Genomic DNA, 57,131 nt, shown 5'->3' on the forward strand with positions numbered 1-57,131 from the left:
GAGCGCTGCATCATCACTTCGACGAACAGCACGCCGGCGGCGAAGAAGACGATGCCGCGCATTTCAAACTCGCCTTCGTCGCGCAGGTGCTCGCGGAAGTCCGGGATGACGAGCCACGAGGCGATCGCCCCCGCGAGCGCGATCGGCACGACGGCGAAGAACACCGACGACCAGACGAAGTGATCGACGAGATAGCTGGCGAGCAGTGGCGCGGAGATTTGTCCGCCGAAGAAGCCGTAGGTAAAGAAGCGCAGCGCCCTGAGCCGAAGCTCCGGCGCGAAGCACAGGTTGATGAGAATCCGGCTGGCGGTAAACAGCGACCCCGCGCCCAACCCGAGCACGAAACGTGCGACGGCAAGCTGCGTCGACGTGTGCGCCATGCCGCACAGCCATGCCCCAAACGCCATGAGCGTAAGCGCGCCGGTGAGGAACGCGCGATACCCCAGGCGCGAGGCCAGCCAGCGCTGCTTGAGAATGACGAGGATCCCCGCCACGGCATAGAGCGTCGAGACAAACGCGTACTCTTCGGGGGCGGCACCGACGCCGCCCGCGATATGGGACGACGCGAACACGAACATGCCGTTCTCCAGCATTTCAATGCCTGTGGCGGCGGCAATCACGGCCATCAACACGCGCTGCCGTGTCGTGTGTGCCAACCGCAATCCCCAGGAGTTCATCTTCGCCTCGCCAATGAAAACCGCCCGGGATCTGCCTGAAGATGCCGGGCGGTCATGACACACCGAGTGTCAGCGTGCCTTACATGGGAGTCTAGGCGTTGCCGGCTTGCGGACCAATGGGATGGCGGCCAATACGCTATTGCCGATTTGGCAACAATGCGCCGCTAAACAAGCCGTTCGGCCAGGCCGGGGGGGGCCTTAGCGCCGCACGCCAGCGGTACGGGCGGGGCCGCGATGGCTCGGATCGAACATCGCGAGCAGGTAAATCAGCACGAGGTACGGCCATGTCCAGGCGAGCCAGCGCGCCAGCACATTGAAGTGAACGTAGCGGCCTTGCCGCCAAGACTGGAGCGCCGCCTCGTAGTATGGATTCGCGGGCAGCAGATTGACGAACACCAGCAGCACGACAAGCGCGCCCAGCGCGACGGCCCCGCGAAGCGCACGCGGTCCGCGGCCGGCGACGAGCAACACCAGCGCGCCGATGACCACGCCGTAGATGGCGCCCGCCGTCACCCAGTCGAATGCTTGCGCGGGCGAGAACTGCCACGCCGACGCGATGGCCTTGATCGCGAACGCGCTGGTAAACATGGCGCACAACAACGGCACACGCGGTGCCGTCCGGCGCATCGCGAGCGTGGCGAGCAGCCCGGCCAGCACGGTACCGCTGGCGCTCACCACCGTCTCCCACAGGGCATGACTGGCGACGGCATCGAGTTCGGAAAGATAGTCCTGCAACTGCCCCAAGCGCGGCACCCAGTCGATCACCCGACCGGTGACGTCGGGATCCTGCCAGAGCCATATTTGGCGCACCAGATCGCCATCGCCAAAGAGAAACTGCTGCGGGTAAGCCTGCGCCCACGGCCACAGGGCCAGCAACACAAGTAGCAAGCTCGCGTGGCGTTCGAACCATGCGAAGCGCAAATGCCGCAGCCATCCCCGATCGAGCAGCGGACTCGTGAGCGGCACCGCAATGGCGCCACCGATAAGTGCGCCGAGCGCGTTCGTGGCGAGATCGACGTTCGACGCCACTCGCGTCGGCAAGTACGTCTGCAACGCCTCAATGCCACCGGAAAGCCATGCGCCGAGCACGAAGGCGGCGACGACGGCCCGCACGCCCCGCCAGGCCGGATGCAGGGCCAGTACGGTCAACATGCCCAGCGGCAGGTATCCAAGCACGTTGGTGACCACGTCGAACTGCGTGATCCAGCGAGGTAACGGCGCGAACAGGTAGTCGAACGGCCCCACGGCCGCACGCTGGAATTCGAACGGATACAGGCTCGCATAGGCGATCAGCAGTATCAGGCATAGCAGCGCCTGACGCGCTAGCGGCGAGGCGCGTCGTTGCCAGGGTTTGACGTCCTGCTCGGTCATCGGCGGCACGGCCCTATCGTGCTGTCGCGCCCGAGGCCGACGACGCGGCAGGCAACGTCCGCGACAGCAACGGCAACGGCGACCGGGCACGTGCCGCTGTCCCGGCCGTAGCCGTTGGTGCCGGCACGCGCCCGGCGAGCCACTGGATCAGTTGCGTCTGCACCGCGTCGCTGGCTGCGGCAAGCGCGCGGGTGCCGCCGGCCGCGTCGGCACTCGCGGCGGGGGCCTGCGCACGTAACGTCGTCTGCGCGAGCAGCTTCGGCCCATCGAACAGAGTCGCGCGCATCTGGACAACGCCGTGGCTTGTCGACGCACTGTCGAAGTACTGCGCAAACTCCTCGAGCTCCACACGTAGCGCCGGCGCAGCGGTCGGGTCGCCTGCCGCGAGCACCGGCCGGTCGACCGACAACGCCGCGCGCAGACGATCCCCGAAGAGCCGCGCGGGCGACGCCAGCCATCGGCTGTTCGCATACCCGCGAGCCTGATCGCCATCGCTGGCGGGCAAGCGGTAGTAGATTGTGTCGACGTCGAGCCAACTTGGCGCGTTGACCACCACTTTCAGCGGCGACATTCGCAGGCCACCGGCCGCGGCCACGTCCGATGCCGGGGCGGCGGTGTGGGCGGCGGTGTGGGCGGCGGTGTTGGCGGCAGTGTCCCCGGCATTGGCAGCGACATTGGCCGACGCGGCAGGGATCGTCGGCGGGCCGAGATCGAAGCGCGTCAGCGAGGCCGACGGTGCCGGGGCGGCACACCCCGCCACCAGCACCACCGCTGCGGCGCAAAGCCACCCGGCGGCGAGCGCACGCGCACGCTCGCCGCCGCGAGGCGCGACGGCTGCCTCGCTGACTTTGCCCGTGTCGATTGGCTCACTCATCTCGATATCCTCTTGCATGACGGTGTTGCGCATTATTGACGTTCTCCCCCGGGCCACGAAAAACCCGCTTCGCCCGGACCGGGCGGCGGCGGCGACGTGCCGAAGAGCAGCGCGCGCGGATTGCGATTGATCGTCTCGGCCGCTTGCCCGACCGCTTGCGTCGTGAAGCGCAGATCGTCCGAGAGCGTGTTCAGGCGCGGCAGCGCTTCCTGTTGCAGCGAGCCTTCGAATGTTTCCATCGTTCCCTGGAACGCCGCCAGACTCGACGCCGCCTGATCGGCCGCGCGGCCCACGCTATCCAGGTTGCGCACGAGCGGCCCCTGGGGATCGGTCAATTGGTTGGTCAAACGATGGGCCCCGGCGAGCGTGCCGGTGAGTTCGCGCACGGTGTCCGGCAACTGCGCCGTGACGGGCTCGAGCTGCTGCGCCACGCGATCCACGCTTTGCGCCGCAGCCTTCACGCTGTTGATCGAATCGAGCATGGCCTGCCGGTTGTCGGACGACAACAGCGTATTGACCGAGGACGTTGCCTCTTCGAGCTGATGTACCAGGTTGTTGCCGCGCCGCTGCAGTTCGTCCACAAAACTCGGGCGCAGTCGCAATTGCGCGACGTGCTTCTCGGACGACGACAGCAACGTTCGGTCGTGTCCATCGTCGTCCAGTTGTACGAAGGCCAACCCGGTCACCCCTTGATAGCTCAACGTGGCGAACGTCGATCGGGTCATCGGCGTGCCTTCATTCACGAGGATGCGGATCAGAATCTGCCCAGGCGTGCGCGGGTCGAACTTGATCGACTCGACCTTCCCGACGGACAGACCGCGATACCGCACGGCGGATTCCGGATTGAGTCCGGTCACATTGGTGTGCGAGACCAGGTCGTAGGGGAGGCGCACACGATTGTCGCGATTGAACCAGTACACCGACGCGGCGACGGCGGCAAGCAACACCAGCGTGAAGAGGCCCGCCATGAAAGCGTGCGATTTATTTTCCATCGTCGAGTAACTCCGAAATCTTGGCGCGCCGCGCCGCAGGCAACGCCAGCAACGCGCGTCTGCCGCGTTCACCGAGGAAGAAGCTGTGGATGAACGGGTGATCGACGCGGACCACGTCTTCCACCGGCGCATTGACGAGCACCCTACGCTCGGCGAGCACCGCCACGCGGGTGGCGAGCATCATCACCGTGTCCAGATCATGCGTGATTATTACGACGCTCAGGCCCAGCGAGCGGTGCAGGCCGCGAATCATGTCCACGAATTCGTCTGACGCCTGCGGATCGAGCCCAGCCGTGGGCTCGTCGAGAAAGAGTAGTTCCGGCTCCAGCGCAATGGCCCGCGCGATCCCAACGCGCTTGATCATCCCGCCCGACAGCTCCGACGGCATGCGGTTGGCCATGCGCCCCGACAGCCCCACCATCTCGAGCTTGTACATCACGACGTCGCGAATCAGATCTTCCGAGAGCGTGTGCAGTTCGCGCAGCGGCTGCGCAATGTTGTCGAACACCGTCATCGCGGAGAACAGTGCACCGCGCTGAAACAACATGCCCGAGCGGCGGCGCAGCAGGTGCGCGCTGCGCCGGTCGATCGTCGTGATGTCGTGACCGAAGACGCTGATGTGGCCAGTGGTCGGCGACTCCAGCCCGATGATCTGGCGAATCAGCGTGGTCTTGCCCGAGCCTGAGCCGCCGACAAGCGCAATGATCTCGCTTTGCCGCACGGTGAGATCCAGATGCTCATGAATCGTGTGCGTGCCGTAGCGCTTCGTGAGATCGCGCACCTCGATCACCGGGTCGGCGTCGCCCGGCAGGCTTGACGACACAGGCGGACAACCCGCCGCGGCGCCGGATATCACATCGCTGGCGTAAGCCTGCGCGGCGGGATCGGCCGCGACGGCCGACGTGGCTAGCGCTGGGGCCCGATCGGGCACGGGGGATTGGGACATCAGCCGATCCCCGTGTTGCGAAACAGAATCGCGAAGATAGCATCGGCCAGAATCACGACGGTGATCGAGGTCACCACGGACTGTGTCGTGCCCTCCCCTAGGCTCTGCGTGTTCGGTTTGACCCGCATGCCGAAATGGCAGGCCACGAGTGCGATCAGCATGCCGAAGACGCCCCCTTTTCCCAGGCCGATCCACAGATTGGCGATGGGCACGGCATTGGGCAACGTGGTGAAGAAGTAGCGCAGTCCGATGCCGAGTTCGTACTTTGCCGCGAGCGCACCGCCGAGCAGCGCGATGATGTTCGTCCACATGACGAGCAGTGGCATGGCAATGGCCAGCGCAATGACCTTCGGCAGAACGAGCCGCAACCCGTGCGGAATGTCCATTACGCGCATCGCATCGAGTTCTTCGGTCACGCGCATCACGCCGAGCTGGGCGGTGATGGCCGACCCCGAGCGCCCCGCGACCAGAATCGCGGAAAGCACGGGGCCGAGTTCGCGGATCACGGCGAGGCCGAGGATATTGACGATGAACGTGCTCGCCCCATACAGCTTGAGTTGCTGGGCCGACAGATAGGACAACACGATGCCGATCAGGAACGCCACCAGCGCCGTGATGCCGAGTGCCTTGGCCCCCGCGCTGTAGATATTGGCGGACATCTCCAGCCATGGCGCACGAACCGGATGACGAATGACGCGGCCGAGGTCGATCACAAAGCGTCCGAACATCGTGACGCCGTCGCGCAAATGCTCGCCCAGCGTGAAGAGCGACGCCCCCAGCCGGCTGATCGGATCGAGGCGGCGGGTGGGCGCCGGACTCTGTCGCGAGCGATCGAATTCGGCGAGGTGATCGAAGAGCGCCCGCTGCGTCGGCGTAAGCGCGATGCGCTCGGGAAACCGACGTTGCCAATAGCGCCACAGCGCCTGCGCGCCGACGTGGTCGAGCCGTTCGACGCGGGTCAGGTCCCACGCCAGGTCGCCCTGCGGCAGCGAATCGACCAGGCGCAGCAACGTCTTCTTGCGCTGCGAGAGGGCGAGCGCTGTCCACAGGCCGCGCAGCATGACCACCGGGCCTTGCGCCGTGGTGGTCAGCTCCAGAGTGGGCACGGCATCGAGGTTCAAAACAGACGATCTCCTGGCGACAAACTCGCCGACATCCGGCAAAACGCGGTCATTGTACGGTACAGGGGTGACCGGTCGATGGCAACCCGGCGCAGGCTGAAAACGCGCTGGCTCTGGCCGATTGGGTCCTCGGACAATACCGAAAAGCGGGGGCGACGGCAGTGCAGACCGGCGCGGCGCCAGGCTCGCCGCTACAATAGCAGCCATGAATAAAGCCGCGCCCTCCTCGCCGAACGCCACGCTCGCCCCTATGACGGCGGATTCGTCTGAACGCCCCGCCGACGCGGGTGGCGAGCCGTCGCGCGACACCGCATCCCGCCAGCTCGATGGCGACCGAATTCGCTCGACGCTGGCCGCCACTTGCCGCAACTGGCAGATCGACGTGGTCGAGACCACTGGCTCCACGAACCTCGATCTGCTGGCCTGCCTTCGCCAGAACGCGTCGTGCGCACCCACGCTTCGCGCTGCGATGTGCCAGACGGGCGGACGCGGACAACGCGGCCGCGCATGGCAGAGCGTGCCGGGCGACAGCCTGACGTTTTCGCTCGCCTATGTGATGCCGGGCGGACCGGCCGAACTGGCCGGGTTGTCGCTCGCGACGGGCGTCGCGGTGGTGGAAGGACTCTCGGATCTGCCGCTGTCGGCACCACACGCGCTCGGCCTCAAATGGCCCAACGATGTGCTGCTGCGCGGCGGCAAGCTCGCGGGCATCCTGATCGAGACGCTCCCGGCCGGACCGGGCCGCATTGGCGTCGTGATCGGCATCGGGGTCAATCTTCGGCGCGCTGCGGACGTCGCCACCCGCATCGATAACGCCACGCCATCCGACGGGGGCACAACCTCACCGGCCGCCCTGCCGGCCACGCCGCCGGCGGCACTCGAATCGGTGCTGGTCGATCCGGATATGTCGACGGTGTTGATCGCATTGGTCCAGCGTCTCGCCACCATGCTGAATCGCTTTGCCGAACATCGTTTCGGTGTATTTCGCGACGACTGGGAAGCCATGCACGCCTATGGCGGGGCGTCGATTCGCGTCATCGAAAATGGTCGCGATCTGTTGCAAGGCGTGGCGCTCGGTGTCGATTCGCAAGGCCGCCTGCGCGTCGCGACCCCTGACGGCGAGCGCACGATTGCCAGCGGAGAAGTCTCCGTGCGATTGCTCGATGCGTCCGGCGCGCGTGACGCCCAAGGGGGCCGTGGATGAGCGCCGCGCGACAGACACCGCCACAACGGTCGGCAGACACTGCGAAGTCTGCGGCAACGGCGGCAGACACCCGCCTTGCGAATGCCTCGCGCGGCAGCCTTGACACACAGGGCGCAAGCAGCGCTGACGGGGCACCGTGGCTGCTCGTCGATGCCGGCAACAGCCGGATCAAATGGGCGCTCGCGCCCGCCGTGCGCCCAGAGGGTTGGCGCGCAGCGGCGCCATCCTTTCTTGCCAGCGGTGCGGTCGATCACGCCGAATGGCGCACGCTCGCCACGCAAATACGCGCTGGCTGGGCCGCGCGGGTCTCGGGCTCGGGAGCGGCTCACTTCGCGCCGAACATGGCACCGCTCGCCACCGGCCAGGGCGGACAGGACGAAGGCTTCGTCTGCCCTGCACCCGCGGGTGTCTGGCTTGCCAATGTGGCGGGCGATCCCGCGGAACAAGCCGTGCGCATGACACTGCAAACGCTTTGGGGCCTGCCATCGGCCGATTGGCTGCAGGTCTTGCGCGCCAGCGAATCGCGAGCGGGGGTGCGCAATGGTTATCAAGTCCCCACACAGCTCGGCAGCGACCGTTGGGCCAGCCTGATCGGCGCGCACGCCGCGTGGCCGGGCGAACATCTGCTGATCGTCACGTTGGGCACGGCCACCACCGTGGAAGCCTTGCGTGCCGACGGCGATTATCTCGGCGGGCTGATCGCCCCGGGGCCCGCACTGATGCTCCAGTCGCTGGCCCACGGCACCGCACAATTGCCGACGCTCGACGCGACCATGCCAACCGGCGGACAGGCATTCGCATGCAGCACGACCGATGCCATCCTGCGCGGATGCGCCGCGGCGCAAGCCGGCCTGGTCGAGCGCAGTCACGCACAATTGCAGGCACAACTCGGCGCACCCGTGCGTTGCGTGCTCGCGGGCGGCGCACGCCAGGCGCTTGCGCACACCCTGACCTTGCCCGTTACCGAACACGACCAACTGGTACCGGCCGGCTTATACGAGGTGGCGCTTCGGGCTGCCGAGTGCGGCGCAGCGGCGAGCGCGACATCCGCCCCCCACATGACCGATATTTCGGCATCCCCATCGCAAGATGCCGATCCATCCCCCGGGGGTGCTTGAGATGTTGCGTGCGCTGTTGCTTGTCATGTTTCTCGCGGCGAATGCAGCACTCGCCGCTGTGCAGTTCGGCTGGCTGAAATGGCACGATATGCTGCCTGCCACCGGCCGCGAACCGGCGCGGGTCGAAAGGCAACTCGAACCAGAGCGCATCCGCTTGACCGGAGCAGCGATCAGCGGTCAGTCCCCCGCCGCCGCCCTCCCTGTCGGTGCGTCGGGCGGGAGACACGAATCGCAAGCCTCACGAGCGGCGACGTCGGCCGGCGCTTCAGGGGCGACCGCTGCATCGGCAGGGTCTTCCAGCCCCGGAACGTCCGTGTCGGCATTGACGACGACGGCCGCAAGCCAGGTCGTCGCCGCCGAGACATCGAAGGCAGTATCGAGCGATGCGGCGGCTTCGCAGGTCGTCGCCGCGAAGGTCGCATCCATTTGCCTGGACGTCGGCCCGTTCGCCGCCAGCGACGCGCAGCAAGCGCGCGGCCTTTTGCTCGCCGCGTTGCCTTCGGGGCAAGGTGACATTCAATCGGTGGCGCTCGACAAGCGGTACTGGGTACATCTCGACCCGGTGCCCAACAAAGCCGCCGCCGATAAACAGGTTGCGCAATTGCGTGCAGCAGGGGTAACGGAGTATTTTCTGCTCAACGGCGAAGGCTCGACGCTCGTCGTCTCGCTCGGACTGTTCAACGACAAGGAGCGTGCGGTGCGCTTGATGACCGCCGCGCAGAAGCGAGGCATCACGCCGCAACTGAGCGAAAGGCCCAATGCAAAGAGCCGGATCGTCTACCGGATTGTCGGCATCAACGCGAACACGGCCGCCCAGATTCGCGGCGTCGTGACACAGCAGTGGACTGCGCAGTGGGTGCGCGCTTGCCCCACCCCGGCCGGTAGCGCGCCGGGGTAATCGAGCCGGCCTGAGCCCGGCTCAGCCGACGCGCTTCAACGACACGACAGGCCGCGCAATCCCGGTGGGGATGCCCCGCGCGTTCTTGACGATCGGCGACACCCATGGCGCCAGTCCGGTCGCCTCGGGCGACTCGACCAGCCCGAGGGCCTTGAGCACGGCCACCGCTGCGGTATAGAGCGCGCGCATATTGCCGTCGACAACCTTGATGGCAATGCCAAGGCCTGCAGAGCGCACGCCGATCGTCTGCACGCCATCTGCGCCGATCTTGGCCACCCAGTCCCCGGGCGCCATGCGCATGAACGCCAGATCGTTGCGCGCCGTGCCGGACACCATCTCCGGCTGCTGCGTCATGGCGGCGAACAAGGTCGAGAGTGCCGCGTCGTCGCTCGCGGCGAGCCGGGCGTAAGCCGCAGCGAGCCTGTCGAGCGGCAACGCGTAGTTCGGCGCGGAACATCCATCGATGCCCAACGCCAGCGTCTCTCCCTTCACGCCGACGACATCGCCGACGCGTGCGCGAATCGCCTGTTGCAGCGGATGCGCCGGATCCAGGTAGGTATCGAGCGGCAAGCCGTGCTGCGCGCAATACGCGAGAAAGCCTGCATGCTTGCCCGAACAGTTGTGATGCAGCGACGTCGGCTTCAGATCCGCCGGGGCACGTTTTCCGGTGGCGGAGTAAAACGTCGGCATGTGACAGCCGCACTGCAAATGATGCGCGTCGCAACCCGCCTTGCTCAGTAGGCTTTTCACACCGTCGACATGAAACGCCTCACCGGAGTGGCTCGCGCACAGTAGCGCCAGCTCTGGCTGCGTCAGACCGAAATGCGCGACGCCGTCGCCCTCGACGAACGGCAGCGCCTGAAAGGGCTTGAGCGTGGAGCGAGAAAACGTCAGAAACGACGGGTCGCCTGCGGCGTATCGCAAGCGCCCTTGCGCGTCGACCACGGCTACGGCGCCGTAATGCACGCACTCGACGGTATCGACGCCCATCGCGCCGCGCGTGACTTCAACGAGCGGGGCCAGATTCATGATTGGGCGCGCACCTTCTTGAGCAGCGACGTCGTCGAGCGTTGATGTTCGAACGGAATGGCCAACGCCTTGCCGCCCCAGCCACGCACGAGCGCGGACTCCGGCAGCGTGTCCATGTCGTAGTCGCCGCCTTTGACGAGAATGTCGGGACGCACGGCGGCAATCAGCGCCTCGGGCGTCGATTCGCCGAACGTCACGACATAGTCGACGCTTTGCAACGCCGCCAGCAGTGCGGCGCGGTCGTTTTCGTTATTGATTGGCCGGTCGTCGCCTTTGCCGAGCGTGCGCACCGAGGCGTCGCTGTTCACCCCGACGATGAGGCACGCCCCCAACGCGCGCGCCTGCGCGAGATAGGTCACGTGACCGCGATGCAAGATGTCGAACACGCCGTTGGTGAACACCCGCGGGCGCGGCAACGTCGGCGCCAATGCGGCGAGCGCCTCGCGCGAGAGAATCTTGGCCTCGAAATCGGCCGGAGGAATGACTTGGGAAGCAGACATGACGATCGTTCGAAATAGGTACGCTATTGTCCCACGCCGCGTATGAGGCAACAAAAAAGGGGCCGAAGCCCCTTTCCTGTCGATACCGTCGGCGCCGAACGCGCGATTACGATGCCGTCGCAACGGCCGGTGCGGCCACCGCCGCCAGACGGCTGGTGATTTCCTTGCGGTAACGGTTCAAGTCCTGCGCCGTCGCGAACGTGTGCTCGAACAGCAGCGACATGTTGTGCAGAATACGCTCGACAACCTTCTTCTCCCAGCTGTCGTCGAACTTGATTTGCTCGTCGAGCCAGTGTTCAAGCCACTCCGGTTCCGGCAAGCGCGACTGCACCGTGTCGTTCGGGAACAGGTCCTTGTTCACGTGTAGGTTGGTCGGGTGCAGCGGCTTTTCGGTGCGACGCGCCGACGCCATCAGCACGCCGATCTTCGCGAACGCGGCGCGCGCGTTATCGCCGAAGCTCGTCAGTGCCTTCTTCATGTAGCGCAGATAAGCGCCGCCATGACGCGCTTCGTCGCGCGAGATGATTTCGTAGATGGCCTTGATGACCGGCTCGGTGTGCCATTCGGCCGCACGGCGATACCAGTGATTCAGGCGAATTTCGCCGCAGAAGTGCAGCATCAATGTCTCGAGCGGCGGGGCCGGGTCGAACGGGAAGCGCACGGCGTGCAGCTCGGCTTCGGTCGGCACGAGGTCCGGGCGGAAGCGGCGCAGGTATTCCATGAGCACCAGCGAGTGCTTCTGCTCTTCGAAGAACCAAACGCTCATGAACGCGGAGAAGTCGCTGTCGTCACGGTTGTCGCGCAAGAACATCTCGGTGGCCGGCAGGGCCGCCCATTCCGTGATGGCATTCATCTTGATGGTGCGCGCCTGATCGTCGGAGAGTTGGCTTGCGTCGAATTTGTCCCAAGGAATGTCCTTCTCCATGTTCCAACGCACTGCCTCCAACGACTTGTACAGTTCGGGATACAGCATTTCGTTCATTTCAATTACCCCCAAGGTCGCGAGACCTTACACCAGGACTCAAGATAGTATTGTGAAAGTTTACGCCGAATTTCGACAGACAAAACGGTGAGCGTGTCGTGGGCGGCCCCCGCCGTCCGACTTCACGTCTTGAACCCTGCCGTCGCTGAAGGACGACGAATTAACGCCTGTAATCTGGCCGCATCCTGGCGATATGGCTTAGAGCGAGCCTACTAAAATATGGCCAAACTCTTGAATCATAACATAAAAGCCGTTTAATCCCGCCAACGTCGCCCCTCACGTGGCAGTAATGCGTCGTAATGTTGACGCCCATCAAATTGTCACGCAAAGCGCCTATGCTCAATGCGCGACAGGCTTTCCGACGAACCTTCGGCGGCCAGCCCGGCGCGCGGCCAGCCGCTTGGGCGTCTTGAGCATCAACGCCTGCGAATGCGGACATCACGGCAGCGCGTCAGGGTTTGCCCTTGTGCCATGGGCCTGCGCGCGCGGCGTCCGATGGTCTACGCTGAAATCAATCGTTCCGTAAGTGCGACCGGGTGACAGCCCCCATCCCTGCCGACGCCGACGTTTCCTTTTTCCGCGCCGCGCTTTGAGGAAAGGTCTCAGTCGCAAATACGCAACACGTTGTATCGGCCGGCGCATCGGCAGAACGAGCCATGCGCCGCCAACGGGCCTACCGACTCGACTGGATCCTTGACCGATAAGGAGCCGAGCATGCCCACTCGTCCCGCACTTGCCGCATGGCTACGCACAGTCTGCTTTCTGGCGACGGTGGCAACGGCCCCCGGCGCCCTGGCGTTCGACGCCGGGCAACTCGCGTCGCAAGAAATTCCCACCGCCCATCTGGTCGGCCACGGCTCCTTCACGCGCCTGGGTTTTCATCTCTACGACGCGGAACTCTTCTCAGGCGCCGATCGCGTCAGCGCGAACTGGAGTGCGCATCCGCTGGTGCTCGATCTGCGCTACGCGCGCAGTTTCAAATCTCATACGCTCGTGCAGCGCAGTCTGATCGAAATGACCAAGCTGCAAGTGGCCACCGATGCGCAACGGGAGCGCTGGGCGGAAGAACTGGCGCGCATCCTGCCCGACGTGACAGCCGGGCAACATTTGACCGGCGTCTTCCTGCCCGGCGACGGCACACGGTTCTTCTCGGACGGCAAACTGATCGGCCAAATCGCGGGCGACGCCTTCGGCCGTGCTTTTTTCGCCATATGGCTGGATCCGCGCACCAGTGCCCCCGACCTTCGCGCCGAATTGATCAGCGACGCGCGATAGGTCGCCGGGGCGGCCGACGCCGACGGGTGTCTCATCCGCGCCACGCACGCTGCAGCATCGCGGTGCAAACGTGCGTTGCCGTTGATAATTGACCGAAAGCCGATCCCGGCGCCGCGCGCCCGGGATGACGGAGACCGGCCCCGCCCCGGCCATGGACGGGTCCATCGAATCGCGCTGTCCAGGCGCCCACGCGAGCATGCCTATGGATATCGATCATGCGGCTGCGCTCACGCGCCTGACGCGCTACTTCGAGACCCTCACCCGCCAAAGCGTCGGGAATCTGGGCGAGTTCTACGCGCCCAACGTCTATCTCAAGACGCCGATGCACGAGGTGCGCAGCGCCGCCGAAGTGGCGACGCTGCTCACGCACCTATTCGAGCGTGTCGACGTGCCGCGCATTGAATTTACCGCCACGCTGCTGCAACACAATCAGGCGCTGCTGGTGTGGAATCTGCATTTCCATACCAAACGGTGGCTTGACGACGAACAGGTCATTCATGGCGCATCGCACCTGCGTCTCGCTGTGGACGGACGCGTGGCCTATCAGCGCGACTATTGGGACGCCACTGAAGATATCTACGTCAAGCTCCCCATCTTTGGACGTTTATTGCGTTGGCTACGCCATCGACTGTTTCGTTGAGACGTCGGCACACGGCCATTTGCCAAAGGGCAGTTTTCTTCAATACACGGCGTCCGTCGCCGCCTACATTCGGAACCTCGCTTCACCCGCTTTCTTCAGTATCGAGGGATCCGATGACACTTTTCTATTCAATGGCGGCGTTCGCGCTGGCCGCTTCGATCACGCCGGGTCCGGTCAATGTCGTGGCGCTGGGCGCGGGCGCGCGCTATGGCCTCGGACCGAGCCTGCGTCACGTGACCGGGGCGACGGTGGGCTTCGTCGCGTTGCTCGTTGCGGTCGGCTTCGGCGTGCACGAGTTACTGCACCGGATGCCCGTACTGATGCACGCGATTCAGTGGTTCGGCGTGGCGTTCCTGCTTTATATGGCCTACAAACTGGCAATCGATAACGGCGTGTTGAACGACGCCGACACGCAGCGTGGCCCGACCATATCGAAAGGCGCCGTCATGCAGTGGCTCAATCCGAAAGCCTGGCTCGCGGCGCTGGCCGGAATGGGCGCGTACACGGCAGGTGATCCCGCGCGCATCTGGCAATTCGCGGCGATCTACTTTGTCGTTTGCTGGTGCTCGGTGGGATGCTGGGCCGCCGCGGGTGCGATGTTGCGTCATCGCATGCGCGACGCGCGGCGCGTGCGGCGTCTGAACTGCGCGATGGCGGCGCTGTTGGCGGGAAGTGCCGTGTATCTTGTCGCGACCGGCTAAGGAAACATGCGCCTTCGCGGCGTCGAATCACGCGGCGTGCGGCTCCCGGTAATGCCCCGGCGTCGTGGCGAGGCGTTGTTTGAAGGCGCGTTGGAAATGCGCCTGGTCCGCGAAGCCCGCATCGAGCGCCACCTCGGCAATGGCATGTCCACGACGCAGTCGGCGCCGTGCATATTGAATCCGCTGGTCCATGAGAAAGGCGTGCGGCGTGAGTCCGTATTGCTCTCGAAAGACGCGTGTCAGATAAGACGCCGACAGGCCCGCCGCCGCGCAAATCTGCGCAAGCGTCAGCGCCTCTGTGCAGTGCGCACGGATGAAATCGGCGGCGCGGCGCAGCTTGTGCGAGTCGTCCCGCATCGGTTGCGGCGCAGGGTTCAACCGCTCGTGCACGTCGATGAAAAACTGCTGCACCACGCTCTCGCGCTCAAGCCGGTCGCGCGTCGCGTCGGTGCAAACGTCATAGAGCCGGTTAAGCCCCTGGTACAACACCGGATCGTCAGCGGACATCGAGTCGAACAGATGCAAATCCTGTCCATGCCCGAAACCCAGTTCCCGCTGCGTTTCGCGCAACCACGCCGTGTCGACGAACAGCATCCGATAGGCCCACGCCTCGTCGTCAATGGGATTGCAAGCATGTACCGCGTCAGGGTTCATCACGACAACGCTGCCGCGGCCCACCGTCTCGTGTGCCCGGCCATTCCGATAGGTACTCCGCCCTCCCGTCACGGCGCCGATGGAAAACGTCTCATGGCTGTGCAACGCGTAGCAGACGCGACGCCCATCGCGCACCTCTCGCGCTTCGAGAAACGGCAGCGCCGGATCGCGCCAGAACGTCGACGGGTACGGACACGCAACAGTGGATTTCGACATAGGGGTAGGATCAGTGAGGACGACAACTCATGCGGCCGGCTTGCCAGTATCCGCCACGGCGGCGGGCCTCTCCGCCGATAGCGGTGAATTCGCCGGCAATCCGCCGCCCCCGACCGCGCCGGCCTCGACGCGATTGAGCGGGCTGGTGCCATCCGCTTCCGCCACGAGCCATGCGGCAATCGCGTCGCGCTGAGCGTAGGCGTCGGCCTCGCCCAGCGCGATGAGTTCCTGCGTGTAAGACGACTCGAACAGCAGGTAGCTGGCAAACGCCGCGCCGCGCGCTTCGTCTGCCCCGATCGCTCCGAGAATCGTACGAACCGCCCGCGGCAACTGCTGCAGATGACGCGCTGCAATCGGCTCAATGCGCTGGCTTGGCGAGATCAAAAGCGTCTCGATGGGCCGCCAGCCGCTGGATTCGCGTTGCGCCTCGGGCACATGCCGCAGCACGTTGTTGATGTGCTGGAGACGCTCCAGATCCGCCGACAGGCCATCGATGAACACGCTCGCGAGCGCCTGCCCGCCGATCTGCGCCAGACTGGGATAGCCGCCGATGCGCTCGCCGCTGCTGTCGAGTCCGTACTGTCCGTGCGCCGCGCCAATGATGAGGATGCGGGTGGCGCCCAGATGGATCGGCGGACTGAGCGGCGCAATCTGGCGCATCGATCCGTCGCCGAAATACTCGGGCTGCCCGTCGAGATCGAGCTCGACGGCGGGGAAAAGAAACGGGATCGCACTCGATGCCAGCAAGTGCTGCACGCTCAGCGGCACCGCACGCGCCAGGCGCAGCGAACGCTTCCAGGCCTGAATCGGCTCCGCGCTCTGATAGAAGGTGACATGCTTGCCCGACGAGTACGAAAGCGCCGTCACCGACAAAGCCTCGAGCGCACCCGACGCGAACACGTCGGGCAGTCGATCGAGACGGATCGCACTGCGCAACATGTCGCCGAGCGGCGACCAATCGAACAGCGAGCGCGGTGAGCGACGCAGCGCCCAACCCAGCGAAAGCGCCGCCAGCCAGCGTGCCCCGGTGCCCGCCATGCCCAGCGAGTCCGCGCGGAACACCTGACCGGCGTGAAATTGACGCCACACCGCGTCCAGCTTCATGACCCCATGCTGGAAATCGTCGGCGTGCGACGCGAGCGCGGCCGCATTGATCGCGCCGGCCGAGGTGCCACAGACAATGGGAAACGGAATCGCGCGACGCGACGGCAGAACCTCGCGTTGGATCGCGGCGATCGCGGCCAGCACGCCCACCTGATACCCCGCGCGTGCTCCACCGCCCATCAGGACGAGGCCGGTACGTTCGCCTGAAATCATGGGGGCCTCCTCCCGCCGAGGTCAACGTTGTGGTTGCCGTTGTCGCTATCGCTATCGCCGTGACCGAAGCCGTCGTCGCGTCTACCGCATGTGCCGTTGGTGCAACCGCCCTACCACTTCCAGGCGGCCTGCTTACCCGGCGTCTTGCCTGCGGCGGGCGCGGCCTTCGCCGACGTCTTGGCAGACGTTTTTGCCGCGGCCGACTTCGCCGGCGGCGTCTTGCTGGCCGGCGCACGCTTGGCAGCGGTCTTGCCCGCCGCCTTGCTCGTACCCGCCGCCCGCTTGGCGGTGCCGGCCTTTGCCGTGGCCTGGCCAGACGCCTGCGTCGGCTCGGCCCCCGCCGATTTCGTGGGCTTTGCGGGTTTTGCAGGTTTCGCCGTCGCACCCTGCGTCGCCTTGGCAGCGGCCTCCGACATTTGCGCCGCCGCTTCCGTCATCTGTGACGCCGACACGCCGGCCGCCTGCGCGGCAGCGGCAATCTGGTCGAACTGCGTGCGCATGGCGTTGAACCAAAGCGACGGATCGAGCGCACCATAAGCGTTGGCCGCCTGCGCGAACGGCGACTGCGCGTCGCCGCCGCCCGCCGGGGCTTCCTCGGCCGCGGCCGCCGCTTTGGCTTCCGGTTCCGGCTCCGGTTCGGGTTCCGGCGCGCTCGCCTGCGGCTCGACGTCTTGCGCCGGCGCCTCGGCGGCAAACGGTGAGCGCCAGAAGTTCGCCGCGCCCGCCTGTCCGAACGGCGACGCATTCGCCTGCGCATCGCTCGCGGCGCCGAAGGTGCCGGTGCCGAACGAGCGAAGCGTGGCATAGGTGGCCCGTTGCACTTCAAAGGCCTGGATCGTCGAGCGCAGCACGTTCAGATTGAGCGTGAGCCACTGCTCCACCGCACGCATCTCGGCGATGCGATTCTCGATTTCGTCGGGATCGAGCAACGGCGCCGCGCTCTGCATCAACTGCGTGAGCGGCGAGGTGAATGTCGCGGGCGGGCTGAACGCTTCCCACATCTTCTTGAGAATGTCGAAGCCGTTGGGCATGGCACTCGTCGAATCGCTCATTACAGTCTCCAGTCACGGTCGGGGACGCACGGCCTGCGGGGCAATCCCGGCAAGTCGCGCACATCCTGAACGCCATCCCGCGCACGTCGATGCGCAGGAGGCGTATGGGTATCGATCATACGCCGAGCGTGCGCCAATGGTGTGTCAGAACGGGGCGTCACCGCTGTAATCCGGCGCGCGACGCTCGCGCAGCGACGCAATGCCTTCGCGCACGTCCGGCCCCGCGAAGCCCATGAATTCGAGGGCGAGCGACGCATCGAACGAGGGCCCCGCGCTGCGCAACCAGTTGTTGAGCGCGTACTTGGTCCAGCGAATGGCCGTGGTCGAGCCGCGCGCCAGCTTGTCGGCCACTTCGAACGCGCGCGGCAGCAGGTCGGCCTCGTCGACGGTGAGCGACACGAGTCCGATGCGCTCAGCCTCTTCGCCCGTGACCGGCTCGCATAGCAGCAGGTAGTACTTCGCCTTCGCCATGCCGCACAGCAGCGGCCAGACGATGGCGGCATGATCGCCTGCCGCGACCCCAAGCCGCGTATGGCCGTCGATGATGCGCGCGGTCTTCGCGGCAATCGAGATGTCCGCGAGCAGGCCCGCGACCAACCCCGCCCCCACGGCCGGGCCGTGCATCGCGGAGACGATCGGTTTGCTGCAATTGATCACGTTGTAGACGAGATCGCGCGCTTCGCGCCACACGCGGGCGCGCACGGCGAAATCGTCGGCCATGGCTTCCACGAGCGACAGATCGCCACCGCCGGAAAACCCTTTGCCCTCGCCGCGAATGACGACCGCGCGCGTCTCGGTGTCGCGATCGATATCGCGCCACACATCGGCCAGTTCCTGGTGCATGCGATGGTCGGCCGTCGACAGGCCGCTCTTGTTCGCGCCGGCGCCCATGATGAGTTCGAGCACGCCATTGGGATGCCGCTTGAATTGCAGCGACTGATAGTGTTGATACGGGTCTTGCGACATGGCTTACCGCTCCAAAAAAATATCCCCGCGCAGGCGGGGATGGGGAGGCGGCGGCATCGGACAACGCCGATACCACCGACGGTCAATCTGTCGTGGATGCGCGCGGCATCGGCCGCCTCACCGTCATGCGAGATCGGCAGGACTCACAACTTTCGCGCTGCACTCACGGCGCGAGTTGCCACTTGCCATTCTCGATTTCGACCATCACACGGGCCCGCTGGTCGAGGCCGAGGTGATCGGTCGGGCTCATGTTGATCACGCCATTCGTCACATGCATGTTCTTGCTCGTCTCGAGCGCGTCGCGCAACGCCTTGCGGAATTCCGGCGTGCCCGGCTTGGCCGTCTTCAGCGCGATCGGAATGGCGCGCTGGAGCAGAATGCCGGCGTCCCATGCGTACGAGCCGAAGGCAGCCACCGTGCCGGCACCGAACTTGGCTTCGTACTTCTTGATGTAGTCGAGCGCCACCGCCTTGGCCGGATGATCGTTCGGCAGTTGCGACGCCACGAGTACCGGGCTCGCCGGCAGGTACGTGTTGTTGCAATCCTTGCCGCACACGCGCAGGAAGTCGTTATTGCCCACGCCATGGTTGTGATACACGAGCCCCTTGTAGCCGCGCTCGGCCAATGCCTTCGGCGGCAACGCGGCAGGCGTGCCGGCGGCGCCCACGACGACGGCGTCCGGATGCGCGGCCATGATCTTCAGGATCTGCCCCGTCACGCTCGGGTCGGTGCGGGCGAAGCGCTCGCTGGCGACCATCTTGATCTTGTGCAGAGCGGCGAACTTGGCGACTTCCTCGTAGAACGCTTCACCCAGCGCATCCCCCTGACCGATGAACGCCATCGTCTTCACGCCATGACGGCTCGCATGCTCGGCGATGGCCGAAGCCATCTGCGCGTCGGTCTGCGGCGTCTTGAACATCCAGTAACGCTTGGCGTCGACCGGTTCGATGATGCGCGCCGACGATGCCAGCGAAATCGTGGGCGTCGTGCCGCTGGCGATCACGTCGATCATCGCGAGCGTGTTCGGCGTGATCGACGACCCGATGATGGCGTCGACGTGATTCTCGGAGATGAGTTTCTTGGTGTTCTGAACGGCGGTCGTGGTGTCCGACGCGTCGTCGAGCATGATGTACTCGACCTTCTGGCCACCGATTTCGGTCGGCAGCATGGTGATCGTGTTGCGCTCGGGAATGCCAAGTGACGCGGCAGGCCCGGTGAGCGAGATATTCACGCCGATCTTGACCTGAGCGGCAGCGCCGCCGGCCAACGCCAGCAACATCGCACCCAGCAGGGCAGTGCGCACGGGGTTTCTCATGGAAAGTCTCCTGATCTGGTCTGGCCCGCGCTCGCTTTTTTCTCTTGCGCGGGCACCCCGGAAAAGATGCCTCGCGCCGCGCCGGCAAAAATTAGGGCCGGCTCGCCCACCCGATAGGGGTGCGAACCGACTCAAGGAGACAAAGCATAGCGGAGCCGGAATTCCCCGCCATATCCGGGTTCACCCTATTGACGGATCCCCGCACGCGTCGCAACGGTCCGCGGGACCCCGATCGTCACGGCCCACGGGCGTTTTCCGCCGCGGTGGCGACGAGATGTCATTCGTCCAGCGGCGAGACGGCCTGATCGATGGCGCCGAAGATCGACTTGCCCTGGGCGTCGAACATTTCGATGCGCACGCGATCGCCATAGCGCATGAACTCGGTCTCCGGCGCGCCCTTGTCGATCGTCTCCAGCATGCGCTTCTCGGCAATGCATGCGCTGCCGCGGCTGCGATCCTTGTTCGAGATCGTGCCCGAGCCCACGATGGTGCCCGCCCGCACATTGCGCGTCTTGCACACGTGCGCCACGAGCTGGCCGAAGTCGAACACCATGTCTTCGCCGCATTCCGGCGCGCCGAACTTCTTGTCGTTCCACTTCACGGTGAGCGGACGATGCACCCGGCCAGCGCGCCAGGCATCGCCCAGCTCGTCGGGTGTGACGGCCACCGGCGAGAAACTGCTTGCCGGTTTGCTCTGGAAGAAGCCGAACCCCTTGGCCAGCTCGGCGGGAATCAGGTTGCGCAGGCTCACGTCGTTGACCAGCATCAACAGGCGCACGCCTTCGAGCGCGCGCGCCGGGCTGGCACCCATCGGCACGTCCGACGTCACCACGGCGACCTCGCCTTCGAAGTCGATGCCGAAGTCCTCGGACGCGCAGACGATGTCGTCCGTCGGTCCGAGGAAGTCGTCGCTGCCGCCCTGGTACATGAGCGGATCGGTCCAGAATTCAGGCGGCATGTCGGCCCCGCGTGCGCGGCGCACCAGCTCGACGTGGTTCACATAGGCCGAGCCGTCGGCCCATTGGTAAGCGCGCGGCAGCGGTGCCATGCACTCGGCCGGATCGAACGCGAAGACGTTGCGCGCACGCTGGTGATTGAGTTCGGTGTAGAGCGTCTGGAGCTGGGGCGCGTAGAACGTCCAGTCGTCGAGCACGCGTTGCAGCGTGGGGGCGATGGCGTCGGCAATGCAGGCGCTCGACAGATCGCGCGAGACGACGATCAGTTGGCCGTCGCGGGTGCCGTCCTTGCGGGTAGCGAGTTTCATGGGATGGAGTCTGCGGACCACCTGAGGCCCGATAGAATGGCGCGTGAAGCCGAAGATTCTACCTGAGGGCATCGGCCGCCCGTTGAACGGCCGCCGACATGATCTGTCGAACCGAGTGCATCGCAATGTGAGATCCTGAGCTCGCGACGTTCAGGTGGATGGAGGCTCGCGACGTTGCGCGCCAAACGTCGGAATCGGCTGCATCATCCGCATCATCCGTATTGCCCTTATTGCTCCTTTCGCCAAGCAGTGTCCAACGTGCCCTCGGCCCCCAACGATTCCCAAGACGCCGTCTCGCCCCCCGCGGTCCCGATGCCGTCGGTGACGGCTCGCCCGCGCGGACGTGGGCGCACGCGTGGATTCGTCTGGGCCGGCGTGATGGTCGCCGTGCTCGCCGTCCACGGGCTCATCGCATTGTGGGTCGCCAGCGACCGGTCGTCGATGGAAGACACGCCGATTCCCGACATTGCGGTCACGCTGATCCCGCTCAAACCTGTCGCGCCTCCCGAACCACCTGCGCCGCCCGCGCCGCCGACACCCAAGCCGGCCGTCAAGCCGCGCCCCCGCAAGCTCGCCCCACCCGCGCCGCGGGCCGCCCCCAATACGCTTGCCGCACCGGCCACGGCGAACACACCCGCACCGCAGGCGGCTTCACAGACCGTCGCAAGCGAAGGCGACACGCCCGGGGCGCCCGCCAGCAGCGCACAAGCCACCTCACCGCCCGGCCCTGCGCTGACGGCAGCCGCCGCCAACGGCGACCGCTTTGATCCGCCCCCGTCTGCCTCGATGGCCTACGACGCTTACATGAACGGCGTGCGCAATCAAACCGGCGAGTTGCAGTGGGTCAACGCAAACGGCCATTACCGCCTGCGCGTGGCGGTGCCGATTATCTTCTTCGGCACGTTCGAATTCATCAGCGAGGGCGGTTTTGACGTCAACGGCATTGCGCCATCCCGTTATGTGGAAAAACGCGGTCGTCGCGCCGAATACGTCAGTGACTTCCATCGCGATGGCACGCCGATGCTGCACTTCTCGCGCTCCGGCCAGTCCATGCCGCTCGCGCCCGGCGCGCAAGACCGATTCAGCGTGATGATGCAGCTGGCAAGCTATGCGAGAGGCAATCCGGAACGCTACGCGCAGGTCGGCGTGACGCACGAGTTCACGGTGGTCGACACGGACAGCAGCGAAGTCTGGCCAGTACAGTACGTTGGCCAGGAAACCCTGCGCACACCGCAGGGCTATGTCGAGACCCGCCACTTCACGCGGTTGCCGCGTAAGGCGGGCGACGAGCGACGCGTCGACATCTGGCTCGCGCCATCGCTCGACTGGATGCCGGTGCGCGTCAAGCAGACCGAGCCGTCGGGCAATGAATTCGAACTGGTCTTCACCCAGAAATCGTCGCCTTGAGCCGGCTCGGCACGACACGGCACGGCCCTCCGGGGCGCTAAACCCCGCGCACCCATTCGTTAGAATTTCGAGCGATGTGCACGTCGCACCGCGGCGCGGCGCAGTGTTGTCCTGCTACTACGGTTCGCCAGCAGAAGTCCAAGGTTCCTGACATAATCAGAAACATCCCACTGCACCTACGCCACTTCGCCAACGCATCGACGAGATTTGGGGGCCGCTCACCATGAAAGTCAGTGCCAACGGTGCATCGATTCATTACGCGGTGGAAGGCCACGGTCCCTGGGTGACCCTCGCGCATCCGCTGGGCGCGGATCTCACGATCTGGGACGATCTGGTGCCCGACCTCGCGGCCCATTTCCGGGTGCTCCGATACGATAGCCGCGGCCATGGCCGCAGCGACGTGCCCGCCGGCCCATACACCATCGAACAACTGGCCGCCGACGCGACCGCCCTGCTCAATTCGTTGGAAATCCCGAGAACGCACTTCGTCGGCATTTCGATGGGCGGTGCCGTCGCGCAACAAGTCGCGCTCGACGCGCCCGAGCGCATCGCCAGCCTGACGTTGATCGACACCACGGCCGGTTACGACGACGCCGACGCGAAGGTGTTTCGCCAGCGCGCCACGCAGGCCCGCGAACAGGGCATGAAGGCGCTTGCCGACGGCACGCTCGAGCGCTGGCTGGGCGAGCGCTTCCGCAAGCGCCACCCCGAGACATCGGAACGCGTTCGCGCGCTGGTGGCCAAGGCGCATCCGGAGGGTTTCGCGGCCGCCTGCGAAGCGCTGGCCGCGTTCGACGTGCGAGCCAAACTGTCGGAAATCGACGCGCCGACCCTGGTGCTGGTCGGGGAAAACGATCCCTCCACGCCGCCGGCCGTCGCGCGACGCATCGCCAGCGGCATCGCCGGTGCCCGGCTGGAAATCGTGCCCGACGCCGCCCATCTGTCGATCGTCGAGCAGAAACAGTTCGTAACCAATGCCCTTGCAACGTTTTTGCTCGAGGCGTCCTCTAACGTGTGAACCAGCAAGCTGCGGGACCTGTAGCGGGATCTTAGACAAGGAGGGCCAAAACCATTGAATTCGTCAGCCGGTGTGCCGATAAGCGAATCATGGGGCACTGCCTCTTGAAATCGCGCCGCGTCGCCCCTATGTGGGTTACTGAGGACCATGCAGGAACACCAGGAGAGTTGCCATGCTCATGATTTACAACAGCCCGAACTACTATGTGGTCGAGTTTGCCGCGGATAACGGCGATCACGCGCTATCTGCCGGTGGCTATGAAATCGTGGACAAAACCGCTGGCCGTGAGATTTTTCTCGACGGCACGCTTGCCCGGCAATTCCGTGAAGAAGTGCAGAAGTTGATCGCCAGCGAGCCCTCCGAGGACGAAGTGGATGAATTCCTCGGCCAGTTCGATACCTTCATGACGAACCCGGTCGTGCTCCACTGACGCCAACACCGCACGCGGTGCCGCCACCCACACCCAACCCTCGCCACGGCGAGGGTTTTTTCATGGCGCCGAAGCTTACCGTCATGTCATGCCTCACCGGCGAATCCCGCGTGCCGACGGCCTCGGACACGCCTTCAGCACTGTTCCCACGGTAGCCCTTCAAAGCGCCAACCGTTCACGGCATTGCGATGATGGGTACCGTCCAGATCGCCCTCGAAGCCGTGCAGCACGGCATACACGTTGCGGAAGCCGGCCGCCTCGAGCGCCTCGCCCGCCGCGGTGCTCCGATTGCCGCTGCGGCAGATCAGCAGCACGGGGCGCTCGCCTCCGGCGCCGGCGAGCTTACGCACGCTCTGGACGAAATGCGGGTTGATCTCCCAATCCGGGCCGTCGTTCCACGCCACGTGGATCGCCCCGGCCGGGTGTCCCACGAACAAGTATTCCATTTCGCTGCGGCAATCGACGAACAGGGCGTTGGCCTTGGCTTGCAGAAACTGGTGAGCGGCGCTCGGGAGCAGGAATTCCATATCGTTGGCGAAAGCGGGTCAGGACGGCGCTGCGCGCGCGTCACGAATCGCCGCCGGCGCCGCCCGGCAGGCGGTGGCGCGCGGGCGGCGGGCGCGAAAACCATTACAATTATAGGTTTTCCGGCCACTCCAAGGCGACGTCCGTCATGACCACCGCTAGCCCATCCGCCGCCAACGCCCATACGGGGACCGCATCGACCACGGCTCACGCCCCCTCGCAGCCGCGCTACACGCGGGGTCAGGCGCTGCCCGCGCTGCTTGAATCGCGCATCCTGATTCTGGACGGCGCCATGGGAACGATGATCCAGCAGTACAAGCTGAGCGAAGCCCAGTACCGTGGCGAGCGCTTCGCCGACTTCGCGCACGACGTCAAAGGCAACAATGAGCTGCTCTCGCTCACGCGCCCCGACATCATCAGCGAGATTCACCGCAAGTACCTTGCGGCAGGCGCAGATATCCTCGAGACGAATACGTTCGGGGCGACGACGATCGCCCAGAGCGACTATCACATGGAGCATCTGGCCGACGAGATGAACCGTGAGTCGGCACGCCTGGCGCGCGAGGCCTGCGACGCCTTCAGCACGCCCGACAAGCCGCGCTTCGCCGCCGGCGCCATCGGCCCGACGCCCAAGACTGCGAGCATCAGCCCTGACGTGAACGATCCGGGCGCGCGCAACGTCGACTTCGATCAACTGCGCGACGCCTACTACGCGCAGGCCAAGGCGTTGCTCGAAGGCGGCGTCGATCTGTTCCTCGTCGAGACGATCTTCGATACGCTCAACGCCAAGGCCGCGCTCTTTGCCATCGACGAGCTGTTCGAAGACACTGGCGAAGTGTTGCCGATCATGATCTCGGGTACCGTCACCGATGCCTCCGGGCGGATTCTGTCGGGCCAGACGGTCGAAGCGTTCTGGAACTCGCTGCGTCACGCGCGCCCGCTCACGTTCGGCCTGAACTGCGCGCTCGGTGCGACGCTCATGCGTCCGTACATCGCCGAATTGTCCAAGCTTTGCAACACGTACGTGTCGGTCTATCCGAACGCCGGCCTGCCCAACCCGATGAGCGATACCGGCTTCGACGAGACGCCCGACGTGACGTCGAGCCTGCTCAAGGAATTCGCGCAGGCGGGCCTGGTGAATCTGGCGGGCGGGTGCTGCGGCACCACGCCGGAACACATCGCGGAGATCGCGAAGGCGCTGGCTGACGTGAAGCCGCGCCGCTGGCCGACGCAGTATCGCCCCACCGGCGGCAGCGACCGCATGGACGGCAACGACGGCGACGACGCCTGAGCGTCGCCACCGTCCGCCCGACGAAGACAAGACTGATTGCAGCAAGCCCGGCGCACCGCCCTCGCCCCTCACGCACGAGGCACGGCCGACGCGCCAACCACTGAACGGATTGCCCCATGAGCCAAACGCCCTTCCTGACGCCTGTTGAATCTGTCGAGCCAGTGCAGCCGATGCGCCTGTCCGGCCTCGAGCCCTTCAACATCGGCGCGGGCACGCTCTTCGTCAACGTCGGCGAGCGTACCAACGTCACGGGTTCGAAAGCGTTCGCGCGCATGATCCTGAACGGCCAGTTCGATGAAGCCCTCGCGGTCGCCCGCCAGCAGGTCGAGAACGGCGCCCAGGTCATCGACATCAACATGGACGAGGCCATGCTCGACTCCAAGGCCGCGATGGTGCGCTTCATGAATCTGATCGCCTCCGAGCCGGACATCGCGCGCGTGCCGATCATGATCGACTCGTCGAAGTGGGAAGTGATCGAGGCGGGACTCAAGTGCGTGCAGGGCAAGGCCATCGTCAACTCGATCTCGCTCAAGGAAGGCAAGGAAGCGTTCGTGCATCACGCCAAGCGGATCCGTCGTTACGGCGCCGCGGCCGTGGTCATGGCCTTCGACGAACACGGGCAGGCCGACACCTACGCGCGCAAGACCGAGATCTGCGCGCGCAGCTATCGCGTGCTCGTCGACGAAGCGGGTTTCCCGCCCGAGGACATCATCTTCGATCCGAACATCTTCGCGGTGGCCACCGGTATCGAAGAGCACAACAACTACGCAGTCGACTTCATCAACGCCACGCGCTGGATCAAGGCGCACCTGCCTGGCGCGAAGATCAGCGGCGGCGTATCGAATGTCTCGTTCTCGTTCCGCGGCAACGACCTCGTGCGAGAAGCAATTCACACCGTGTTCCTGTACCACGCGATTCAGGCGGGCATGGACATGGGCATCGTCAACGCCGGTCAGCTCGGCGTGTACGAGAACCTCGATCCCGAACTTCGCGAGCGCGTCGAAGACGTGGTGCTCAACCGCCGCGACGACAGCACCGAGCGTCTGCTGGAAATTGCCGAGCGCTTCAAGGGTGGCGCGCAACGGCGCGAAGAGAACCTGGAGTGGCGCAACCAGCCGGTCGAAGCGCGTCTCGCGCATGCGCTGGTGCATGGCATCACCACGTTCATCGTCGACGACACGGAAGAAGTGCGCCAGAAGATCCACGCCGCGGGCGGCCGTCCGATCCAGGTGATCGAGGGCCCGCTCATGGACGGCATGAACGTCGTGGGCGATCTGTTCGGCGCAGGCAAGATGTTCCTGCCGCAGGTCGTCAAGAGCGCGCGCGTGATGAAGCAGGCCGTCGCGCACCTGGTGCCGTTCATCGAAGAGGAAAAGGCGCGCATGGCGGCCGCCGGGGAAGACGTTCGTTCGAAGGGCAAGATCGTGATGGCCACGGTCAAGGGCGACGTGCACGACATCGGCAAGAACATCGTGACCGTGGTGCTCCAGTGCAACAACTTCGAAGTCGTCAACATGGGCGTGATGGTGCCCTGCGCCGACATCCTCGCCAAGGCGAAGGAGGAAGGCGCCGACATCGTTGGCCTGTCGGGCCTCATCACGCCGAGTCTCGAGGAAATGGCCTACGTCGCTTCGGAAATGCAGCGCGACGATTACTTCCGCCTGCGCAATATTCCGCTGATGATTGGTGGCGCCACGACGTCGCGCGTGCACACGGCGGTGAAGATCGCGCCGCACTATGACGGCCCCGTGATTTACGTGCCGGACGCGTCGCGCTCGGTGTCGGTCGCCTCGAACCTGCTGTCGGACGAGGCCGCCGAACGATATCTCGAAGAGATCAAGAAGGATTACGAGCGCGTACGCACGCAGCACGCCAATCGCAAGGCCACGCCGATGGTCTCGCTCGCCACGGCGCGGGAGAACAAGTTCAAGATCGATTGGTCGACGTATGTCCCACCCAAGCCGAAGTTCATTGGCCGCCGCGTATTCAAGAACTACGACCTGGCCGAACTGGCGGACTACATCGACTGGGGCCCGTTCTTCCAGACGTGGGATCTGGCTGGCCCCTTCCCCGCGATTCTCAGCGACGCGATCGTCGGCGAGTCCGCCCAACGGGTCTTCGCGGACGGCAAGGAAATGCTGGATCGCATGATCAAGGGCCGCTGGCTGACGGCCAACGGCGTGATCGCGATGCTGCCCGCCAACGTGGTCGGCGACGACGACATCGAAATCTATACGGACGAGTCGCGCTCGGAAGTCGCTTTCACGTGGCATAACCTGCGTCAGCAGAGCGAGCGGCCCGTGGTCGACGGCGTGCGTCGCCCGAATCGCTCGCTGGCCGACTTCATCGCCCCCAAGGACAGCGGGGTGGCCGACTACATCGGCGTGTTCGCGGTCACGGCCGGTCTTGGCGTCGACGCCAAGGAAGCCGGCTTCCTCGCCACGCACGACGACTACAGCGCGATCATGCTCAAGGCATTGGCCGACCGACTGGCCGAGGCGTTCGCCGAGTGCATGCACGCGCGCGTGCGGCGCGAGTTCTGGGGTTACGCCAGCGGCGAGCAGCTCGACAACAACGCCCTCATCAAGGAAGCGTACGTCGGCATTCGCCCGGCCCCGGGCTACCCGGCTTGCCCCGAGCACTCGGTCAAGGGACCGATGTTCCACTACCTGCAAGCCCATGAAGTCGGCATGAGCGTGACGGAATCGCTCGCCATGCTGCCCGCCGCGAGCGTCTCGGGTTTCTACCTGTCGCATCCGGACAGCACTTACTTCAGCGTTGGCAAGATCGGCCCCGATCAGGTCGAGGACTTCATGGAACGCGCCAACGTGGACGAGGCCACCGCCCGGCGCCTGCTCGCCCCGCAACTGTCGTAATCGCATCCCTTCGCGTGACCCGGCAGGCGGCATGACGACCGCACGCCGATGCCGGTGTCACGCCCCTGTCGCAACCGACGCGTAGTGTCCCGCCCGTTCGGGCTGAGCCGGCAGATCGGATCCTCGGCCGCCGGCGCCTTGCCATCTCCCGACCGGCTCACTTCGAGAGGTTCCATGCACGCACTGCAAAGCATTCAGAATTTCCACCTCCTGCCGCTGCTCAACACGGCCGTCTCGCTGCTCGTCGCGTTCATTCTGGGCACGATCATCGGCGTGGAGCGTCAGGTCCGCCAACGCACGGCCGGTCTGCGCACCAATGTGCTCGTCGCCGTGGGCGCCGCCGCGTTCGTCGACTTGTCGATGCGGCTCATGCCCGGCGATACGCGCGTGATTGCCTATGTCGTGTCGGGGGTCGGCTTCCTCGGGGCCGGCGCCATCATGAAAGACGGCGCCTCGGTGCGCGGCCTGAACACCGCCGCCACGTTATGGGGCTCGGCTGCCGTGGGCGCCGCCGCGGGGGCGAGTCTGATTGTCGAGGCGGTCGTCGTGGCGGGCTTCGTGCTGGCGGCCAATACGCTGCTGCGTCCCGTTGTGAACCGCATCAACCGCGCCCCGATCAATGAGGCGACGTCGGAGGCAACTTACGCGCTGTCCGTCATCTGCGCCCGTACGACGCAACGAGAAGTGCTCGACAAGGTGGAAGCCTGGCTCGAAGCGTCGAACTATCCCGTGCGCGCGCTCGATATTCGCCCGTTCGGCGAAGCGGAGGTCGAGATCGAAGCGCTGCTGCTGCCCACGGCCGTGCAGGCTGGTGAACTCGATGCCCTCTCCGATCACCTGGAAACGCTGCCCGGGGTGAATCAGGTGTTCTGGTCGAGCCGTTCGGACGACTAGGGAAACCTATCGAATGATGCGCGATGGCGGCGCATGTCAGCGCGTCACGGTATCGATCGCTGGCACTGAAAGTTGCAGATTCCGGGACGGGGAACTCACGCGAAAGCGAGAGGGGTTGGCGAGCGACGCGCTCAGACGAGGGGCGCGTCGTGCCGGACGAGGGGCGTAACCTGCCTCGCGCTGTCTGCGAGGGCCTGCAGTTGCCGTCGACCGCTTAACGGCGGCCAGTCTCCCACATCACGGCGACGTTTTCCTTGCGGGACTCCCGCAGCATATCGAGCAGCGGATACGCCCGTTGCGCCAGACGCACACGATCCTCTTCTTCTCGTTCGCCGGACTTCTTGCCTTCGTTTTCCTTCTTCGCGACGGCATTGTCTTCCGCGATGGCGGCTTCCAGCTTCGCGATGGCCTCACCCATTTCGTCCTCGCCGATGGCACCGCGCTCGCCAAGCTTCTTGCCGACCAACCCGAGCAGAAACTGCGCGAGATTTTCCAGCATGGTGATCGTGGGCGAAGCGTGCGACTTGAACGTTACCAGCATGTTTGTCTCCCTATTAGCGTTGTCCCCACCGCCGCCCCAAACGCACGTCACGCAACGCGTGGGATCAGCGGGCACCGTGACTTCATCATACACCTGTTAAAATCCGGTGCTGACGATTCAATTGCCTGTCCGGACGCGTCCGGACGCACCCGAAACACCCGCCAATGCTACCCGCACAAAAGAATGCTCTCGTCGCGCTGATCGGCGACGTCGTCGCCGGTCTGATGCCCGCAGACGGCACTGCGACCCACGCGCAAAATGCGCCGGCCTTGCCGACCATCCTGCTCGAACGCCCGAAAGTCGCCGCGCATGGCGATCTGGCCTGCAACGTAGCGATGCAACTCGCGAAGCCGCTGCGCGCCAATCCGCGCGAGCTGGCCCAGAAGATTGCCGATGCCCTCCTCGCCGACGCCCGCGCGAGCGGACTCGTCGACGCGGTCGAGATCGCCGGTCCCGGCTTCATCAACCTGCGCCTGGCCAACGCCGCGAAGCAGTCGGTGGCGCGCGCGATCCTGACCGAAGGCGCCGCCTTCGGCCACTGCGCCGTCCGCCATGACGACGCGCCGGTGCTCGTCGAGTTCGTCTCGGCCAACCCGACCGGACCGCTGCACGTGGGTCACGGCCGTCAGGCCGCGCTCGGCGACACGATCTCGGCGCTGCTGGGCACACAAGGCCATCCGGTCCATCGCGAGTTCTATTACAACGACGCCGGCGTGCAGATTCAGACGCTCGCCACCTCGGTGCAGGCGCGCGCGCGCGGCCTCAAGCCGGGCGACGCCGAGTGGCCGGAGTCGGCCTACAACGGCGACTACATCGGCGATATCGCGCAAGACTTCCTCGCACGCAAGACCGTGCAGGCGTCCGACGGTGCCCCTGTCACCGGCAGCGGCGACATCGAGGACATCGATTCGATCCGCGCGTTCGCGGTGGCCTATCTGCGCCGCGAGCAGGACATCGATCTGCAGACCTTCGGTGTGCGCTTCGATCAGTACTACCTCGAGTCGTCGCTCTACGCCGACGGCAGTGTCGAGCGAACGGTGCAGGCGCTCGTCGACGCGGGCGTGACGTACGAGCAGGACGGCGCGCTGTGGCTGCGCACCACCGATTACGGCGACGACAAGGACCGCGTGATGCGCAAGTCCGATGGCACGTACACATACTTCGTGCCGGACGTTGCCTATCACACCCGCAAGTGGGCGCGCGGCTTCCATCAAGTCATCAACGTGCAGGGGTCGGACCACCACGGCACTATCGCCCGCGTGCGCGCGGGGTTGCAGGCCCTGGGCATCGGTATTCCGACGGGCTATCCCGACTACGTGCTGCACAAGATGGTCACCGTCATGCGCCACGGCGAAGAGGTGAAGATCTCCAAGCGCGCGGGCAGCTATGTGACCGTGCGCGACCTGATCGAGTGGTCGGGCGGCATCACGGCCGAAACCCCGGTCACGGATCCGGCCGAGCGTGAAGCCGCCCTGCGCCGTGGCCGCGACGCCGTGCGCTTCTTCCTAATTTCGCGCAAGGCGGACACCGAATTCGTGTTCGACGTGGATCTCGCGCTCAAGCAGAACGACGAGAACCCGGTGTACTACGTGCAGTATGCGCACGCCCGCATCTGCTCGATCCTCACGCAATGGGGCGGCGACGACGCCCGTCTGGCCCACACCGACCTCGCGCCGCTCGACAGTGAACGCGCGCTCGCGCTGCTGCAACTGCTCGCCGAATACCCGGACATGCTCACGCGCGCGGCCGAGGAACTTGCACCGCACGCCGTGGCCTTTTATCTGCGGGATCTGGCGGGGGCGTTCCACTCCTTCTACAACGCCGATCGCGTGCTGGTCGACGACGAGACTGTCAAGCACGCGCGTCTGGCGCTGCTGGCGGCCACGCGTCAGGTGCTGCGCAACGGTCTTGCCGTGCTGGGCGTGTCGACCCCGGCCAAGATGTAAGCCCCAGTTATCCAACCCTTCCGAACGGCAAACGCATCGGAACTCTGTAAGGACGGAATCGACTCGATGGCAAACACACGTCGGCCTCCCCGCCAGCGGGGCGGTACTTTTCTGGGCATCGTGCTCGGCCTGATCGTTGGGCTGGCCGTTGCCGTCGTCGTTGCGCTCTACATCACGAAGACGCCGACCCCATTCGTCGAAAAGACGCCGCCGCGCCCGGCCGATAACTCACCGGCCGCGCAAGCGCCCGATCCGAACAAGTCGCTGCAGCCGCGCACGCCGCTGCCGGGCGCCGCGTCGGCCGTGGCCGGGCCGGAGTCGGCCTCGCAGGCCGTGACGTCGCCGCTCGTACCCGGCACACCGGTCACGTCGCCCACCGCGTCTGCGCCCACGGCACCGGCTCCGACGAAGCCGTCGCCCGCCGACATTCTCAGCGGCAAGTCGACGGTGCCGGTCGCGCCGCAGACCACGCCGCCCGCCAGCGCGACGGACACCGCCAACACGGGTTACTACCTGCAAGTTGGCGCATTCAAGTCGCAGAGCGACGCCGAGCAACTGCGCGCCAAGTTGGCGCTCTCGGGCTTCGAGGCGAAAGTCACGCAGCGCGACGCCAACGGCCTGACGCTCTACCGAGTGCGCCTCGGCCCGTATGGCAAGCTCGACGAGATGAACCATGTGCGTCAGCGCCTGCAGGATGGTGGCTACGACACGGCCGTCATCCGCTTCACGAAGCAATAAACGCAAAAGGCGTTGCTCGATGAGGGCAACGCCTTTTGTTTCGTCGCCCGGCACCGCGTCGCGCCCACGCGGAATGCATGGTTCACCGGCGGCATCGTTCGGGAAACGCCGGGGGTTGCCGGGAGGTTGAACCCGGCAGCGCGGCGCTGGTCATACGCACTAGCTTATCTGTCTGAATCCGGGATATGGTTTCGCAGGCACGCCGGCCAACCGATGGCTGGCGCGTCTGCCTCACTCCTCAACAACGATCATGAAAAAACTTCTTGGTACCGTTCTGCTGTCTTTCGGTTTCCTTTGCGGCGCCGCCTCGGCCTCGCCGGAAGCCCCGGTTGCGGGAACCGATTACCTGGTGTTGCCGCAAGCACAGCCCACGTCGGCCGGCGCGGGCAAAATCGAAGTCACCGAATTCTTCTGGTACGGCTGCCCGCACTGCAATGCGCTCGAACCGTCGCTGGAAGCGTGGGTGAAGAAGCAAGGCAAGGATGTCGTGTTCAAGCGCGTGCCGGTCGCCTTCCAGGACCGCTTCGAGCCGCACACGCGTATGTTCTACGCGCTGCACGCGCTGGGCCGCGAAGCCGAACTCACGCCGAAGGTCTTCAACGAGATCCACGTCAAGCACAACTATCTGCTGACGGCGCAAACGCAGGCCGACTTCCTCACGCAGTTCGGCATCGACAAGCAGAAGTATCTCGACGCCTATAACGGCTTCTCGACCCAGGCCAGCGTGAAGACGGCCAACAGGACGTGGCAGGACTACAAGATCGACGGCGTGCCGACGATCGCGATCCAGGGCAAGTACCTGGTCTCGCCGGCCACCTCGGGCGACGCCCTGCAAAAGGCCGGCAAGCCGGCCACGACCGAGCAGCAAACGTTCGATGCGGCGCTCAAGACGGCCGACGCCATCATCAACCAGATCCGCGCGAAGAAGCTGTAAGCTTCGCCGCTCTCCCAGCCCGGCCCCGGCCGGGCTTTTGCATGAGATGGCAACACACACGACATCACCGAAGGTCTTTATCACCGGCGCCTCGAGCGGATTGGGCGAAGCGCTCGCGCGCCACTACGCCGCGCAGGGCGCCATCCTGGGGCTGGTGGGCCGACGCGGCGACAAGCTCGCCGATCTGGCCGCCTCGCTCCCCCATCCGCATGCCGTACATAGCTATGCGCTGGACGTGCGTGACGCCCTCGCGTTGCGCGCGGCGGCCGACGACTTCATGGCGCGTCACGGCGTGCCGGACATCGTCATCGCCAATGCCGGCATCAGCCACGGCGTGACGACCGAAGACGTGGCCGATCTGCCGCACTTCGCGTCGGTCATGGACACCAACTGGCTGGCGATGGTCGCCACGTTCAGCCCCTTCGTGGCACCGATGCGCGAACGCAAACACGGCACGCTCGTGGGCATCGGCAGCGTGGCCGGCGTGCGCGGTCTGCCGGGGCACGGGGCCTACAGTGCGTCGAAGGCCGCCGCGATGACATACCTCGAAAGCCTGCGAGTGGAATTGCGCGCCGCCAAGGTCGCGGTCGTGACGATTGCACCGGGCTACATTCGCACCCCCATGACCGACGGCAATCCGTTCCCGATGCCGTTCCTGATGTCCTCGGACACGTTCGCGCGCAAGGCGGCCGCGGCGATCGCTCGACGCAAGCGCTTCGTGGTGCTGCCGTGGCCGATGGGCGTGGTGGCCTGCGTCATGCGATGCCTGCCGCGTTGGCTTTACGACATGCTCTTCGCCCGTGCGCCGCGAAAGCCACGGTTGTCCGAGCGCAAAGCGCACGACGACGCCTCGGCCGACACCGGCCAGCCGCCGGACGATCCCTCAACAGGCCCCAAATAGCGGCCAACGCAGGGATATCCCCCAAATCCAAGGGTGAAACCGGGGGAAGCTGAATGTCACGCGTTACATTGCTCCGAATCCCTAACGCGCGACGTCCCCATGAACGCCATGTCAACGCAAGCCGCGTCACGCGCTTGCCCCAATCGCGGCGTCGCGCTTCATCGGCGCATCGCCCTCATCCTTAGCCTGCCGCTCGCCCTGATGGTTTCCGGGTGCGCGGCGTTGGATCCCGGCAACTGGCAAATCGTCGGTCCGCCCGAATCGTACATCCGCCCCGCCCCGATCCTCGTCGCGCCGGCCCCCATGATCGTCGCCCCTGCACCGGTGATCGTGACGCCGGCGCCCACCATCATCGCGCCCGCCCCCGTCATCATTGCACCGCGACCGCCCGTCGTCATCGCGCCCGCGCAGCCCTATATCGTCGTGCCGCAAGCGCGACCACGCACGTCGCGCGATGCTGCTCACTTCCTGAGCGAGAAATGCTATTTGCAGAAGGGCGGCTGCTACACCAGCGAATATCGGGAAGGCTACGAGTTCAACCCCTACACCGGCACGTGGGAATGGGTCGGTCAACGAGACTATCGGTGGAAAGGCAGCCGCGGGAATCGATAGTCCGACACGCCCGCGTTTCTCCCTTGGAACACGCCGCCGGCCGTCGTGGCAGCGCGGATTATTGAACCGTTGTGGTGCATTGCGAACCTGCGCTAGAGTGCTCGTGTAACTTCGATAGAGGTACACACGACGTTAAACCGGTCTTGCCGTCAGCGAGCGGACGGACGTTAGCATACCGATCCGACTGCGGCACGCCCCACCAAGCAGGAGAGGCATATGCAGGCAACCCCCACCGGCGCGCCAGTCATCGATCCGGCGCTGCGACGCAAAGCGGTGATCGGTTCCACGCTGGGCAATGCATTCGAGTGGTTCGACTTTACGGTCTACGGTCTCTTCGCGGTCATCATCGCGAAACTCTTCTTCCCTGCGGCAAACGATACGAACTCGCTCCTCGCCAGTGTGGCGTCGCTTGGCGTAGCGTTCTTCTTCCGTCCCATCGGCGGGCTCGCGTTCGGTATGTACGCCGATCGAGCGGGGCGCAAGTCGGCGCTCTCGGTCATGGTGCTGCTCATGGCGCTGGGCACGGGCCTGATCGGCATTGCGCCGACGTACGCGGCAATCGGCTTCGCCGCGCCGCTGCTTATCCTGCTGGCGCGCGTCATTCAAGGTTTCTCGGCCGGCGGGGAATTCGGCGGCTCGACGGCCATGCTCATCGAGTTCTCGCCGCCCCACTTGCGCGGCTTCTACGGCAGTTTCCAGATGTGCTCGCAAGCACTGGCCGTCGCGTTCGCCGGGCTGTGCGCGTATGTGCTCAACACGTCGCTCACCCAGGAGGCGCTGGAATCGAGGGGCTGGCGTCTTCCGTTTCTGTTCGGGATTCTGATCGGTCCGGTGGGCTTTTATATTCGACGTCGCATGACCGAATCGCCGGAGTTTCTGGCCTACGCGGCCGCGCGTGCACCGACCCGCCGCACGCCGCTCGCCGACGTCTTCTCGCATCACTATCGCGCACTCATCGCCGGCTTCGGCCTGACGGTCGCTGCCACGACATCGTTCTACGTAACACTGATCTACACGCCGATCTACGCGGTCAAGCAGTTGGGATTGACGCAGGGCGCCGCGAGCCTGTCGACGTTCATCGCCGCCATGTTGATCGCCGCGCTGTGCCCGCTCACGGGCTGGATTTCGGATCGCGTGGGCCGCAAGCCGCTGATTCTGCTGTTCGTGCTGCTCTACGGTCTGACGTCGTTCTGGATGTTCACCCGGCTGCATGGGGCGCCGTCGATGGGCAATCTGCTGCTCGCGCAGATTCTGCCGGCCGTCTGCATGGGTTTCGTGTGGGGCGCGTTCCCGACGGCGGTCACCGAGGTGTTCCCGGTCGGCGTGCGCTCGACGGGCGTCTCGATTCTGTACAACGTCTCGGTGATGCTGTTTGGCGGTCTCGCGCCGTTCTGGATCACCTATCTGATCAAGGCGACGCAGAACCCACTGGCCCCCGCCTATTACATTCTGATGACGGTGGCGATCAGCTTGGTGACGTATGGTTTGCTAGGCCGCGATGGCCGGCAAGTGCCGGCATCGCCGCAACACGCCTGACGTCGCACACGACGCTACAAGCACGAGCGCAAACGCAATGCCCCGGCGACCTGATTCGGTCACCGGGGCATTGTTTTGTGGCCAACCGGATCCGGTCGGCCGCTCATACGCGACGCTCATGCCTACCGCTCGCACCTGCCGCGAAGGCAGGTCGTCGTGCAGGTCCGCTCAAACAGGCGAGAAGCGCCAGACGCCCTTCGCATCGCACTCACGCTTGAGTTCCCCTGCGCGCCAGAGCATGTGCAGGTGCGCCAGCGCTTCGCCCATCGCGAAGGTGGTCTGGTGCGCATCGAGCTTGCGATGGAACATGATCGGCACGATATCGCCCGCGCTTTGGGGCGACCGGGCGCAGGCGTCGCGCACTTCCTGCAGCCGTGCGGTATGGTGATCGCGCAGTTGGCCGATACGGGTGTGCAGTCCCGTGAACGGCCGGCCATGCGAGGGCAGCACGAGACAATCGGCGGGCAGATCGAGGTAGACACCGAGCGAGTCAAGGAACAGTTGCAGCGAGTTGGCTTCGGGTTCGATGTCGAAGACGCTGACGTTGGTCGAGATACGCGGCAGCACCATGTCGCCGGAGATGAGCACGTTGTGCTGTTCGGAGTACAGCGCCATGTGCTCGGGCGAGTGGCCGTAACCCGCGATCAAACGCCAGTCGCTGCCGCCGATGCGCAGGGCCTCGCCGTCGCGCAAGCGGAAGAAGCGCGAAGGCACTTCGGGCACGAGGTCGCTGAAGTAGGTCTTGCGGTGGCGGATCTGGTCGATCATGGCCTCATCGGCGAGTCCATGCGAAATAAAGTGCGCCACGGCGAACTCGCCGCCGGCATTGGCGGCGTTGTTGTTGACGGCCTCCGACATGAGGCGGCCCCACGCGTAGTCGCCCTGCGACATGGCGAGCCGGGCTGACCAGCGGGGTTTGTCACCGCCTTTGCAGATCCAGTGCGCGAGGCCGAGGTGATCGGGGTGGCAATGCGTGACGACGACACGCAGAACCGGCTCGCCGCCGAGCGCGTTCTCGAACACTTGTTCCCAATAGGCCTTGATCTGCGGATGGGTGATGCCGCAATCGACGATGGTCCAGCCTTTGACGCCATCGATATCGTCGCGCAGCAACCACAGGTTGATGTGATCGAGCACGAACGGCAGCGGCATGCGCACCCAGAAGACGCCCGGCGCCACTTCGTGCACGGTGCCGCCTTCCGGCAAGAATTCTCCGAGGGGGTAATTCAGTTGTTGTTCAAGGGCATTCACGAGGGCCAGGCTCCAGATGGACTTGTTCTGTCGTTGTCGGTTAACGCCGTCACCGATTGCATAGGAAGCAACTTGACGCTAACGTAAACGGCAATTCTATCTGCAATGGTAAGCACCTGCTTAACCCGATGCTCACATATACGATTACCGAGCTTGCCCGCGAGTTCGACATTACGCCCCGTGCGATCCGTTTCTACGAGGATCAGGGTCTGCTCACACCGGCTCGCGAAGGTCCCGGCGGGCGCCACCGCGTCTACACCGGGCAGGATCGCACGCGTCTGAAATTGACACTGCGCGGCAAACGTCTCGGACTCACGCTCTCGGAGATCAAGTCGATTCTCGATCTCTACGCGTCGCCCAAGGATACGGTGTCCCAGCTTCGCGTGTTCCTCGAAACGCTGTCCCAGCATCGGCAGGTGCTTGAGCAGCAACTCGAAGACCTTCACGCCACGCTCGACGAGGTTGCGCAACACGAAGCCCAATGCCTCGCGCTGCTCGAGGCCGCCGGTGAAGCCGCCCCCGCCGACGTCGCTCGACAGTCGAAAACGACCGCTGTGTCGCACTGATTCGTCAGATTTCGGCTTCGGTTTCGACTTCTGTTTCGGCCTCGGCGTCGACCTCGGTTTCAACCACCTACTGCCCCGCCCCGCCTCAACCCGCCTCGCCCTGCGTCCTGCCCCGGGGTCGCCGTCCCGCCCGGCCGACCTTCGTGCTTTCGATGCTGGAAAGCCCTTACTTTACGTTTACGTAAACGTAAAGTAATATCCAGGCACTCGGCTTTGTCCGTACTTCCACTCCGATCATGGCCAACCTCCCTGTCTCTCACGCTGCACCGCTCGACGACGCCGTCGCCGCAAAGATCCGCGCCAGCTTCGACAAACAGGGCGTCATGACGCATTGGGGTGCGCGTCTCTCGCATCTTGCCGATGGCCACTGCGAAATCTCGTTGCCGTTCTCGGACAAGGTCAACCAACAGCACGGTTATTTCCACGGTGGTGTGATCGGCGCCATCGCTGACTCGGCCGGCGGCTACGCAGGCTACACCCGCATCTCGCCGGACCAGGAACTGGTCACCGCCGAATACAAACTGAACATTCTCGCCCCCGGCAAGGGCGATACACTGATCGGACGCGGCCAGGTCGTGAAAGCCGGTCGCACGCTGATCGTCGCCACCGCCGAACTGTACGTCGTCGACGACGGCCAATGGACGCTTTGCGCACTGATGCAGCAAACGCTTTTCGTGCTGTCGGCAAGTCCCTCGGCAACGTCGTCTCCCGCGACTCGCTGAGCGCCGCCTCACCGGATTCACCGAATCAACCTCATTAGCCGCACCACCGAACCCATGCGCGGGCTAACGGCCACGCGCCACCCTCTGGAGACTGTGTCATGACCCTGTTGCCCGGACTCAATTTCATGCTCGGCGAAGACCTCGATATGCTGCGCGAATCGGTCGCGAACTTCGCCTCCAAGGAAATCGCCCCGCGCGCAGGCGAAGTGGACCGCACCGACCAGTTCCCGATGGACCTGTGGCGCAAGATGGGCGACCTTGGCGTGCTCGGCATGACGGTCTCGGAAGAGTACGGCGGCGCGAACATGGGCTATCTGGCGCACATGATCGCGATGGAGGAAATTTCTCGCGCTTCGGCGTCGATCGGCCTGTCGTACGGCGCGCACTCCAACCTTTGCGTCAACCAGATCCATCGCAATGGCACCGCCGCGCAAAAGGCGAAGTACCTGCCGAAGCTCGTGTCGGGCGAGCATATCGGGGCGCTCGCGATGAGCGAACCGAACGCGGGCTCGGACGTGGTCAGCATGAAGCTGCGCGCCGAGAAGCGCGGCGACCGTTTCGTGCTCAACGGCACGAAGATGTGGATCACGAACGGCCCGGACTGCGACACGCTGGTCGTCTACGGCAAGACGGATCCGGAAGCCGGTGCCCGCGGCATGACGGCCTTCCTCGTCGAGAGGGGCATGAAGGGATTCTCTGTCGCGCAGAAGCTGGACAAGCTCGGCATGCGCGGCTCGCACACCGGGGAGTTGGTGTTCGAGAACGTGGAGGTGCCCGAGGAGAACGTGCTGGGCCAGATCGGCGGCGGCACGAAGGTGCTCATGAGCGGTCTGGACTATGAGCGCGCGGTACTAGCCGGCGGCCCGCTGGGCATCATGCAGGCGGCCATGGACGTGGTCGTGCCCTATATCCACGACCGCAAGCAGTTCGGCCAGTCGATCGGGGAATTCCAGCTAATCCAGGGAAAGGTCGCGGACATGTACACGATTCTGCAGGCAAGCCGCGCGTATCTCTACGCGGTGGGCCGCCAGCTCGATTCGCTCGGTCGCGATCACGTACGTCAGGTGCGCAAGGACTGCGCGGGGGTGATTCTGTACACGGCGGAGAAGGCGACGTGGATGGCCGGCGAAGCGATCCAGATTCTCGGCGGCAACGGTTATATCAACGAGTACCCGGTCGGGCGCCTGTGGCGCGACGCGAAGCTTTACGAAATTGGCGCGGGCACGTCGGAAATCCGCCGCATGCTGATCGGCCGCGAGCTGTTTGCGGAAACCATGTAACCCCACGACACATCGACTGACATTCAGGCGCAGGCAGCAGCGCTACAATCCACTGAGACCGCTCCCGCGCCTGTCCCGACCGGTATGAATCACTTCCCGAAACTCCTGTCGTCGCAGTTTGCTTACGACGTCGCCCGCACGATGCTGGACGGCTTCGACAAGCATTACCGCATCTTCCGCGACGTCTGCGTCGCGGCGCAGGCATGTTTCGAGGCGGGCGATTTCACGGGCATCCAGAAGCTCCAGCGCGACCGCATCGCCTATTACGACGAACGCGTGCGCGAATGCGTCGTGACGCTGGAAGACGAGTTCGACGCCCAGTCGCTCGACGACGATGTCTGGCAGCAGGCAAAGCTGCACTACATCGGCTTGCTCACGGAGCATCGTCAGCCAGAGCTGGCCGAGACTTTTTTCAACTCGGTGTGCTGCAAGATCCTGCACCGTTCGTACTTCAACAACCGCTTCATCTTCGTTCGCCCGGCCGTGGCGACGGAGTATATCGAGAACGACGCCCCCGCCGCAAAACCAACGTATCGCGTTTATTACCCGGCGCAAGACGGCATGGCGGCCACGATCGCGCGCATCGTCACGAATTTTCAGCTCACCCGCCCGTTTGCCGATCTGGCGCGCGACGTCGGCTACGTGATGCGCGCGCTCGACGAGACGTTCGGCGACTTTGTGCCCGCACCGAATTTTCAGATTCACGTGCTCGCGTCGCTGTTCTTCCGGAACAAGGCGGCCTATATCGTGGGACGTATCGTGAACGGCGACGTGACCACGCCCTTCGCCCTCTCGATCGTGCACGACGCGAACGGCAAGCTGGCGCTCGACGCCGCCCTGCTGCGCCGCGACGAACTCCGTGTGGTGTTCGGCTTCACACATGCGTATTTCATGGTCGATATGGAAGTGCCGTCGGCCTACGTGCAGTTCCTGCGCACGATCATGCCGGGCAAGCCGAAAGCGGAGATCTATACGTCGGTCGGCCTGCAGAAACACGGCAAGAACCTGTTCTACCGCGACTTCCTGCATCACCTGAAGCATTCGAGCGACCTGTTCGTGAGCGCGCCGGGCATTCGTGGGCTGGTCATGCTGGTTTTCACACTGCCCTCGTATCCGTATGTCTTCAAAGTGATTCGCGAGCGCTTCGCGCCGCCCAAGGAGACCACGCGCGAGCAGGTGAAAGCGAAGTACCTGATGGTCAAGCAGCATGACCGCGTGGGCCGGATGGCCGATACGCTGGAGTTCTCGAGCGTGGCCTTCCCGCGCGCGCGCTTCGACGACGCCCTGCTCGCCGAACTCCAGCGCGAAGTGCCCTCGCAGCTCGAAATCGACGGCGACGCCCTCGTGATCCGCCACTGCTACATCGAGCGCCGCATGACGCCGCTCAATCTGTGGCTGCAATCGGCATCGGACGCCGAGGTCGACCAGGCCATGCGCGAGTACGGCAACGCGGTGAAGGAGCTGATGGCGGCGAACATCTTCCCCGGCGACCTGCTGTACAAGAATTTCGGTGTCACGCGCCACGGCCGGGTGGTCTTTTACGACTACGACGAACTGGAATATCTGACGGATTGCCACATCCGTCGAGTGCCGGAACCCCGTAACGAAGAAGAGGCGATGTCGGGGGAAGTCTGGTACCGTGTAGGCCCGCACGACGTGTTTCCGCAGACGTTCGAGACGTTCCTGACAGGAGACGCGCGCGTGCGGCACTCCCTGAGCCAGCATCATCCGGATTTTTTCGACCCCGGCCTGTGGCAGGACTATCAGGACCGGGTGCGAGCCGGACAGATGCACGACTTCTATCCGTACGATGTCTCGCTGCGTTTCGTCAATCGCTACGGCACCGGCCACGGTGCCACCAGCGCCCCGCCCCGCGCGGCGGCCGCTTGAGCATTCAATGTCTCCCAGCACACGACACGTCCACCGGATGACACGATCATGACCGAAGACAAAGACCAACCTCTCCTCCATCTGCTCGATAACAACCGCGCCTGGGTCGCCAGCGTGAACGCGGAAGACCCCGCATTTTTCGAGCGGTTGTCGAAGCTGCAAACGCCGGAGTACCTCTGGATCGGCTGCTCGGACTCACGCGTACCGGCCAACCAGATTACGGGCCTCGCGCCGGGCGAAGTGTTCGTCCACCGCAATATTGCGAACGTCGTGGTGCACAGCGATCTGAACTGCCTGTCGGTATTGCAGTTCGCCGTCGAAGTGCTGAAGGTTCGCCACATCATGGTGGTCGGCCATTACGGTTGCGGCGGCGTGGGCGCGGCGCTCGACGGCGCGAAGATGGGTCTCGTCGACAACTGGCTGCGCCACGTGCGCGATGTCTACGAGCGCCACGTCGAGCAGATCGACGCGCTGCCGTCGCACGACGCTCGTCACGACCGTTTGTGCGAACTGAACGCCATCGAGCAGGTGGTCAATATCTGTCATACGACGGTATTGCGCGACGCGTGGGCCCGCAATCAGGCCGTAACGGTGCACGGCTGGGTGTACGGCCTGCGCGACGGTCTGGTGCGCGACCTGCGCATGTCGGTCAACAGCCTCGAAACCCTGCCGCGCATTTACGACCGCTGCGTGGCCGCGATGGCCGAATTACGCAATCCACGCGCCTAAGCGAGCCACGTTGTCCGGCCCCGCCGGACACACCCCTCGCCGGGCGCGCGGACGATGCAAGGACTGAAGCATTGGATATTCGGGGGCTGACGAACCCCGTCCGCAGGGACGATCGTCGGCCCCGCAAGCGATTACAGGAGACTGCCATGCAACACGACCCGATCGTTATCGTTTCCGCCGCCCGCACGCCGATGGGCGGCCTGCAAGGGGTATTCGGCGATGTCACCGCACCGCAACTGGGTGCCGCGGCCATTCGCGCCGCCGTCGAACGTGCCGGGATCCAACCCGAGCAGGTCGACGAAGTGGTCATGGGCTGCGTGCTGCCCGCCGGTCAGGGTCAGGCCCCTGCGCGTCAGGCCACGCTCGGCGCCGGTCTGCCGCTCGCGGCCGGGGCGACCACCGTCAACAAGATGTGCGGATCGGGCATGCGCGCCGCCATGTTCGCGCACGACATGCTCGCGGCCGGTAGCGCCGACGTGATCGTCGCCGGTGGCATGGAGAGCATGAGCAACGCCCCCTACCTGCTGCCGAAGGCACGCACCGGCATGCGCATGGGGCACGGACAGGTCATCGACCACATGTTTTACGACGGTCTGGAAGACGCCTACGACAAGGGCCGCCTGATGGGCACCTTCGCCGAGGAATGCGCCGACCGTTACGCCTTCACCCGCGAAGCTCAGGACGCCTTTGCCATCGCCTCGCTCGAACGCGCGCAAAAGGCCACGAAGGACGGCGCGTTCTCGTGGGAGATCGCGGCGGTGACGGTACCGGGTCGCAAGGGCGACACGGTGGTCGATCAGGACGAGCAGCCGTTCAAGGCCAACCCCGAAAAGATCCCGACGCTCAAGGCAGCCTTCCGCAAGGACGGCACGGTGACGGCGGCGAATTCGTCGTCGATCTCGGATGGTGCCGCCGCACTGGTCCTGATGCGCGAATCGACGGCCAAACGCCTCGGCCTCGCACCGCTCGCGCGCATCGCCGGACACACCACATTCGCCCAACAGCCGGGCCTCTTCACCACGGCGCCGGTCGGCGCGATGCGCAAGCTCTTCGAGAAGACCGGCTGGTCGACGAACGACGTCGACCTGTATGAAATCAACGAAGCCTTCGCGGTCGTCACGATGGCCGCGATGCACGAGTTCAACCTGCCGCACGAGAAGGTCAATATTCACGGCGGCGCCTGCGCGCTGGGCCACCCGATCGGCGCATCCGGTGCCCGCATCCTGGTCACGCTCATCGGCGCGTTGCGCCAGACCGGCGGCAAGCGCGGCGTGGCCAGCTTGTGTATCGGCGGCGGCGAAGCGACGGCGATGGCCATCGAACTCGTTTGACCGCGCAGGCTCACGCACTGGCCCACAGGAATCCCACGTCATGAAAACAGCGCTCATCATCGGTGCCTCGCGCGGCATCGGCATGGAATTCGTCAGGCAGTATCGCGATGAGGGCTGGCGCGTCTTCGCCACGGCACGCCATGAGGACGGTCTGGCTGCCCTGCGCGAGTTGGGCGCCGAACCGTTGCAGCTCGACGTCACGCGCGTGGAGTCGCTCTCCGGCCTGTCGTGGCAACTCGACGGCGTGGCCCTGGACGTCGCGATCTACAACGCAGGCGTGAATTCGGAGCGCACCACGGGCCTCGCGCCGATCACCATGGCCGAGTTCGACCGCGTGTTCCACACGAATGTCCTCGGCGCCATGCAGGCCGCGCCGCTCGTGTTGCCGTTTGTCGAGGCCGCCGGCGGCGCGTTTGGTTTTCTTTCGAGTCGCATGGGGAGCATCGCCCTGATGGAGACCAATGGCAGCTGGCTTTATCGGGCAAGCAAGGCGGCCGTGAATTCGGTCGTCAAGGCCACGTCGCTCGAAGCGCGGCGCGCCACCTGCGTCGCAATGCATCCGGGCTGGGTGCGAACGGACATGGGCGGCGAGAACGCGGACATCGACGTGCAGACGAGCGTGGCCGGCATGCGGCGTGTGCTCGCCCGAGCACCGGGCGAGCGCGCCACGCACAACGGGGGTTTCTTCAATTACGACGGCAGCGCGTTTGCGTGGTAATCGCAGGAAAAAATAAATTCGCGACCGGGCAGGCATCGCCCGGCGCAAAACGGAATAACAAGCTGTAGCCACACCGCCGCATCTTTTGATTCGCGGGCCAGACACGTCACTCGGAAACGGAGCCCACATGACGTCCGCCATCGACTTTTATTTCGACTTCGCATCCCCGTATGGGTATTTTGCGAGCACCTGCATCGACGACATCGCGACGAGACACGGGCGTGGCGTGGCGTGGCATCCGATCCTGCTCGACATCGTCTATAAGGTGAACGGCACGGGCGCACCGACGCAGCATCCGATCAAGACCGCGTATCTGCGGCATGACGTGGAGCGCACCGCGCGGTTTCATGGCATCGCGTACAAGCGGCCAACGCACTTCCCGATCCCGACGCAAGCCGCCGAGCGCGCCGTGCTCTGGGTGCAGGATCATCACGGTGGTGACCTGTCCGCCGAGTTCGCGAAGTCGATCTTCCACGCGCTTTACGTCGACGACGTGAACATCGGCGACCCGGCGGAACTCGTGCGCCTGGGCGAGGCCCTGGCCATCGACGGCGCGAAGCTCGACGCCGGCATGCATTCCCCCGCCGCCAAGGACCATCTCAAGGCCGAAATCGATCTGGCGATGGCGCGCGGGGTGTTCGGCTCGCCGTTCGTGATCGTGGACGGCGAACCGTTCTGGGGCTTCGACCACTTCCCACAGGTCGAGGCCTGTCTGAAGCAAGGCAAGATCTGACAACAAGGCAAGACTCACGATGGCAAGACCCCTCACGTCGCGCAGCGCGACGATGCCAGACATCGAGCGCGAGGCCTGCCCTTGCGGCGGGCTCACGTTCGACGACTGCTGCGCGCGCTACCTGGAACACGGCGACATGGCGCCGAGCGCCGAAGCGCTGATGCGCTCGCGATACACGGCGTTCGTGCGTCACAACGCCGCGTACCTGCTCGACACCTGGGCGGCGCGCACGCGTCCCGCCACGCTTGACTTCGACGACGCGCCGCAATGGCTTGGCCTGCAGATCAAGGCCCATCGCCAAAGCGACGCGTCGCATGCCGAAGTCGAATTCGTCGCCCGCTACAAGGTCGGCGGACGAGCGCACCGGCTGCACGAACGCAGCCGCTTCGAGCGCTCGGACGACGGCCGCTGGCGCTACATCGACGGCGACCTGTTCGACTGACCCCGCCGCGGCGCACGTCCACGAAACGCCTCCAACGACTCCCTCACTCTCCACCGGATTTCGTCACATGCCGATTCTTGAAAGCAAGCTCAACCCGCGCGGCGAAGACTTTGCACGCAACGCGGCCACGATGCAGACCCTGGTCGACGACCTGCGTGCCCGCATTGCACAACTGGCCGGTGGAGGCGGTGAGGCCGCGCGCAAGAAGCACATCGCGCGCGGCAAGCTGCTGCCGCGCGAGCGCGTGCAACAGCTGCTCGATCCGGGCTCGCCGTTTCTCGAACTCTCGCAGCTCGCGGCCATCGGCATGTATCACGACGACGCCCCGGGCGCCGGCATCATCACCGGCATCGGCCGTGTGTCGGGCCAGGAGTGCGTGATCGTCTGCAACGATGCCACGGTCAAGGGCGGCACCTATTACCCGATGACGGTCAAGAAGCATCTGCGTGCCCAGGAGATCGCCGAGCAGAACCATCTGCCGTGTATCTACCTGGTCGACTCGGGCGGCGCCAACCTGCCGAACCAGGACGATGTCTTCCCCGACCGCGATCACTTCGGGCGCATCTTCTACAACCAGGCGCAGATGTCCGCGCAGGGCATTCCGCAAATCGCCGTGGTGATGGGCTCGTGCACGGCCGGTGGCGCCTATGTGCCCGCAATGAGCGACGAGTCGATCATCGTCAAGGAACAGGGCACGATTTTCCTCGGTGGCCCGCCGCTCGTGAAAGCCGCCACCGGCGAGGAAGTGAGCGCCGAAGACCTCGGCGGTGCCGACGTCCACACGCGCCTGTCGGGCGTGGTCGATCACTTCGCGCAGAACGATGCGCACGCGCTTTCCATCGCGCGCAGCATCGCCGCGAATCTCAACCGTCGCAAGCCGGCCACCGTTGCGGTCAAGCCGCCGGTCGAGCCGAAATACGACGCCCGCGACCTGTACGGCGTGATTCCGTCCGACACGAAGAAGCCGTTCGACGTGCGCGAAGTGATCGCGCGCCTGGTCGACGGCTCCGAGTTCGACGAATTCAAGGCGCGCTACGGCACCACGCTCGTGTGCGGCTTCGCGCATCTGTGGGGCTATCCGGTCGGCATCGTGGCGAACAACGGCATTCTGTTCTCCGAGTCGGCCCAGAAGGGTGCGCACTTCATCGAGCTGTGCTGCCAGCGCAAGATCCCGCTGATCTTCCTGCAGAACATCACCGGCTTCATGGTCGGGCGCAAGTATGAGAACGAGGGCATCGCCAAGCACGGCGCGAAGATGGTGACGGCGGTCGCCACCGCGAACGTGCCGAAGTTCACGGTCATCATCGGCGGCTCGTTCGGCGCCGGCAACTACGGCATGTGTGGCCGGGCCTACTCGCCGCGCTTCCTGTGGATGTGGCCGAACGCCCGTATCTCGGTGATGGGCGGCGAGCAGGCCGCGTCCGTGCTCGCGACGGTCAAGCGCGACGGCATCGAGGGCCGTGGCGGCCAGTGGAGCGCCGAGGAAGAGGATGCCTTCAAGCAGCCGATTCGCGATCAATACGAGCGCCAGGGCCATCCGTACTACGCCAGCGCCCGCCTGTGGGACGACGGTGTGATCGATCCGGCGGATACCCGCACCGTGCTCGGATTAGGGCTATCGGCCACGCTCAACGCGCCGATTCCCGAAACACGCTTCGGCCTGTTCCGCATGTAACCGCCCGCACCGGCCCATCGAGGAATTCCACGTCATGAATCTCGCCACGCTCAAAGTCAGCGTCGACGCCCACGTCGCCACCGTCACGCTCAATCGTCCGGACGTGCGCAACGCGTTCAACGAAACGGTCATCGAGGAACTGACGGGCGCGTTTCGCGCGCTCGCCACGAACGACGACGTGCGCGCCATCGTGCTCGCCGCAGAAGGCGTAGCCTTCTGCGCCGGCGCCGACCTGAACTGGATGCAGAAGATGGCCGGCTACTCGGACGCCGAAAACCGGGCCGACGCCATGACCCTGGCCGTCATGCTGAGCACGATCTATCGCTGCCCGAAGCCGGTGATCGCTCGCGTGCAGGGTGACACGTACGCGGGGGGCGTGGGTCTGGCCGCCGTGGCCGATATGGTGGTGGCGGTCGACACCGCGCACTTCTGCCTGTCGGAGGCGAAGCTGGGCCTGATGCCGGCAACGATCGGCCCCTATGTCATTCGCGCCCTCGGCGAGTCGGCTTCGCGCCGCTATTTCCTCACGGCAGAGCGCTTCACCGCGGCGACCGCGCACCGTCACGGTCTCGTGCATGAAGTCGTGAGCGCCGAGGCGCTCGACAGCACCGTGCAGGCGCTGGTCAAGGCGCTCGTCGACAACAGCCCGAACGCGGTGAAGGAATGCAAACGGCTCGTGCAGGACTTCGCGAGTCGAGCCATCGACGACGGCGCCATCGCCGACACGGCGGACCGCATCGCAAAGATCCGTGCGTCCGACGAAGGCCGCGAAGGCGTGCGCTCGTTCCTCGAGAAGCGCGCGCCGGCATGGCGCGAGGCGTCCTGAACCGCGCACGCGAGTCAGGCCACATCATCGGTTACAAATTTTTTGGGGAGGGGTGACGGCGGAGATGCCGCAACGTTATCGACGGGTTTTACGAATTTATCGATAACGTCTTGCTACGGCACACAAAACAGCGATTTTTCGCACCAATTCCGCCTATTGCCCTACTAAAACGCTTTGCCTACCATGCGTCCATCCCCCCACCTCCGGCCCCGTGCGGCAGCGCCCTGCGCAATGCCCGTCACCGGCCAGCCGAACGGACGGCACACATTGCCTTGTGAACGTCGTCCGTCGCGGCCAACCAAGGAGTCACCGATGGACGCCTCTCTGCGCCCCCCCGCCGGTCCCGGCGATCTCGCCGCGCGCAGTCTGCGACAGGTCTGGCACCCCTGCACGCAGATGAAACAACAGGCCAAGCTGCCGCTCGTGGCGTTGTCCCACGGCGAAGGCCCCTGGCTCGTCGATACCGACGGCGAGCGTTACCTCGACGCCATCAGTTCGTGGTGGGTCAATCTGTTCGGCCACGCGAATCCGCGCATCAACGCGGCGCTCGTCGATCAGCTTGGCCGCCTCGAACACGCGATGCTCGCGGGCTTCACCCACGAACCGGTCGTTGCCCTGGCCGAGCGTCTGTCGGCGCTGACCGGCGGCGTGCTCGGCCATGCGTTCTTCGCGTCCGATGGCGCGTCCGCCGTCGAGATCGCCCTGAAGATGAGCTTTCACGCGTGGCGCAATCAGGGCCACAGCGACAAGCGCGAATTCGTCTGCGTGCGCCACGGCTATCACGGGGAGACGCTCGGGGCGCTCGCCGTGACCGACGTCGCACTCTTTCGCGATGCCTACGACCCGCTGCTGCGCCACGCCCACGTGGTGGCCTCGCCCGATGCGCGCGACGCCCGCGACGGGGAGACACCCGCCGACGTCGCACGTCGCGCCGCGGCAGACCTCGAGACGTTGCTCGCGCAGCGCGAGGGACGCATTGCCGCCGTCATCGTCGAACCGCTCGTGCAATGCGCGGCCGGGATGGCCATGCACGACCCCGAGTATCTGCGCCGCGTGCGCGCGCTGTGCGACCAGCACGGCGCGCACCTGATCGCCGACGAAATCGCCGTCGGGTGCGGACGCACCGGCACCTTCTTCGCGAGCGAACAGGCCGGCATCTGGCCCGACCTGCTCACGCTGTCCAAGGGGATCAGCGGCGGCTATCTGCCCTTGTCTCTGGTGCTCTCGCGCGACGCGATCTACAACGCCTTCTACGACGACGACACCGCGCGCGGCTTCCTGCACTCGCACTCGTACACCGGCAATCCGCTGGCGTGCCGCGCCGCGCTCGCCACGCTCGACATCTTTGCCGACGACGACGTGCTCGCCAGCAACGTGCTTCGCGCACAACGCCTCACGCAGGCACTCGCGCCGTTGGCGGATGATCCGCGGGCCAGGCACGTGCGGCATCGCGGCATGATCTGGGCGTTCGATGCGGTGTTGCCGGACGCCCCCGGCGCCGCCAGCGCCTTCGCGAAACGCTTTTACGCCGAAGCCCGGGCGCGCGGCGTGCTGCTGCGCCCCATCGGGGCCACGGTCTACCTGATGCCGCCGTACGTGCTCGACGACGACACCATCGACTGGCTTGCGGCGCAAACGCTTGCGGCCTTCGACGCCACGACGACGCACGGCACGGAGGTGCTCGCATGACAACCCATCCCCTGTTCGCCCGGCTCGACGCCGGCTTGGCCGACATCGACCGCGCGCATCTGCGACGCCGCCGTCGCGTAGTCTCCACACCGTGTCAGCCCCATGTGTGCGCCGACGGCCGCGACGTACTCGCATTCGCCAGCAACGACTATCTCGGTCTGGCCGCGCATCCGAAGATCGTCCAGGCGCTCATCGAGGGCGCGCAGCGCTACGGCGCAGGCAGCGGCGCATCACACCTCATCAGCGGTCACTCGCAGGCCCACGCGGAACTCGAAGACGCGCTCGCCGAGTTCATGTCGCCGCATCTCGTCGACGGCCGCGCGCTGTATTTCTGCACCGGGTACATGGCCAACCTGGCGACCCTCTCCGCGCTCGCCAACAAGGACGCCGAGATCTTCTCCGAAGCGCTCAATCACGCCTCGCTGATCGATGGCGCACGTCTGTCCCGGGCGCGCACGCACGTCTACCCGCACGGCGACGTCGACGCCCTGGCCGCGCTGCTCGACGCCAGCACCGCCGAGACGAAGCTGATCGTCACCGACGGCGTGTTCTCGATGGACGGCGATATCGCGCCGCTGCCACAACTGCTTGCACTGGCCGAACGACACAACGCGTGGCTGGTGGTGGACGATGCGCATGGTTTCGGCGTCGTCGGCGAGACGGGTCGGGGCGTGTTCGAGCATTTCGATCTGCGCTCGCCGAACCTTGTCATCATCGGCACGCTCGGCAAGGCCGCCGGTGTCGGCGGCGCATTCGTCGCCGCCAACGAGCGTGTCATCGAATGGCTCGTCAATCGTGCGCGGCCATATATCTTCACCACGGCCGCCGCGCCGTCGCAGGCCCACGCGCTGCTTACGAGCCTGGCGCTGATTGCCGGCGACGAAGGCCGCGAGCGCCGCGCCGCGCTGCAAGCGCGCATCGCCCAACTGCGCGACTCGCTCACGCTGCGGCATTGGCGGCACATGGTCTCGCCCACCGGCGTGCAGCCGATCATCCTCGGCGAGAATGCCGCGGCACTGCACGCGCAGGCTGGGCTGGCCGAAGCGGGACTGTGGGTGCCCGCCATTCGCCCGCCGACCGTCGCACCCGGCACCTCGCGTCTGCGGTTGACGCTCTGCGCCACGCACACGGCGGACGACGTCGCCCGGCTCGCCACCGCCATCAATCAACTTGACCGAGACTGGACGGAGCACGCGCATGGCTGAACCGCATCTCGTCGCCCCTCTCGATACACCCGCCGAACGCGCCACGCCCGCGCGCCACGCGTTCTTTGTCACGGGCACCGACACCGAGATCGGCAAGACGCTCGTCTCGTCGGCATTGCTGCACGCGGCCGGTCGCCGCGGGCTGGTGTGTGCGGGGCTCAAGTCGGTCGCGGCCGGCGCCTCGGAGCACAATGGGCGCTTCGTGAACGACGACGTCGAGCAGTTGCATCAGGCAAGCAACCTGAAGCTGCCCGACGACTGGTACTGCCCTTACGTACTGAAAGACGCCACGGCACCGCACATCGCGGCCGCCGCCGAGGGCATCGCGCTCGATTGCAGCGTGATCCGCGCGGGCTATGCGCGTGTCGCCGCACGCGCCGACCTGGTGATCGTCGAGGGCGTGGGCGGCTTTCGCGTGCCGCTCGGCGCCGATGCCAATGCGCCGGATACGGCCGAGCTGGCGCGCCAGCTCGGCCTGCCGGTGATCCTGGTCGTCGGTTTGCGGCTCGGCTGCATCAACCACGCCCTGCTCACCGCCGAAGCCATCACCGCCCGCGGGCTCACGCTGGCGGGCTGGGTCGCCAATCACGTCGATCCGGAGATGCGTCACGTGGCGGCAAACATCGACACCCTTGCCGCGCGCTTGCCCGCGCCGCTGCTCGGGCGCGTGCCGCATCTGGCGCACCCCGATGCGGCGACCGCCTCCGGCTATCTCGACATCGGGCCGCTCGTGGACATGACGCGGCCTTGAGCGCGCCGTCCCCCCTCGCGCGACATCAACGAACTCACCGAATTCAAGGAATCACATCATGCAAGTTCACGCCCACACCGCCGCTCACGGCCACGACGAAGCCCTGCGCCGCAACGACACGCCCTGGAGCGTCGCCGACATCGAGGCGCTCTTTGCACTGCCGTTCAACGACCTGATCTTCCGCGCACAGCAAGTGCATCGCGAACACTTCGACGCCAATGCCGTGCAGCTCTCGACGCTGCTCTCGATCAAGACCGGCGGGTGCCCGGAAGACTGCGCCTATTGCCCGCAATCGGCGCGCTACGACACCGGCGTGGAAGCCGAGAAGCTCATGCCGGTAGAGGAAGTGGTCGCCGCGGCGCAGCGCGCCAGAGACGCCGGGGCCACCCGCTTCTGCATGGGCGCCGCCTGGCGCAGCCCGAAGCCGCACCAGGTCGACGCGGTGGGCGAGATGGTGCGCAGCGTCAAGGCGCTGGGCCTGGAGACGTGCGTCACGCTCGGCATGCTGCGTGACGGGCAAGCGCAGCAATTGCGCGACGCCGGCCTCGACTACTACAACCACAACCTCGACACGTCGCCCGAGTTTTACGGGCAGATCATCACCACGCGCACCTATCAGGATCGCCTGGATACGTTGGCTCGCGTGCGCGACGCGGGACTGAAGGTGTGCTGCGGCGGCATCGTCGGCCTGGGCGAGACGCGCCGCGAGCGCGCCGGCCTGATCGCGCAGTTGGCCAACCTGTCGCCGTATCCCGAATCGGTGCCCATCAACAACCTGATGAAGGTCGAAGGTACGCCGCTGGAGAACAACGACGCCGTCGATCCGTTCGACTTCGTGCGCATGATCGCCGTGGCGCGAATCACGATGCCGCGCGCGATGGTGCGGCTGTCGGCCGGGCGCGAGATGATGGACGACGCCCTGCAATCGTTGTGCTTCCTCGCCGGCGCGAACTCGATGTTCTACGGCGAGAAGCTGCTTGTGACGCAGAACCCTCAGGCCGAACACGACCGCGCGTTGCTCTCGCGTCTCGGCATGCACACGTCGACCGAGGAAAAGCTCGGCGCCGCCGAGCCCGCAGGCGAGTGCTACGGTCTGACGGCCTGCGCCACGCACTGAGCGTTTTCGGCACGGCGACGGACTGGCGTTGAAGGATGTGTTGACAGGTTAAGCCGCCACGACGGCGACGAGATCGCAAAAAGACGATCCGACGTCGCGGCGAAGTTGGATAGCAAAGAGAATGGCGCAAGTGCAGTGGCCCTTCGTCACAAGCGAAGTGCGATGTGCGGGCGCCGCCCCAATCGATCATTTTCCGGAGGCAGCATGTTCGACAAGATCCTCATCGCCAACCGCGGCGAAATCGCCTGCCGCGTGGCCGCCACGGCCGCACGGCTGGGCATTCGCACGGTGGCCGTCTATTCCGACGCCGACGCGCACGCCAAACATGTCGCCGTGTGCGACGAAGCGGTGCACGTGGGCGGCGCCGCCGCGCGCGAGAGCTACCTGCGCATCGATGCCATCATCAACGCCGCCAAGGCCACCGGCGCCCAGGCGATCCACCCGGGCTACGGCTTCCTGTCCGAGAACGAAGCCTTCGCCGCCGCGTGTCACGAGGCCGGCATCGTCTTCATTGGCCCGCCGGTCGGCGCCATTCACGCGATGGGCAGCAAGAGCGCCGCGAAAACCCTGATGGAAGGGGCCGCAGTGCCGCTGGTGCCGGGCTACCACGGCGACAATCAAGACGCCGCATTCCTGCACGAGCGCGCCGACGAGATCGGCTATCCCGTGCTGCTCAAGGCCAGCGCGGGCGGCGGCGGCAAGGGCATGCGCGTGGTGGAACACAGTTCGGCGTTTCGCGCCGCGCTCACGTCTTGTCAGCGAGAAGCCGCCAGCAGCTTCGGCGACGAGCGCGTGCTGGTCGAGAAGTATCTGACGCGTCCGCGCCATATCGAAATTCAGGTATTTGCCGACACGCACGGCAACTGCGTCTATCTGTTCGAGCGCGACTGCTCGGTGCAGCGCCGTCACCAGAAGGTTCTGGAGGAAGCCCCCGCGCCGGGCATGACCGACGAGCGTCGCCGCGCCATGGGCGAAGCCGCTTGTAACGCTGCGCGGGCCGTGGGCTATGTCGGTGCGGGCACGGTCGAGTTCATCGCCAATCAGGACGGCTCGTTCTACTTCATGGAGATGAACACGCGCCTGCAGGTCGAGCATCCGGTCACGGAGATGATCACCGGGCTCGATCTGGTGGAATGGCAGTTGCGCGTGGCCGCCGGCGAACCGCTGCCGTGCCAGCAGGACGCGTTGCGCATTCACGGCCATGCGCTCGAAGCCCGTATCTATGCGGAAAACCCGGATAACAACTTCCTGCCGTCGACGGGCACGCTCTGCACGTTGCGTCCGCCCGCAGCGGTCCAGTTCGAGATCGGCAGCGCCGACACGCCGGCCGCTGTACGCATCGACTCTGGCGTGCGCGAAGGCGACACCATCTCGCCCTTCTACGATCCGATGATTGCCAAGCTGATCGTGTGGGGTCGGGACCGCGACGAAGCGCTCGCGCGCATGCGCCGCGCGCTGGGCCAGTATCGCGTGGTGGGCGTGCAGACGAACATCGCGTTCCTCGGACGCCTGGTCGCCAGCGAGCCGTTCGCCAATGCCGATCTCGACACCGGGCTGATCGAGCGCCATCGCGACACGCTGTTCCCGGCCGCCACCCCGGTCCCTGCAACCACGCTGGCACTGGCCGTCGCTGCGCAGCTGGCCCGCGAAACCGTGATCGGCCGCCGCAAGTATCAGGACAGCATCGATCACCACTCCCCGTGGCAGCTCGCCACCGGCTGGCGCCTGAACGGCGACTACCAGCGCACCCTCGCCTTCGATCATGGCGAGACGCGGCTGTCGGTTCTCCTCACGAGCGGACCGCAGGCGAGCACGCTCACCGTGGACGGGCAGACGTATCCGTATCGCTACGCCCACGACGCCGGGGTGTATCGCGTAACGCTCGGCGATCGCCGCGTTCAGGGACACGTCGACTTCGAACACGACGCCGCGCACGTCTTCGCCGACGGTCAGTCCTGGACGCTGCGCTGGCACGATCCGCTGGCACAGGCCGGGGCACAGGAAGGGGGCGAGGGTCGGCTGACGGCGCCGATGCCGGGCAAGGTCATTGCCGTACTCGCGCAAGCCGGCACGAAGGTCGAGAAAGGCGCTCCGCTACTCGTGATGGAAGCGATGAAGATGGAGCACACCATCAGCGCCCCCGCGGACGGTGAGATCGAAGAGGTGCTGTACGCCGTCGGCGATCAGGTGCCGGAAGGCGCCCAGCTGCTGGCCTTCAAGCGATAACGGTCGTTCAGGCCCCGCGCTCCGACATCGCGCCGGAGCGCGCGCTGGCGCGGTGCCGTATTGACTCGCGCAGGACGGTGTTTTTCGCGCTACCGCTTACTGCGGTAGCGCGCCATGAAATTTGAGGACACTTCCTAGAAACTTCGGCAGCGCCCCCGACAGGCGGTCGCTGCCATGGGGATTTCAGCGCATTCGGAATTTTCATAAGGAATCCGAATGGCTGTTCGGAAATATTCTCGGTGTCGATTTCCACCATGCGCGGTTAAGCGCTCGACACCATGACTCAACGTCCTCACTCGTTCATCGGCCCGCGCGCCATTGCGCTCGCCGCCACACTCACCCTCCTGACTTTGTCTGCCAGCGCCAATGCGCAAAGCAACGTCACCCTCTACGGCACGATCGATTCCGGCTTCGTCCACGCCAATCACACGGCCAACGTCAACGGCCCGCAATCGCGGTCGATGATCACGAGCAACATCATCTCCGGCAGCCGCTGGGGCCTGCGCGGCACCGAGCCGCTGGGCCGCGGACTGTCGGCGATGTTCCAGATCGAAAGCGGCTTCAATGCGGTCAACGGCGAGATGGGTAACGGCGGCCGGGCGTTCGGACGCAAGTCCATCGTCGGCCTGAAGAGCACCGAATGGGGCGAAGTGACGATCGGCCGTCAGTACGACCCGGTCGTCAATCTCGTGCAGGGCATGACCGCAGACGGTTACTTCGGTGGCTTCTTCGCCACGCCGGGCGATGTCGACAACTACGACAATGGCGCGCGCATCAACAACGCGATCCGCTACGCCACGCCGAACTTCGGCGGCTTGCAGTTCGAAGGCATGTACGCATCGGGCAACGTTGCCGGGGAGGCCGGCGCCGGCCGGTCGTATGGCTTCGCCGGTGCCTACAGCAACGGTCCGCTCGCCCTTGGCGCCGGTTTTTTCTTCGCGGACGGTGGCAACACGCGGGCGGCCTACGGCTATCGCGAGTGGACGAGCAGCGCGGGCTCGCTGTTCAACTCGCCGATCAACAGTGGCTTCCGTACGGCAAGCAAGGTACGCATCGCGCGCGTGGCCGGCAAGTACGCCGTTGGTCCGGCGATCCTTGGGCTGTCGTATTCGAATGCCCAGTACGGGAGCGATGGTCTGTCGGAATTCACCGGCACGGCGACATTCGACACCGTGAACGCCTTCGCCACGTATGCCCTGACGCCGGCGATCAACACGGG

At 65.4% G+C, this 57,131-nt stretch carries 51 protein-coding genes and 2 pseudogenes (2 of these 53 cut by a window edge); 35 read left to right on the forward strand and 18 right to left on the reverse strand.

Features of this window, described 5'->3' with window-relative positions:
* From PSO31014_RS06760 to PSO31014_RS06785, 6 genes are all read right to left on the reverse strand, one after another.
* Positions 1 to 677, reverse strand: partial view of an MFS transporter gene (locus PSO31014_RS06760; protein WP_150550908.1) — the beginning only. The gene continues 865 nt to the left of window position 1, outside the view; 677 of the gene's 1,542 nt are visible here — the first part of the coding sequence; the start codon lies at positions 675 to 677; its stop codon lies beyond the left edge, outside the window.
* A 198-nt stretch (positions 678 to 875) separates the two neighbouring features.
* Positions 876 to 2,048, reverse strand: a complete 1,173-nt coding sequence (locus tag PSO31014_RS06765; RefSeq protein ID WP_150551214.1) for a VanZ family protein — start codon at positions 2,046 to 2,048, stop codon at positions 876 to 878.
* 13 nt (positions 2,049 to 2,061) lie between these two features.
* Entirely contained in the window at positions 2,062 to 2,922 is an 861-nt protein-coding gene (locus tag PSO31014_RS06770) for an ABC-type transport auxiliary lipoprotein family protein (protein WP_174976427.1), read from the reverse strand.
* A 32-nt stretch (positions 2,923 to 2,954) separates the two neighbouring features.
* Positions 2,955 to 3,914, reverse strand: coding sequence for an MlaD family protein (locus tag PSO31014_RS06775; protein ID WP_150550910.1), 960 nt, complete (start codon positions 3,912 to 3,914; stop codon positions 2,955 to 2,957).
* The gene (locus PSO31014_RS06780) at positions 3,904 to 4,860 is read right to left on the reverse strand and encodes an ABC transporter ATP-binding protein (RefSeq protein WP_246176449.1); all 957 of its coding nucleotides are present in this window, start codon (positions 4,858 to 4,860) and stop codon (positions 3,904 to 3,906) included. The genes PSO31014_RS06775 and PSO31014_RS06780 overlap by 11 nt, the downstream gene beginning before the upstream one ends.
* Positions 4,860 to 5,981: an MlaE family ABC transporter permease gene (locus tag PSO31014_RS06785; RefSeq protein WP_150550911.1), complete on the reverse strand. Its 1,122-nt coding sequence runs from the start codon at positions 5,979 to 5,981 to the stop codon at positions 4,860 to 4,862. Before PSO31014_RS06785 ends, PSO31014_RS06780 begins: the two co-directional genes overlap by 1 nt.
* Positions 5,982 to 6,186: 205 nt before the next feature.
* Between PSO31014_RS06785 and PSO31014_RS06790 the strand changes: the two genes are divergently transcribed.
* The 3 genes and pseudogenes from PSO31014_RS06790 (at position 6,187) to PSO31014_RS06800 (ending at position 9,201) form a co-directional block, all read left to right on the forward strand.
* Positions 6,187 to 7,185: a biotin--[acetyl-CoA-carboxylase] ligase gene (locus PSO31014_RS06790; protein WP_150550912.1), complete on the forward strand. Its 999-nt coding sequence runs from the start codon at positions 6,187 to 6,189 to the stop codon at positions 7,183 to 7,185.
* Positions 7,182 to 8,216, forward strand: a pseudogene (locus tag PSO31014_RS06795) (type III pantothenate kinase); the annotation flags it as partial. The gene PSO31014_RS06790 and the pseudogene PSO31014_RS06795, both read left to right, overlap by 4 nt.
* A gap of 58 nt (positions 8,217 to 8,274) precedes the next feature.
* Positions 8,275 to 9,201 (forward strand): SPOR domain-containing protein, encoded by a 927-nt coding sequence (locus PSO31014_RS06800; RefSeq protein WP_150550914.1) that lies wholly within the window; start codon positions 8,275 to 8,277, stop codon positions 9,199 to 9,201.
* Positions 9,202 to 9,222: 21 nt separating this feature from the next.
* Here the strand turns inward: PSO31014_RS06800 and PSO31014_RS06805 are convergent, their stop codons facing one another.
* The 3 genes from PSO31014_RS06805 to PSO31014_RS06815 form a co-directional block, all read right to left on the reverse strand.
* A complete protein-coding gene (locus tag PSO31014_RS06805; RefSeq protein ID WP_150550915.1) occupies positions 9,223 to 10,230 on the reverse strand; it encodes an asparaginase in 1,008 nt (335 codons plus the stop codon).
* Positions 10,227 to 10,730 (reverse strand): D-glycero-beta-D-manno-heptose 1-phosphate adenylyltransferase, encoded by a 504-nt coding sequence (rfaE2, locus tag PSO31014_RS06810; RefSeq protein ID WP_150550916.1) that lies wholly within the window; start codon positions 10,728 to 10,730, stop codon positions 10,227 to 10,229. Before rfaE2 ends, PSO31014_RS06805 begins: the two co-directional genes overlap by 4 nt.
* 106 nt (positions 10,731 to 10,836) lie before the next feature.
* The gene (locus PSO31014_RS06815; RefSeq protein ID WP_026131919.1) at positions 10,837 to 11,703 is read right to left on the reverse strand and encodes a ferritin family protein; all 867 of its coding nucleotides are present in this window, start codon (positions 11,701 to 11,703) and stop codon (positions 10,837 to 10,839) included.
* Between the two features lie 723 nt (positions 11,704 to 12,426).
* On the opposite strand from PSO31014_RS06815, the gene PSO31014_RS06820 reads away from it, so the two are divergent.
* The 3 genes from PSO31014_RS06820 to PSO31014_RS06830 all read left to right on the forward strand — a co-directional run bounded on the left by PSO31014_RS06820 (position 12,427) and on the right by PSO31014_RS06830 (position 14,328).
* A complete protein-coding gene (locus tag PSO31014_RS06820; protein WP_150550917.1) occupies positions 12,427 to 12,987 on the forward strand; it encodes a chalcone isomerase family protein in 561 nt (186 codons plus the stop codon).
* A gap of 202 nt (positions 12,988 to 13,189) precedes the next feature.
* Positions 13,190 to 13,627 (forward strand): nuclear transport factor 2 family protein, encoded by a 438-nt coding sequence (locus PSO31014_RS06825; RefSeq protein WP_174976428.1) that lies wholly within the window; start codon positions 13,190 to 13,192, stop codon positions 13,625 to 13,627.
* Positions 13,628 to 13,740: 113 nt separating this feature from the next.
* A complete protein-coding gene (locus tag PSO31014_RS06830; RefSeq protein ID WP_150550919.1) occupies positions 13,741 to 14,328 on the forward strand; it encodes a LysE family translocator in 588 nt (195 codons plus the stop codon).
* Between the two features lie 27 nt (positions 14,329 to 14,355).
* On the opposite strand, the gene PSO31014_RS06835 is transcribed toward PSO31014_RS06830, so the two are convergent.
* The 6 genes from PSO31014_RS06835 to PSO31014_RS06860 form a co-directional block, all read right to left on the reverse strand.
* The gene (locus tag PSO31014_RS06835; RefSeq protein ID WP_150550920.1) at positions 14,356 to 15,198 is read right to left on the reverse strand and encodes an AraC family transcriptional regulator; all 843 of its coding nucleotides are present in this window, start codon (positions 15,196 to 15,198) and stop codon (positions 14,356 to 14,358) included.
* Between the two features lie 27 nt (positions 15,199 to 15,225).
* Entirely contained in the window at positions 15,226 to 16,515 is a 1,290-nt protein-coding gene (locus tag PSO31014_RS06840) for a patatin-like phospholipase family protein (protein WP_150550921.1), read from the reverse strand.
* A 110-nt stretch (positions 16,516 to 16,625) separates the two neighbouring features.
* A complete protein-coding gene (locus PSO31014_RS06845) occupies positions 16,626 to 17,567 on the reverse strand; it encodes a PhaM family polyhydroxyalkanoate granule multifunctional regulatory protein (protein WP_150550922.1) in 942 nt (313 codons plus the stop codon).
* A gap of 144 nt (positions 17,568 to 17,711) precedes the next feature.
* Entirely contained in the window at positions 17,712 to 18,533 is an 822-nt protein-coding gene (locus PSO31014_RS06850; protein WP_150550923.1) for an enoyl-CoA hydratase/isomerase family protein, read from the reverse strand.
* Positions 18,534 to 18,696: 163 nt separating this feature from the next.
* On the reverse strand, positions 18,697 to 19,848 hold the full coding sequence (locus PSO31014_RS06855; RefSeq protein WP_150550924.1) for an ABC transporter substrate-binding protein: 1,152 nt from the start codon (positions 19,846 to 19,848) through the stop codon (positions 18,697 to 18,699).
* Between the two features lie 277 nt (positions 19,849 to 20,125).
* The gene (locus PSO31014_RS06860; RefSeq protein ID WP_150550925.1) at positions 20,126 to 21,112 is read right to left on the reverse strand and encodes a fumarylacetoacetate hydrolase family protein; all 987 of its coding nucleotides are present in this window, start codon (positions 21,110 to 21,112) and stop codon (positions 20,126 to 20,128) included.
* A gap of 321 nt (positions 21,113 to 21,433) precedes the next feature.
* On the opposite strand from PSO31014_RS06860, the gene PSO31014_RS06865 reads away from it, so the two are divergent.
* The 3 genes from PSO31014_RS06865 to PSO31014_RS06875 all read left to right on the forward strand — a co-directional run bounded on the left by PSO31014_RS06865 (position 21,434) and on the right by PSO31014_RS06875 (position 23,967).
* Positions 21,434 to 22,519: a DUF3108 domain-containing protein gene (locus PSO31014_RS06865; RefSeq protein ID WP_174976429.1), complete on the forward strand. Its 1,086-nt coding sequence runs from the start codon at positions 21,434 to 21,436 to the stop codon at positions 22,517 to 22,519.
* 223 nt (positions 22,520 to 22,742) lie between these two features.
* A complete protein-coding gene (gene pcaD / locus PSO31014_RS06870; protein ID WP_150550927.1) occupies positions 22,743 to 23,537 on the forward strand; it encodes a 3-oxoadipate enol-lactonase in 795 nt (264 codons plus the stop codon).
* A 172-nt stretch (positions 23,538 to 23,709) separates the two neighbouring features.
* Entirely contained in the window at positions 23,710 to 23,967 is a 258-nt protein-coding gene (locus PSO31014_RS06875; protein WP_017232000.1) for a BTH_I0359 family protein, read from the forward strand.
* Positions 23,968 to 24,101: 134 nt separating this feature from the next.
* Here the strand turns inward: PSO31014_RS06875 and PSO31014_RS06880 are convergent, their stop codons facing one another.
* The gene (locus PSO31014_RS06880) at positions 24,102 to 24,494 is read right to left on the reverse strand and encodes a rhodanese-like domain-containing protein (RefSeq protein ID WP_017231999.1); all 393 of its coding nucleotides are present in this window, start codon (positions 24,492 to 24,494) and stop codon (positions 24,102 to 24,104) included.
* 146 nt (positions 24,495 to 24,640) lie between these two features.
* Here PSO31014_RS06880 and PSO31014_RS06885 point away from each other — a divergent pair, with 146 nt between their 5' ends.
* The 3 genes from PSO31014_RS06885 (at position 24,641) to PSO31014_RS06895 (ending at position 29,553) form a co-directional block, all read left to right on the forward strand.
* Positions 24,641 to 25,783, forward strand: a complete 1,143-nt coding sequence (locus PSO31014_RS06885) for a homocysteine S-methyltransferase family protein (RefSeq protein ID WP_150550928.1) — start codon at positions 24,641 to 24,643, stop codon at positions 25,781 to 25,783.
* Between the two features lie 116 nt (positions 25,784 to 25,899).
* Positions 25,900 to 28,659: a methionine synthase gene (gene metH / locus PSO31014_RS06890; RefSeq protein ID WP_150550929.1), complete on the forward strand. Its 2,760-nt coding sequence runs from the start codon at positions 25,900 to 25,902 to the stop codon at positions 28,657 to 28,659.
* 183 nt (positions 28,660 to 28,842) lie between these two features.
* Positions 28,843 to 29,553 (forward strand): MgtC/SapB family protein, encoded by a 711-nt coding sequence (locus tag PSO31014_RS06895; RefSeq protein WP_150551216.1) that lies wholly within the window; start codon positions 28,843 to 28,845, stop codon positions 29,551 to 29,553.
* A gap of 214 nt (positions 29,554 to 29,767) precedes the next feature.
* On the opposite strand, the gene PSO31014_RS06900 is transcribed toward PSO31014_RS06895, so the two are convergent.
* Positions 29,768 to 30,094: a DUF1840 domain-containing protein gene (locus PSO31014_RS06900; RefSeq protein ID WP_150550930.1), complete on the reverse strand. Its 327-nt coding sequence runs from the start codon at positions 30,092 to 30,094 to the stop codon at positions 29,768 to 29,770.
* A gap of 224 nt (positions 30,095 to 30,318) precedes the next feature.
* Between PSO31014_RS06900 and argS the strand changes: the two genes are divergently transcribed.
* From argS to PSO31014_RS06930, 6 genes are all read left to right on the forward strand, one after another.
* Entirely contained in the window at positions 30,319 to 32,040 is a 1,722-nt protein-coding gene (argS, locus tag PSO31014_RS06905) for an arginine--tRNA ligase (RefSeq protein ID WP_425494860.1), read from the forward strand.
* 66 nt (positions 32,041 to 32,106) lie between these two features.
* Positions 32,107 to 32,778, forward strand: a complete 672-nt coding sequence (locus PSO31014_RS06910) for an SPOR domain-containing protein (protein WP_150550932.1) — start codon at positions 32,107 to 32,109, stop codon at positions 32,776 to 32,778.
* Positions 32,779 to 33,028: 250 nt separating this feature from the next.
* Entirely contained in the window at positions 33,029 to 33,712 is a 684-nt protein-coding gene (locus tag PSO31014_RS06915) for a thiol:disulfide interchange protein DsbA/DsbL (protein ID WP_130024693.1), read from the forward strand.
* Positions 33,713 to 33,758: 46 nt separating this feature from the next.
* On the forward strand, positions 33,759 to 34,613 hold the full coding sequence (locus tag PSO31014_RS06920) for an SDR family oxidoreductase (RefSeq protein WP_150550933.1): 855 nt from the start codon (positions 33,759 to 33,761) through the stop codon (positions 34,611 to 34,613).
* 99 nt (positions 34,614 to 34,712) lie between these two features.
* The gene (locus tag PSO31014_RS06925; RefSeq protein ID WP_246176455.1) at positions 34,713 to 35,225 is read left to right on the forward strand and encodes a hypothetical protein; all 513 of its coding nucleotides are present in this window, start codon (positions 34,713 to 34,715) and stop codon (positions 35,223 to 35,225) included.
* A gap of 216 nt (positions 35,226 to 35,441) precedes the next feature.
* Entirely contained in the window at positions 35,442 to 36,761 is a 1,320-nt protein-coding gene (locus PSO31014_RS06930; protein ID WP_150550934.1) for an MFS transporter, read from the forward strand.
* Positions 36,762 to 36,929: 168 nt separating this feature from the next.
* Here PSO31014_RS06930 and PSO31014_RS06935 read toward each other — a convergent pair whose 3' ends face one another.
* A complete protein-coding gene (locus PSO31014_RS06935) occupies positions 36,930 to 38,012 on the reverse strand; it encodes an MBL fold metallo-hydrolase (RefSeq protein WP_150550935.1) in 1,083 nt (360 codons plus the stop codon).
* 128 nt (positions 38,013 to 38,140) lie between these two features.
* On the opposite strand from PSO31014_RS06935, the gene PSO31014_RS06940 reads away from it, so the two are divergent.
* From PSO31014_RS06940 to PSO31014_RS07020, 17 genes and pseudogenes are all read left to right on the forward strand, one after another.
* Positions 38,141 to 38,578, forward strand: coding sequence for a MerR family transcriptional regulator (locus tag PSO31014_RS06940; protein WP_150550936.1), 438 nt, complete (start codon positions 38,141 to 38,143; stop codon positions 38,576 to 38,578).
* A gap of 236 nt (positions 38,579 to 38,814) precedes the next feature.
* Entirely contained in the window at positions 38,815 to 39,300 is a 486-nt protein-coding gene (locus PSO31014_RS06945; protein WP_150550937.1) for a PaaI family thioesterase, read from the forward strand.
* Positions 39,301 to 39,398: 98 nt separating this feature from the next.
* Positions 39,399 to 40,580 (forward strand): isovaleryl-CoA dehydrogenase, encoded by a 1,182-nt coding sequence (locus tag PSO31014_RS06950; RefSeq protein ID WP_150550938.1) that lies wholly within the window; start codon positions 39,399 to 39,401, stop codon positions 40,578 to 40,580.
* 84 nt (positions 40,581 to 40,664) lie between these two features.
* The gene (gene aceK / locus PSO31014_RS06955) at positions 40,665 to 42,470 is read left to right on the forward strand and encodes a bifunctional isocitrate dehydrogenase kinase/phosphatase (RefSeq protein ID WP_150550939.1); all 1,806 of its coding nucleotides are present in this window, start codon (positions 40,665 to 40,667) and stop codon (positions 42,468 to 42,470) included.
* Between the two features lie 48 nt (positions 42,471 to 42,518).
* Positions 42,519 to 43,199, forward strand: coding sequence for a carbonate dehydratase (can, locus tag PSO31014_RS06960; protein WP_150550940.1), 681 nt, complete (start codon positions 42,519 to 42,521; stop codon positions 43,197 to 43,199).
* A 146-nt stretch (positions 43,200 to 43,345) separates the two neighbouring features.
* On the forward strand, positions 43,346 to 44,530 hold the full coding sequence (locus tag PSO31014_RS06965; protein WP_150550941.1) for an acetyl-CoA C-acetyltransferase: 1,185 nt from the start codon (positions 43,346 to 43,348) through the stop codon (positions 44,528 to 44,530).
* A gap of 40 nt (positions 44,531 to 44,570) precedes the next feature.
* Positions 44,571 to 45,248 carry an SDR family oxidoreductase gene (locus tag PSO31014_RS06970; protein ID WP_150550942.1) on the forward strand — a complete coding sequence of 226 codons (678 nt, stop codon included), beginning with the start codon at positions 44,571 to 44,573 and terminating at the stop codon, positions 45,246 to 45,248.
* 127 nt (positions 45,249 to 45,375) lie between these two features.
* Positions 45,376 to 45,981, forward strand: coding sequence for a 2-hydroxychromene-2-carboxylate isomerase (locus PSO31014_RS06975; protein WP_150550943.1), 606 nt, complete (start codon positions 45,376 to 45,378; stop codon positions 45,979 to 45,981).
* 19 nt (positions 45,982 to 46,000) lie between these two features.
* The gene (locus PSO31014_RS06980) at positions 46,001 to 46,423 is read left to right on the forward strand and encodes a YchJ family protein (protein ID WP_425494854.1); all 423 of its coding nucleotides are present in this window, start codon (positions 46,001 to 46,003) and stop codon (positions 46,421 to 46,423) included.
* A gap of 67 nt (positions 46,424 to 46,490) precedes the next feature.
* On the forward strand, positions 46,491 to 48,098 hold the full coding sequence (locus PSO31014_RS06985; RefSeq protein WP_017231715.1) for a carboxyl transferase domain-containing protein: 1,608 nt from the start codon (positions 46,491 to 46,493) through the stop codon (positions 48,096 to 48,098).
* Between the two features lie 34 nt (positions 48,099 to 48,132).
* Complete coding sequence (locus tag PSO31014_RS06990; RefSeq protein ID WP_150550944.1) at positions 48,133 to 48,924, forward strand: enoyl-CoA hydratase/isomerase family protein; 792 nt, start codon at positions 48,133 to 48,135, stop codon at positions 48,922 to 48,924.
* Between the two features lie 312 nt (positions 48,925 to 49,236).
* Positions 49,237 to 50,613, forward strand: a complete 1,377-nt coding sequence (gene bioA, locus PSO31014_RS06995; protein ID WP_150550945.1) for an adenosylmethionine--8-amino-7-oxononanoate transaminase — start codon at positions 49,237 to 49,239, stop codon at positions 50,611 to 50,613.
* Positions 50,610 to 51,818, forward strand: a complete 1,209-nt coding sequence (bioF, locus tag PSO31014_RS07000; RefSeq protein WP_150550946.1) for an 8-amino-7-oxononanoate synthase — start codon at positions 50,610 to 50,612, stop codon at positions 51,816 to 51,818. The genes bioA and bioF overlap by 4 nt, the downstream gene beginning before the upstream one ends.
* Complete coding sequence (gene bioD / locus PSO31014_RS07005) at positions 51,811 to 52,569, forward strand: dethiobiotin synthase (RefSeq protein ID WP_150550947.1); 759 nt, start codon at positions 51,811 to 51,813, stop codon at positions 52,567 to 52,569. Before bioF ends, bioD begins: the two co-directional genes overlap by 8 nt.
* Before the next feature lie 115 nt (positions 52,570 to 52,684).
* A pseudogene (gene bioB, locus PSO31014_RS07010) lies at positions 52,685 to 53,686 on the forward strand (biotin synthase BioB); the annotation flags it as partial.
* Between the two features lie 204 nt (positions 53,687 to 53,890).
* Positions 53,891 to 55,912, forward strand: coding sequence for an acetyl/propionyl/methylcrotonyl-CoA carboxylase subunit alpha (locus PSO31014_RS07015; RefSeq protein WP_150550949.1), 2,022 nt, complete (start codon positions 53,891 to 53,893; stop codon positions 55,910 to 55,912).
* A gap of 278 nt (positions 55,913 to 56,190) precedes the next feature.
* On the forward strand, positions 56,191 to 57,131 hold the 5' portion of the coding sequence (locus PSO31014_RS07020; RefSeq protein ID WP_150550950.1) for a porin. 256 nt of this gene lie beyond the right edge of the window; only the first 941 of its 1,197 coding nucleotides appear in the window; the start codon lies at positions 56,191 to 56,193; its stop codon lies off the right edge, out of view.

This window comes from Pandoraea soli, assembly GCF_902459595.1.
Lineage (GTDB): Bacteria > Pseudomonadota > Gammaproteobacteria > Burkholderiales > Burkholderiaceae > Pandoraea > Pandoraea cepalis.

Coding starts and splice junctions, on each gene's coding strand:
- PSO31014_RS06765 (WP_150551214.1), bottom strand. CDS start 2,048: ATGACCGAGCAGGACGTCAAACCCTGGCAACGACGCGCCTCGCCGCTA.
- PSO31014_RS06770 (WP_174976427.1), bottom strand. CDS start 2,922: ATGAGTGAGCCAATCGACACGGGCAAAGTCAGCGAGGCAGCCGTCGCG.
- PSO31014_RS06775 (WP_150550910.1), bottom strand. CDS start 3,914: ATGGAAAATAAATCGCACGCTTTCATGGCGGGCCTCTTCACGCTGGTG.
- PSO31014_RS06780 (WP_246176449.1), bottom strand. CDS start 4,860: ATGTCCCAATCCCCCGTGCCCGATCGGGCCCCAGCGCTAGCCACGTCG.
- PSO31014_RS06790 (WP_150550912.1), top strand. CDS start 6,187: ATGAATAAAGCCGCGCCCTCCTCGCCGAACGCCACGCTCGCCCCTATG.
- PSO31014_RS06800 (WP_150550914.1), top strand. CDS start 8,275: ATGCCGATCCATCCCCCGGGGGTGCTTGAGATGTTGCGTGCGCTGTTG.
- PSO31014_RS06805 (WP_150550915.1), bottom strand. CDS start 10,230: ATGAATCTGGCCCCGCTCGTTGAAGTCACGCGCGGCGCGATGGGCGTC.
- rfaE2 (WP_150550916.1), bottom strand. CDS start 10,730: ATGTCTGCTTCCCAAGTCATTCCTCCGGCCGATTTCGAGGCCAAGATT.
- PSO31014_RS06815 (WP_026131919.1), bottom strand. CDS start 11,703: ATGCTGTATCCCGAACTGTACAAGTCGTTGGAGGCAGTGCGTTGGAAC.
- PSO31014_RS06820 (WP_150550917.1), top strand. CDS start 12,427: ATGCCCACTCGTCCCGCACTTGCCGCATGGCTACGCACAGTCTGCTTT.
- PSO31014_RS06825 (WP_174976428.1), top strand. CDS start 13,190: ATGGATATCGATCATGCGGCTGCGCTCACGCGCCTGACGCGCTACTTC.
- PSO31014_RS06830 (WP_150550919.1), top strand. CDS start 13,741: ATGACACTTTTCTATTCAATGGCGGCGTTCGCGCTGGCCGCTTCGATC.
- PSO31014_RS06835 (WP_150550920.1), bottom strand. CDS start 15,198: ATGTCGAAATCCACTGTTGCGTGTCCGTACCCGTCGACGTTCTGGCGC.
- PSO31014_RS06840 (WP_150550921.1), bottom strand. CDS start 16,515: ATGATTTCAGGCGAACGTACCGGCCTCGTCCTGATGGGCGGTGGAGCA.
- PSO31014_RS06845 (WP_150550922.1), bottom strand. CDS start 17,567: ATGAGCGATTCGACGAGTGCCATGCCCAACGGCTTCGACATTCTCAAG.
- PSO31014_RS06850 (WP_150550923.1), bottom strand. CDS start 18,533: ATGTCGCAAGACCCGTATCAACACTATCAGTCGCTGCAATTCAAGCGG.
- PSO31014_RS06855 (WP_150550924.1), bottom strand. CDS start 19,848: ATGAGAAACCCCGTGCGCACTGCCCTGCTGGGTGCGATGTTGCTGGCG.
- PSO31014_RS06860 (WP_150550925.1), bottom strand. CDS start 21,112: ATGAAACTCGCTACCCGCAAGGACGGCACCCGCGACGGCCAACTGATC.
- pcaD (WP_150550927.1), top strand. CDS start 22,743: ATGAAAGTCAGTGCCAACGGTGCATCGATTCATTACGCGGTGGAAGGC.
- PSO31014_RS06875 (WP_017232000.1), top strand. CDS start 23,710: ATGCTCATGATTTACAACAGCCCGAACTACTATGTGGTCGAGTTTGCC.
- PSO31014_RS06880 (WP_017231999.1), bottom strand. CDS start 24,494: ATGGAATTCCTGCTCCCGAGCGCCGCTCACCAGTTTCTGCAAGCCAAG.
- PSO31014_RS06885 (WP_150550928.1), top strand. CDS start 24,641: ATGACCACCGCTAGCCCATCCGCCGCCAACGCCCATACGGGGACCGCA.
- metH (WP_150550929.1), top strand. CDS start 25,900: ATGAGCCAAACGCCCTTCCTGACGCCTGTTGAATCTGTCGAGCCAGTG.
- PSO31014_RS06900 (WP_150550930.1), bottom strand. CDS start 30,094: ATGCTGGTAACGTTCAAGTCGCACGCTTCGCCCACGATCACCATGCTG.
- argS (WP_425494860.1), top strand. CDS start 30,319: ATGCCCGCAGACGGCACTGCGACCCACGCGCAAAATGCGCCGGCCTTG.
- PSO31014_RS06910 (WP_150550932.1), top strand. CDS start 32,107: ATGGCAAACACACGTCGGCCTCCCCGCCAGCGGGGCGGTACTTTTCTG.
- PSO31014_RS06915 (WP_130024693.1), top strand. CDS start 33,029: ATGAAAAAACTTCTTGGTACCGTTCTGCTGTCTTTCGGTTTCCTTTGC.
- PSO31014_RS06920 (WP_150550933.1), top strand. CDS start 33,759: ATGGCAACACACACGACATCACCGAAGGTCTTTATCACCGGCGCCTCG.
- PSO31014_RS06925 (WP_246176455.1), top strand. CDS start 34,713: ATGAACGCCATGTCAACGCAAGCCGCGTCACGCGCTTGCCCCAATCGC.
- PSO31014_RS06930 (WP_150550934.1), top strand. CDS start 35,442: ATGCAGGCAACCCCCACCGGCGCGCCAGTCATCGATCCGGCGCTGCGA.
- PSO31014_RS06940 (WP_150550936.1), top strand. CDS start 38,141: ATGCTCACATATACGATTACCGAGCTTGCCCGCGAGTTCGACATTACG.
- PSO31014_RS06945 (WP_150550937.1), top strand. CDS start 38,815: ATGGCCAACCTCCCTGTCTCTCACGCTGCACCGCTCGACGACGCCGTC.
- PSO31014_RS06950 (WP_150550938.1), top strand. CDS start 39,399: ATGACCCTGTTGCCCGGACTCAATTTCATGCTCGGCGAAGACCTCGAT.
- aceK (WP_150550939.1), top strand. CDS start 40,665: ATGAATCACTTCCCGAAACTCCTGTCGTCGCAGTTTGCTTACGACGTC.
- can (WP_150550940.1), top strand. CDS start 42,519: ATGACCGAAGACAAAGACCAACCTCTCCTCCATCTGCTCGATAACAAC.
- PSO31014_RS06965 (WP_150550941.1), top strand. CDS start 43,346: ATGCAACACGACCCGATCGTTATCGTTTCCGCCGCCCGCACGCCGATG.
- PSO31014_RS06970 (WP_150550942.1), top strand. CDS start 44,571: ATGAAAACAGCGCTCATCATCGGTGCCTCGCGCGGCATCGGCATGGAA.
- PSO31014_RS06975 (WP_150550943.1), top strand. CDS start 45,376: ATGACGTCCGCCATCGACTTTTATTTCGACTTCGCATCCCCGTATGGG.
- PSO31014_RS06980 (WP_425494854.1), top strand. CDS start 46,001: ATGGCAAGACCCCTCACGTCGCGCAGCGCGACGATGCCAGACATCGAG.
- PSO31014_RS06985 (WP_017231715.1), top strand. CDS start 46,491: ATGCCGATTCTTGAAAGCAAGCTCAACCCGCGCGGCGAAGACTTTGCA.
- PSO31014_RS06990 (WP_150550944.1), top strand. CDS start 48,133: ATGAATCTCGCCACGCTCAAAGTCAGCGTCGACGCCCACGTCGCCACC.
- bioA (WP_150550945.1), top strand. CDS start 49,237: ATGGACGCCTCTCTGCGCCCCCCCGCCGGTCCCGGCGATCTCGCCGCG.
- bioF (WP_150550946.1), top strand. CDS start 50,610: ATGACAACCCATCCCCTGTTCGCCCGGCTCGACGCCGGCTTGGCCGAC.
- bioD (WP_150550947.1), top strand. CDS start 51,811: ATGGCTGAACCGCATCTCGTCGCCCCTCTCGATACACCCGCCGAACGC.
- PSO31014_RS07015 (WP_150550949.1), top strand. CDS start 53,891: ATGTTCGACAAGATCCTCATCGCCAACCGCGGCGAAATCGCCTGCCGC.